This window comes from Pseudoalteromonas sp. T1lg24, from assembly GCF_002964745.1.
In the GTDB taxonomy this organism is placed as follows: domain Bacteria; phylum Pseudomonadota; class Gammaproteobacteria; order Enterobacterales; family Alteromonadaceae; genus Pseudoalteromonas; species Pseudoalteromonas spongiae.
In genome coordinates, this window is record NZ_PQCB01000006.1 from 622,810 (window position 1) to 680,480 (window position 57,671).

49 protein-coding genes, 3 tRNA genes and 1 riboswitch (1 of these 53 running past the window's edge) are annotated in these 57,671 nt (G+C 38.6%); of the genes, 9 read left to right on the top strand and 43 right to left on the bottom strand.

All coding sequences use genetic code 11. The features are described 5' to 3' along the window. Positions 1-38 precede the first annotated feature (38 nt). From C2M30_RS05935 to orn, 3 genes are all read right to left on the bottom strand, one after another. Positions 39-114: transfer RNA gene (locus tag C2M30_RS05935), tRNA-Gly, on the bottom strand. Between the two features lie 138 nt (positions 115-252). Next, positions 253-328 (bottom strand) — tRNA-Gly (locus tag C2M30_RS05940). A 170-nt stretch (positions 329-498) separates the two neighbouring features. Continuing rightward, positions 499-1,044, bottom strand: coding sequence for an oligoribonuclease (gene orn / locus C2M30_RS05945; protein WP_105170992.1), 546 nt, complete (start codon positions 1,042-1,044; stop codon positions 499-501). A 111-nt stretch (positions 1,045-1,155) separates the two neighbouring features. On the opposite strand from orn, the gene rsgA reads away from it, so the two are divergent. Together rsgA and asd are read left to right on the top strand one after the other, a co-directional pair. Beyond that, the gene (gene rsgA / locus C2M30_RS05950; RefSeq protein WP_105170993.1) at positions 1,156-2,211 is read left to right on the top strand and encodes a small ribosomal subunit biogenesis GTPase RsgA; all 1,056 of its coding nucleotides are present in this window, start codon (positions 1,156-1,158) and stop codon (positions 2,209-2,211) included. A gap of 54 nt (positions 2,212-2,265) precedes the next feature. After that, entirely contained in the window at positions 2,266-3,174 is a 909-nt protein-coding gene (gene asd, locus C2M30_RS05955) for an archaetidylserine decarboxylase (protein WP_105170994.1), read from the top strand. 40 nt (positions 3,175-3,214) lie between these two features. On the opposite strand, the gene C2M30_RS05960 is transcribed toward asd, so the two are convergent. The 9 genes from C2M30_RS05960 to C2M30_RS06000 all read right to left on the bottom strand — a co-directional run bounded on the left by C2M30_RS05960 (position 3,215) and on the right by C2M30_RS06000 (position 13,094). After that, complete coding sequence (locus tag C2M30_RS05960; protein WP_158683332.1) at positions 3,215-5,416, bottom strand: M14 family zinc carboxypeptidase; 2,202 nt, start codon at positions 5,414-5,416, stop codon at positions 3,215-3,217. Positions 5,417-5,710: 294 nt separating this feature from the next. Then, positions 5,711-6,463, bottom strand: coding sequence for a HesA/MoeB/ThiF family protein (locus tag C2M30_RS05965; protein WP_105170996.1), 753 nt, complete (start codon positions 6,461-6,463; stop codon positions 5,711-5,713). 2 nt (positions 6,464-6,465) lie between these two features. Next, the gene (gene thiE, locus C2M30_RS05970; RefSeq protein WP_105170997.1) at positions 6,466-7,977 is read right to left on the bottom strand and encodes a thiamine phosphate synthase; all 1,512 of its coding nucleotides are present in this window, start codon (positions 7,975-7,977) and stop codon (positions 6,466-6,468) included. Between the two features lie 346 nt (positions 7,978-8,323). After that, positions 8,324-8,566, bottom strand: a complete 243-nt coding sequence (locus tag C2M30_RS05975) for a four helix bundle protein (RefSeq protein ID WP_105170998.1) — start codon at positions 8,564-8,566, stop codon at positions 8,324-8,326. Between the two features lie 77 nt (positions 8,567-8,643). Continuing rightward, positions 8,644-9,426, bottom strand: a complete 783-nt coding sequence (locus C2M30_RS05980) for a thiazole synthase (protein WP_105170999.1) — start codon at positions 9,424-9,426, stop codon at positions 8,644-8,646. Next, the gene (gene thiS, locus C2M30_RS05985) at positions 9,426-9,623 is read right to left on the bottom strand and encodes a sulfur carrier protein ThiS (protein ID WP_105171000.1); all 198 of its coding nucleotides are present in this window, start codon (positions 9,621-9,623) and stop codon (positions 9,426-9,428) included. Before thiS ends, C2M30_RS05980 begins: the two co-directional genes overlap by 1 nt. A gap of 9 nt (positions 9,624-9,632) precedes the next feature. Beyond that, entirely contained in the window at positions 9,633-10,634 is a 1,002-nt protein-coding gene (locus C2M30_RS05990) for an FAD-dependent oxidoreductase (RefSeq protein ID WP_105171001.1), read from the bottom strand. A 75-nt stretch (positions 10,635-10,709) separates the two neighbouring features. Beyond that, complete coding sequence (thiC, locus tag C2M30_RS05995) at positions 10,710-12,668, bottom strand: phosphomethylpyrimidine synthase ThiC (protein WP_100912604.1); 1,959 nt, start codon at positions 12,666-12,668, stop codon at positions 10,710-10,712. A 143-nt stretch (positions 12,669-12,811) separates the two neighbouring features. Continuing rightward, positions 12,812-12,928: riboswitch (TPP riboswitch) on the bottom strand. A 91-nt stretch (positions 12,929-13,019) separates the two neighbouring features. Then, a tRNA-Arg gene (locus C2M30_RS06000) sits at positions 13,020-13,094 on the bottom strand. 172 nt (positions 13,095-13,266) lie between these two features. Here C2M30_RS06000 and C2M30_RS06005 point away from each other — a divergent pair. Further along, positions 13,267-13,449, top strand: coding sequence for a helix-turn-helix domain-containing protein (locus C2M30_RS06005; protein ID WP_010561097.1), 183 nt, complete (start codon positions 13,267-13,269; stop codon positions 13,447-13,449). On the opposite strand, the gene C2M30_RS06010 is transcribed toward C2M30_RS06005, so the two are convergent. From C2M30_RS06010 to C2M30_RS06025, 4 genes are all read right to left on the bottom strand, one after another. After that, positions 13,446-14,228 (bottom strand): phosphotransferase, encoded by a 783-nt coding sequence (locus tag C2M30_RS06010; protein WP_158683333.1) that lies wholly within the window; start codon positions 14,226-14,228, stop codon positions 13,446-13,448. The genes C2M30_RS06005 and C2M30_RS06010 overlap by 4 nt on opposite strands. Further along, a complete protein-coding gene (pnuC, locus tag C2M30_RS06015; protein WP_105171003.1) occupies positions 14,221-14,835 on the bottom strand; it encodes a nicotinamide riboside transporter PnuC in 615 nt (204 codons plus the stop codon). The genes C2M30_RS06010 and pnuC overlap by 8 nt, the downstream gene beginning before the upstream one ends. Further along, complete coding sequence (locus tag C2M30_RS06020) at positions 14,836-15,096, bottom strand: hypothetical protein (protein WP_105171004.1); 261 nt, start codon at positions 15,094-15,096, stop codon at positions 14,836-14,838. A 114-nt stretch (positions 15,097-15,210) separates the two neighbouring features. Further along, positions 15,211-17,346 (bottom strand): TonB-dependent receptor, encoded by a 2,136-nt coding sequence (locus C2M30_RS06025; protein WP_234004689.1) that lies wholly within the window; start codon positions 17,344-17,346, stop codon positions 15,211-15,213. A gap of 129 nt (positions 17,347-17,475) precedes the next feature. On the opposite strand from C2M30_RS06025, the gene C2M30_RS06030 reads away from it, so the two are divergent. Next, complete coding sequence (locus C2M30_RS06030; RefSeq protein ID WP_105171005.1) at positions 17,476-17,880, top strand: acyl-CoA thioesterase; 405 nt, start codon at positions 17,476-17,478, stop codon at positions 17,878-17,880. Between the two features lie 40 nt (positions 17,881-17,920). On the opposite strand, the gene galE is transcribed toward C2M30_RS06030, so the two are convergent. The 6 genes from galE to C2M30_RS06060 all read right to left on the bottom strand — a co-directional run bounded on the left by galE (position 17,921) and on the right by C2M30_RS06060 (position 29,622). Further along, on the bottom strand, positions 17,921-18,940 hold the full coding sequence (gene galE, locus C2M30_RS06035) for a UDP-glucose 4-epimerase GalE (RefSeq protein WP_105171006.1): 1,020 nt from the start codon (positions 18,938-18,940) through the stop codon (positions 17,921-17,923). Between the two features lie 18 nt (positions 18,941-18,958). After that, entirely contained in the window at positions 18,959-19,915 is a 957-nt protein-coding gene (locus C2M30_RS06040; protein ID WP_105171007.1) for an acetyltransferase, read from the bottom strand. Positions 19,916-20,020: 105 nt separating this feature from the next. Next, the gene (locus C2M30_RS06045) at positions 20,021-20,383 is read right to left on the bottom strand and encodes a DUF2304 domain-containing protein (RefSeq protein WP_100912597.1); all 363 of its coding nucleotides are present in this window, start codon (positions 20,381-20,383) and stop codon (positions 20,021-20,023) included. Then, positions 20,384-21,082 carry a glycosyltransferase family 2 protein gene (locus C2M30_RS06050; protein ID WP_105171008.1) on the bottom strand — a complete coding sequence of 233 codons (699 nt, stop codon included), beginning with the start codon at positions 21,080-21,082 and terminating at the stop codon, positions 20,384-20,386. Between the two features lie 68 nt (positions 21,083-21,150). Next, the gene (locus tag C2M30_RS06055) at positions 21,151-22,290 is read right to left on the bottom strand and encodes a glycosyltransferase (protein WP_105171009.1); all 1,140 of its coding nucleotides are present in this window, start codon (positions 22,288-22,290) and stop codon (positions 21,151-21,153) included. 42 nt (positions 22,291-22,332) lie between these two features. Then, positions 22,333-29,622, bottom strand: coding sequence for a DUF7933 domain-containing protein (locus tag C2M30_RS06060; RefSeq protein ID WP_105171010.1), 7,290 nt, complete (start codon positions 29,620-29,622; stop codon positions 22,333-22,335). Between the two features lie 142 nt (positions 29,623-29,764). On the opposite strand from C2M30_RS06060, the gene C2M30_RS06065 reads away from it, so the two are divergent. From C2M30_RS06065 to C2M30_RS21700, 4 genes are all read left to right on the top strand, one after another. After that, positions 29,765-30,700 (top strand): DcrB-related protein, encoded by a 936-nt coding sequence (locus C2M30_RS06065; RefSeq protein WP_105171011.1) that lies wholly within the window; start codon positions 29,765-29,767, stop codon positions 30,698-30,700. A 293-nt stretch (positions 30,701-30,993) separates the two neighbouring features. Beyond that, positions 30,994-31,455: a hypothetical protein gene (locus C2M30_RS06070; RefSeq protein ID WP_105171012.1), complete on the top strand. Its 462-nt coding sequence runs from the start codon at positions 30,994-30,996 to the stop codon at positions 31,453-31,455. Between the two features lie 10 nt (positions 31,456-31,465). Continuing rightward, positions 31,466-32,380 (top strand): hypothetical protein, encoded by a 915-nt coding sequence (locus C2M30_RS06075; protein WP_105171013.1) that lies wholly within the window; start codon positions 31,466-31,468, stop codon positions 32,378-32,380. Positions 32,381-32,580: 200 nt separating this feature from the next. Beyond that, positions 32,581-32,892: a tail fiber domain-containing protein gene (locus tag C2M30_RS21700; protein ID WP_267894191.1), complete on the top strand. Its 312-nt coding sequence runs from the start codon at positions 32,581-32,583 to the stop codon at positions 32,890-32,892. A gap of 21 nt (positions 32,893-32,913) precedes the next feature. Here the strand turns inward: C2M30_RS21700 and C2M30_RS06085 are convergent, their stop codons facing one another. The 19 genes from C2M30_RS06085 to C2M30_RS06175 all read right to left on the bottom strand — a co-directional run bounded on the left by C2M30_RS06085 (position 32,914) and on the right by C2M30_RS06175 (position 53,534). Next, positions 32,914-34,077 carry a glycosyltransferase family 4 protein gene (locus tag C2M30_RS06085; protein WP_105171015.1) on the bottom strand — a complete coding sequence of 388 codons (1,164 nt, stop codon included), beginning with the start codon at positions 34,075-34,077 and terminating at the stop codon, positions 32,914-32,916. Continuing rightward, entirely contained in the window at positions 34,074-34,961 is an 888-nt protein-coding gene (locus C2M30_RS06090; protein ID WP_105171016.1) for a GDP-mannose 4,6-dehydratase, read from the bottom strand. The genes C2M30_RS06085 and C2M30_RS06090 overlap by 4 nt, the downstream gene beginning before the upstream one ends. Further along, positions 34,961-35,995, bottom strand: a complete 1,035-nt coding sequence (gmd, locus tag C2M30_RS06095; protein WP_105171017.1) for a GDP-mannose 4,6-dehydratase — start codon at positions 35,993-35,995, stop codon at positions 34,961-34,963. Before gmd ends, C2M30_RS06090 begins: the two co-directional genes overlap by 1 nt. An 8-nt stretch (positions 35,996-36,003) precedes the next feature. Next, positions 36,004-36,759: a 6-hydroxymethylpterin diphosphokinase MptE-like protein gene (locus tag C2M30_RS06100; RefSeq protein WP_105171018.1), complete on the bottom strand. Its 756-nt coding sequence runs from the start codon at positions 36,757-36,759 to the stop codon at positions 36,004-36,006. Positions 36,760-36,761: 2 nt separating this feature from the next. After that, positions 36,762-37,424 (bottom strand): 6-phosphogluconolactonase, encoded by a 663-nt coding sequence (locus C2M30_RS06105; protein WP_105171019.1) that lies wholly within the window; start codon positions 37,422-37,424, stop codon positions 36,762-36,764. 3 nt (positions 37,425-37,427) lie between these two features. Then, positions 37,428-38,357 (bottom strand): phosphoglycerate dehydrogenase, encoded by a 930-nt coding sequence (locus tag C2M30_RS06110; protein ID WP_105171020.1) that lies wholly within the window; start codon positions 38,355-38,357, stop codon positions 37,428-37,430. Beyond that, positions 38,354-39,022 carry an acylneuraminate cytidylyltransferase family protein gene (locus tag C2M30_RS06115; RefSeq protein WP_105171021.1) on the bottom strand — a complete coding sequence of 223 codons (669 nt, stop codon included), beginning with the start codon at positions 39,020-39,022 and terminating at the stop codon, positions 38,354-38,356. The genes C2M30_RS06110 and C2M30_RS06115 overlap by 4 nt, the downstream gene beginning before the upstream one ends. Then, positions 39,022-39,825: an inositol monophosphatase family protein gene (locus tag C2M30_RS06120; protein WP_105171022.1), complete on the bottom strand. Its 804-nt coding sequence runs from the start codon at positions 39,823-39,825 to the stop codon at positions 39,022-39,024. Before C2M30_RS06120 ends, C2M30_RS06115 begins: the two co-directional genes overlap by 1 nt. A 2-nt stretch (positions 39,826-39,827) precedes the next feature. Continuing rightward, entirely contained in the window at positions 39,828-40,589 is a 762-nt protein-coding gene (locus tag C2M30_RS06125) for a hypothetical protein (RefSeq protein ID WP_105171023.1), read from the bottom strand. A 4-nt stretch (positions 40,590-40,593) separates the two neighbouring features. Continuing rightward, on the bottom strand, positions 40,594-41,154 hold the full coding sequence (locus C2M30_RS06130) for a D-sedoheptulose-7-phosphate isomerase (protein WP_105171024.1): 561 nt from the start codon (positions 41,152-41,154) through the stop codon (positions 40,594-40,596). A gap of 21 nt (positions 41,155-41,175) precedes the next feature. Further along, on the bottom strand, positions 41,176-42,207 hold the full coding sequence (locus C2M30_RS06135; protein WP_105171025.1) for a Gfo/Idh/MocA family protein: 1,032 nt from the start codon (positions 42,205-42,207) through the stop codon (positions 41,176-41,178). A 179-nt stretch (positions 42,208-42,386) separates the two neighbouring features. Further along, positions 42,387-43,763 (bottom strand): hypothetical protein, encoded by a 1,377-nt coding sequence (locus C2M30_RS06140; RefSeq protein ID WP_105171026.1) that lies wholly within the window; start codon positions 43,761-43,763, stop codon positions 42,387-42,389. A 9-nt stretch (positions 43,764-43,772) separates the two neighbouring features. Continuing rightward, positions 43,773-45,218 (bottom strand): MBOAT family O-acyltransferase, encoded by a 1,446-nt coding sequence (locus C2M30_RS06145; RefSeq protein WP_105171027.1) that lies wholly within the window; start codon positions 45,216-45,218, stop codon positions 43,773-43,775. 37 nt (positions 45,219-45,255) lie between these two features. After that, on the bottom strand, positions 45,256-47,151 hold the full coding sequence (locus C2M30_RS06150) for a glycosyltransferase family 4 protein (RefSeq protein WP_105171028.1): 1,896 nt from the start codon (positions 47,149-47,151) through the stop codon (positions 45,256-45,258). Next, positions 47,141-47,908, bottom strand: coding sequence for a hypothetical protein (locus tag C2M30_RS06155; RefSeq protein WP_158683334.1), 768 nt, complete (start codon positions 47,906-47,908; stop codon positions 47,141-47,143). Before C2M30_RS06155 ends, C2M30_RS06150 begins: the two co-directional genes overlap by 11 nt. 11 nt (positions 47,909-47,919) lie before the next feature. Continuing rightward, complete coding sequence (locus C2M30_RS06160; RefSeq protein ID WP_105171030.1) at positions 47,920-50,070, bottom strand: FkbM family methyltransferase; 2,151 nt, start codon at positions 50,068-50,070, stop codon at positions 47,920-47,922. 2 nt (positions 50,071-50,072) lie between these two features. After that, the gene (locus C2M30_RS06165; protein WP_105171031.1) at positions 50,073-51,332 is read right to left on the bottom strand and encodes an ABC transporter ATP-binding protein; all 1,260 of its coding nucleotides are present in this window, start codon (positions 51,330-51,332) and stop codon (positions 50,073-50,075) included. Then, positions 51,329-52,102 carry an ABC transporter permease gene (locus C2M30_RS06170; RefSeq protein ID WP_105171032.1) on the bottom strand — a complete coding sequence of 258 codons (774 nt, stop codon included), beginning with the start codon at positions 52,100-52,102 and terminating at the stop codon, positions 51,329-51,331. Before C2M30_RS06170 ends, C2M30_RS06165 begins: the two co-directional genes overlap by 4 nt. 28 nt (positions 52,103-52,130) lie before the next feature. Further along, a complete protein-coding gene (locus tag C2M30_RS06175) occupies positions 52,131-53,534 on the bottom strand; it encodes a mannose-1-phosphate guanylyltransferase/mannose-6-phosphate isomerase (protein WP_105171155.1) in 1,404 nt (467 codons plus the stop codon). A gap of 552 nt (positions 53,535-54,086) precedes the next feature. Between C2M30_RS06175 and C2M30_RS06180 the strand changes: the two genes are divergently transcribed. Next, a complete protein-coding gene (locus C2M30_RS06180; RefSeq protein ID WP_105171033.1) occupies positions 54,087-55,502 on the top strand; it encodes a phosphomannomutase in 1,416 nt (471 codons plus the stop codon). Between the two features lie 38 nt (positions 55,503-55,540). On the opposite strand, the gene C2M30_RS06185 is transcribed toward C2M30_RS06180, so the two are convergent. Together C2M30_RS06185 and wecB are read right to left on the bottom strand one after the other, a co-directional pair. Beyond that, positions 55,541-57,271: a tetratricopeptide repeat protein gene (locus C2M30_RS06185; protein WP_105171034.1), complete on the bottom strand. Its 1,731-nt coding sequence runs from the start codon at positions 57,269-57,271 to the stop codon at positions 55,541-55,543. A gap of 108 nt (positions 57,272-57,379) precedes the next feature. Further along, positions 57,380-57,671 carry the 3' end of a non-hydrolyzing UDP-N-acetylglucosamine 2-epimerase gene (gene wecB, locus C2M30_RS06190; RefSeq protein WP_105171035.1) on the bottom strand. 821 nt of this gene lie beyond the right edge of the window, so only the last 292 of its 1,113 coding nucleotides appear in the window; its start codon lies beyond the right edge, outside the window — the gene reads right to left on this strand; its stop codon occupies positions 57,380-57,382.

A 57,671-nucleotide genomic window follows, 5' to 3' on the forward strand; every position in this document is an offset into this window, starting at 1 on the left:
AAACTATACTCGCATTACATAATGCATTTTTGAATGATTGGAGCGAGTAACGAGGTTCGAACTCGTGACCTCGACCTTGGCAAGGTCGCGCTCTACCAGCTGAGCTATACTCGCATAATCATGCAGATATAAGATTAAAACGTTCTGGTTGTCTTAATCTATTGTATTTGGAACGAGTAACTAGGATTGAACTCTTGATATTAAAGTTCGACCTTGGCATAACCAAGTACCTATTAACACTTTCCAAAAATTTGGAGCGAGTAACGAGGTTCGAACTCGTGACCTCGACCTTGGCAAGGTCGCGCTCTACCAGCTGAGCTATACTCGCATTCCATACCAACCGTTTTTTAGCTTAGCATTAGCGCAACCTTAGTCGCATCTATCACCTCGAGCAGCTGAACTGTACTCGCATACCAATGCTTAAAGTCTTTTATCGTCTAAGCGGGGCGTGATTTTACATAAAGAATTTAGCTTTGCAAGCAGCAAAGCTAAAATTTTTTAAATTTTGAAGATATTTTGGCGATAAACACGTAATTCAGCGATTGATTCACGAATATCATCAAGCGCTAAGTGTGTGCCTTGCTTTTTAACAAGGTTAAGCATGTCTGGCGACCAACGTCTTACTAGCTCTTTAATTGAGCTAACGTCAATGTTGCGATAGTGAAAGTAATCTTCCAATTCGCGCATATACACGTTTAAAAAGCGTCGATCTTGTCCAATTGAGTTGCCACACATTGGCGAAACACCTTTTGGCACCCACTTTTCGAGAAATGTGATGGTTTCGCGAATTGCCATTTCTTCGCTGTGCTTACTTTTGCGAACACGCTCAGTTAAACCCGAGTTACCGTGTTGATTAGTGCACCACTCGTCCATACCGGCCAGTACTTCCTCTGACTGATGGACTGCAATTACAGGGCCTTCAGCTAAAACATTAAGCTCAGAGTCTGTTACTACTGTAGCAATTTCTAAGATGCGATCTTGGCTTGGCTCTAATCCGGTCATTTCCAAATCAAGCCAAATTAAATTAGATTCATGAAAAGCCATAACTACCTAGCGGTGCTTTCCTTTCGATTTAATGAATTTGGATATATCATATTATGCTTCTTCAATAGATAAAACGCTTTTTTTAAGTGTTATTTAAGTTATAGGCTAAAAGTGGCAAAACGGAAAAAACTCAGCAAAGGTCAATCTCGCAGAATTAGCGCAAACCATCAAAAGCGTTTAAAGCAGGCTAAAGGCAATCAGCAGCCTGAAGAGCAATCTTGGCAAAGCGATAATCTTGGTCCGCAACAAAACGCCAGAGTGATCAGCCGCTTTGGTCAACATGCTGATATTGAAACAGCTGACGGCGAAATCCTACGCTGTAATATTCGCCGTACGATTAAAAGCCTTGTTTGCGGTGACAACGTTATTTTTCGTCCAGCAAAAGTAAGCGAAGGTGATTTAGCAGGGGTAATTGAACTTGTTGAAGAACGCACCAGCCAGCTTACGCGCCCAGACTTTTACGACGGTGTAAAAGTAGTTGCCGCCAATATTGACCAAATTTTAATGGTATCGGCCGTATTACCGGAATTTACTCCCAACATCATCGACCGCTACTTAGTTGCCTGCGAAGATATGGGAATAGAGCCAATTTTAGTGCTTAATAAAGTTGATTTACTCGATAACGAAGGCATTGAATACTTAGATGAAGTACTCGATATTTATCGCGATATTGGCTACCAAGTTTATTTTATTAGTAATAAAACAGGCCAAGGCGTCGAAGAGCTTAAAGCATTATTAAAAGATAAAAGCAGCATTTTTGTTGGCCAGTCAGGTGTTGGTAAGTCAACACTAGTGAACAGCCTATTACCCGACGCGAATATCTTAACCCAAGAAGTATCTGAAGTTTCAGGCTTAGGTCAGCACACTACAACGGTTTCAACGCTGCATCATTTAGCTTCAGGCGGTGATTTAATCGACTCACCTGGAATTCGAGAATTTGGCTTATGGCATTTAGAAAATGACCGCGTAACTTGGTGCTTTAAAGAGTTCCGTGAGTTTATTGGTGGCTGTAAATTTAGAGACTGTAAACACCTTGATGACCCGGGTTGCATTATTCGTGAAGCCGTTGACGAAGGTAAAATCAGCGAATTACGCTTTGATAGCTACCATCGCATTTTAGAATCAATGGAAGATGGTCGTGCAGGTGCGCGCAATCCAAGAGTATAGAGTCATTCAACAACTTGATGTAAAATACGAAAAATTTTTTAGGGATACGACCTCGTGAGTTTAGATAAATTCAAAATTGGCGCGCAGTACGCCATGCCAAAACACCTTATATCTCGCTTAGTGGGTAAATTAGCAGCAGCACAAGCAGGCAAGCTAACCACCAGCTTAATTAAAGGCTTTATTAAGCAATACGGCATAGATATGAGCGAAGCCAAATACGAAGATCCGGCTCACTATAAAACCTTTAACGAATTTTTCACTCGTCCATTAAAAGACGGCCTGCGCCCAATTGCGGAAGATAAAGACATTATCGCTCACCCTGTAGACGGTAAAATTTCGCAACTTGGTGACGTAGTTGATGATCGCTTGATTCAAGCAAAAGGCCACGACTTTAGCTTACAAGAATTACTTGGCGGTGATGAAAATGTAGCAGCGCCGTTTCAAGGCGGTAAATTTGCAACGATTTACTTAGCTCCAAAAGACTACCACCGCATTCATATGCCAATTGGCGGTAAACTGCGCAAAATGGTGTATGTACCGGGTGATTTATTCTCGGTAAACCCACTTACCGCTGAAAATGTACCAAACTTATTCTCTCGCAATGAGCGTGTAGTTGCTATTTTTGATACTGAAATTGGCCCTCTTGCTATGGTATTAGTGGGTGCAACCATTGTAGCTAGCATCGAAACTATTTGGGCTGGCACAGTAACACCACCAGCAGGTAAAGACGTATTCACATGGGATTACCCTGAAAATGGCCATAATCAACTTATTTTAAATAAAGGTGATGAAATGGGCCGCTTTAAATTGGGCTCTACCGTTATCTTAGCTTGGGGTTCTGAAGTAGCAGACTTCCTTGATGGTGAAGTTGCTGGCACGGTAACGCGCATGGGTACGCCATTTGCGAAAATCAAAAATAAAGAGGAGCAAAGCGAACCAGCTGAAACCCCTACTGAAGATTAATCAGTATTAAAGTCAAAAAAGGGAGCAACCGCTCCCTTTTTTAATTTTTTACGCGCTTTCTTCTTATCAATGCGCCAGCAGTAAGAATAAACAACATTAACCATGAGTTACTGCCAGAAGACTCTTTTTTAACGTCATCAGGTACCTCTGGAAGAGGCACAGGATCTGGTTCTGCCTCAACTTGTAAATCAAACTCATAACGCGCCGCTTGCTCATGTTCATCAGTTACTACTAACTCAACTTTATAGCTGCCTGATTGAGAGAAGTTATGCGAGAATACCATGCCACTCGCCGATGCGTCTTCCGCTTTCCAAGCATAGCTTAACGTGTTGCTATCAGCATCTGTACTAAGCGATGCATCAAACTCACACGCTAAATAGTTACACCGGTGTGAAGCAACTACTTCTGGCGCAAATAACCCTGTAACATTAAAGTCTATAGCTAAGCTATTTGACACACCAATCGAGTTAGTCACAACAAGGGTTGCAGAATAGTCACCAAGTGAAGGTAATATATGTGTCGCCTCTTCCCCTTCGAGCACATCACCGCTAGACAGTTGCCATTTGTAGTTGAAGCCACTTACTGGGTTTTCCACATTAAATTGGCATTTAGCGCCAGAACACACAACGTTTCCTGCGACACTTGGCGGATTCGTATCAATACTTTGTGCCGTAATCGTGCCCCAATAGCCATCACTATCCTGCGCTTGCATATACACAATTGCTTTTTTGTCGAGTAGTTGATTGTTGTTAATCACAATCTCAAACTGCTCAGTGATGCTATCTGCGTTACCATCACTAAACATCGCCAGCTGTTGATTGTCATCTGACACCAGCTGATTAACCGCATACCTTACCTTAGAAATATTTTGCATTGGCCAGGAGCTATTGTTTTTAAAGCGCGTATCCGTTGCGTTCGCTTTTAAAACTATTTGCTGCTGCGCATTCAACGCCAAATTTATATCAGCAATATCTGGGCCCTGTGTTAACTGATAAGGCGCTTTTGTTACCTTAGCTGCATAAAGTAGTGCCTTTAAGTTATCTGGCTTGATTAACGCACCATAATAACCACATGATTGGAAAAACGCGGTACCTAATTCAAAGGTAATATGCGCAATACCAAGTTCACCATAAGCTAAATTATCTGAAGTACCATCGGTCGGATATAAACCTACCGATTGCATTGGCCGATAGTCATTAAAATACGCAAGTTTTCGACCTAACGATTCTAACCCTTTGGCATTTGGCGCAGCATCATAACTGCCACCCCAAGGCCATAGAATAAGCTGACTGTAGCTGTGAATGTCTAAATACAAGCCTTGAGTATTTTCAGGCGCTGCATCGCTAATATTTGGCCCGCGTTGATCAGGGAAAATACTACGAACATAGCTCTCAACTGCGGCCACTTCAGGCTCTGAACCTGGGCTATCTCCCCGATACGTTGCAGAGCACGCATCACCACTAGAGCCGCCATCAACCGAGCCCCAGCCAGAGCTAAAGTTACGATTTAAATCAACACCAACATTGGCCTCTAAACAATGATTTTCGTTAACATTTTTACGCTGAGAAACGCCTGTTTCCGCAATTTTTCGTCCATCAGGGTTTGTTTGAAAGAGAATATGAATTTGTTGTGTTTCTAAAATCCAGTTGATATCGGCATTGGTTTCGCGCTCTGCTAATAACTGTTTGGCAAAATCTAATGTCAGCGCGGCTGTAGCTAGCTCGCGGGCATGCATGGCACTTTGAATAAATAAAATTGGCGGGTTAACTAAATCTTTTTTACCGATTTTTAAAACTTTTAAATCGTAGCCTTCGCCTTTATTTTGCTTTTGCCATGAATCACCAATATCTACCAGTTCTGTGTATTCAGGGTGAGCCGCAACTAAATCATCCACTTGCTGAAAAGTTTCTTCAACCGTTGCGTAACAGCTAAAACCGGGTATTCCTGTGCTATTGTTAGTCAATTTATCAAAGATATTTTGTTGCTTGGTTAAAAATTGCTTTGCCAGATTATTTGCTGGTTGCAATGTGGCGCCAAAGCGTTTTAGTAAGGATTGTTCTTCATTGGAGAGTGTAAACAACACACCATTTGGACGATCGCCAATTAAGTTATGATGCAAACTTATCTTAGCTTTGGCTTCAATATCTGAATTAGGAAAAGTGACTAAAAAATGCTGCGATTGCTGTGCATACGAATTAACCGCACCGAGCATTAACCCTGAAATTAATAATTTTCTAAGCATGTTCCCTCCAATTAGCATGAATACCAATTCACTTAACTAGCTGATCATCCTAGCGGACTAAATATCATGCTAACTGCGTTATAATTTATCAATGTAGAACAACTACATAAGATAAATTTCGCCTTGTTACCATTTCATTTATCCAACGCTACCCCTGATCACATACTTAACAGAATTGGTATTAGCTAAAATACCTAATTTGGGTAAAAACACAAACACCATAACGTTGGGAAATGTAAATAAAAGGTAGTTTTACGTAGAATCGTATCGCTTTTATCTAGAGTCGAATCTAGTCTAACGTTTGTTACACACTGTACAGGTTTGTGACGTTGCAAACGAAAAAGCGCTTTGTTTAAAGCTCTGCGCATCAAATTGTAAAAACTGCGGTAAGTTATCCTCACCCAACAGTAAAAGTATTGCTGCAATTGCCTGCTGCGCGCCAATTACACCAAGCAGCGGGCTGATAACCCCTAAGGTATCGCAGTTTTGCGCACTGCTTGCCCCTTGGTTGGCAAACAAGCATTCATAGCAAGGTGCGTTATCATTTTTATTATCGACAATACACAATTGCCCTTGCCAGCCCATTGCTGCTCCCGAAACAAGGGGTTTAGCAAACTGCTTAGCAAGGCGATTAATTAAGTAACGTGTTTTGAAATTATCACTGCAATCGAGTACTAAATCGCAATCTTCGATAAGCGCCTTAGCATTGTGCTCATCCAATTTCTCCGAGATTGTTGATAGCGATATTTGATTATTCAGTGCTTGCAGCGTTTTGCCCGCGGCTTTACTTTTACTTTGCCCAATATGACTCACTTTATAGAGAATTTGCCGCTGCAAATTATACAGCTCAACCTCATCATGGTCGACCAATGTTAGTTGCCCAACACCAGATGCTGCCAAATAAAACGCTGCGGGTGAGCCAAGCCCACCCAAACCAATAATTAATACGCGCGCCGCTTTTAATTTAAGTTGCGCATTCTCATCAATTTCTGGCAATAGTAACTGGCGAGAATAACGAATTAATTCTTGGTTTGATAACGATAACATAGCTAGTTCAACACATTCTCAAGTTCTACAATCGCCGCTTCCGGGTCAGCTGCTTCTGTAATTGCGCGCACAACAGCAATACTGCCAACGCCAGTTTTTGCAACCTCTTCAGCACGGGCTAGGTCGATACCGCCAATTGCCACTACAGGGTAATCATGCATTAGTTGTACAAAGTGTTTTAATTTTTCTAAGCCCTGAATTTGCCCCGTCATATCTTTAGTGGTGGTTGGATAAATTGCGCCAAAGGCTAAGTAGCTTGGGCGATAATTATGCGCACGCAGCATTTCATAAAAACCGTGAGTAGATACACCTAAGCGAATACCCGCTTGTTTGATTTCAGCTAAATTAGCGACCGAAATATCTTCTTGGCCAAGGTGAATACCGTAAGCGCCATGTTTTATCGCTAATTGCCAGTAGTCATTAATAAATAAACGTGCGTCGTATTTTTTACCAAGGGTAATCGCGGTGGCTATTTTTTCTTCGAGATCAGCATCGCTGCTATCTTTAATACGCAGCTGAATGGTTTTAATGCCCGCTTTTAAGCAGCGCTCAATCCAATCTACGGAATCAACCACAGGGTAAATACCCAAATTACGCGTTTCTATTTTGGTAAAATCACGGGCACTTACTTGCTCAGCGTCTAGCGCCAAATCTAGTTCCTGACCAAGCCATGAATCCGCTTCAATCACTTCTGGATAATCATTTATATCGTGAGGGAATCCACAATGGGCCACAGGGCCAATACCTTGCCCAAAACGCTCAGCATGTTTTAAGCCTTGATTAATGTAGGCTTTAGCAAGGATAAAGGCATCTTTCAGCGGATAGTCTTTCGCGAGATTAGCTGCAACACTGGAAGCAAAGGAACACCCTGTACCATGACTGTGCGGTGTGTTAATTGCTTTATTGCCTAGCCAATACTCTTCACCTTGATGAGCACCATAATCGATGCAATAGCCTTTAGGATAATCCCAATGGCCGCCTTTTATCAGCACACTTGGTACACCTAACTCTTTAAACGCTTTTGCTGCATCTTGCACCGCACTTGGGCCAATTAAATACACACCGGTAAGAATTTGGGTTTCTTGTGTATTTGGTGTGATCACATCGACTTGTGGTAATAAATGGGTTTTAATCGCCGGTAGAATGTCTTCTTCAGTTAAGCTATCACCACTTGAAGCTACCGCGACTGGGTCGTAAACAACAATTGGTGGCGTTTGCCATGTAGTTTTGTAGCGTTTAAGCGTATTAGCAATAAACTCCACTTGCTGTTCATTGGCAAGCATGCCAATTTTAATCACTTTAGGTTGTACATCCTGCTCAAGGGCATCGAGCTGGGATTCAATCACCTTGATTGCAACGCCATTAATCTCTTCAACACCCATGCTATTTTGCGCAGTAAGCGCCGTAATTACACTACATGCATGCACACCAAAACTTTGCGCCGCTTTAATATCGGCTTGAATACCCGCGCCGCCACCAGCGTCAGAGCCAGCAATAGTCCAAATTAATGCCATAGTTTCCTAGATTTCAGATTTCAGATTTCAGATTTCAGATTTCAGATTTCAGATTTCAGATTTCAGATTTCAGATTTCAGAAATATTACTTCGTTTATATTTTATGATTGCCACTATCATGGCGGTTATTTGCTTTACTTCGTCAATTAATGAAAAACCAACACTTGACTCAATAAGGCCTATCTTTATGCCAATATATAATACCAATTCACTTAAATAGCTGATCATCCTAGCGGGCTAAATATCATGCTAACTGCGTTAGAATTTATCAATGTAGAACAACTATATAAGAAAAATTCCGCCTTGTTAGCATTTCATTTATCCAGCGCTATCCCTGATCACATACTTAACAGAATTGGTATAACTGCGTTACGAGCTCACCTGCTGAACCCTTTGCAATCACATAAAAGCGCACCATATCTTTAATGGTTTCTCTTTCTTCACCTTCGGCAATATTTGAAGGTATCGAAAGCGCTGATCGCGTTATTTGATTTTTTAATACATTATCCTTGCACAAGGCCATCGCTTTATAGACTTCGCAAGTAACACGACAAGCCCGCTGCCAAACCGCTAAACTTTCAAATCTCATAACTCACTCCTTAAGTTATCTAAAGCACACTCAATGAGTGTAGCATCTGAAATCTGAACGCTTTTTTCTCTACCCTATTACTGATGCCAAAAGGGCATGCCCATTGTCGGGGTTGACGGTTTAGCAACCTCTTTTTCAGGCATTGCTTTGGCCTCATAAGCGATTCTGCCTGCGTCTACCGCAAGTGAAAATGCCTTTGCCATTGCAATTGGGTCGCCCGCTTGCGCTACCGCACTATTTAATAGTACCGCATCATACCCCATTTCCATTGCGGTTGCTGCGTGTGAAGGCAAGCCAAGTCCTGCATCTACAAGCAATGTGGTATTGGGTAAACGCTCACGAATGGTTTTTAACGCATACGGATTTAACAACCCTTTACCAGTACCAATTGGCGCGCCCCACGGCATTAGCACTTCACAACCTAAATCGACTAATTTTTGGCAAATAACTAAGTCGTCGGTGCAATAAGGTAAAACGTCAAAACCGTCATCAATTAGTTGCTTTGTCGCCTCAAGTAAACCAATCGGGTCAGGCTGTAAGTTGTACTCATCGCCAATAAGCTCAAGCTTGATCCAATTTGTTTGAAACACTTCGCGGCACATTTTGGCAAGGGTTACGGCTTCTTGCACGCTGTGGCACCCTGCGGTATTGGGTAATACTTTAAGACCTGTATCTTTAATTAATTGCCAAAAGTCATTACCAGCTTCAAGAGTTCCTTGGCGGCGCAACGATACCGTCACCACCTCTGCACCCGATGCCTTAATTGACTGCTGCATTACTGCAGGAGATGGGTACAAGGCTGAGCCAATAAATAAACGGCTCGACAGCGTTTGGCCATAAATAGTTAGCGGTTTATCCATTAGCCCCCCTGTATTGGCGAGAGAATTTCAATCTGATCGCCATCAGCCAAGGTGACGCTTTCACATTGCTCACGTGGCACAAAGCTTTGATTTACCGCCACCGCGTAGGGTTCACTAGCACCCAACTGCGATAGCAAAGCAAGCAACGTCGTATTGCTTTCAACATCGCGCTTTTCGCCATTAATTATTAAATTCATTTTGCACTCTTAGTTCATCTGCTCAAGCGCCATTTCAACCACTTTTGGCGCCAGTAAATAACCATGTCTATACAAGCCATTAATCACAATACGCTTGCCTTGCTTTTCAACCAGTGGACGGTTATCCGGCAAGCTTGGCCTTAGCCCTGCTTGCATTTCCAGTATTTCGGCCTCAGCAAAGCCACTGTGCACTGTGTATGCAGCTGACAACAACTCCATTGCTGAACGCAGCGTCATTGGCTTTGTTGATTGCGATTCAATTTCTGTCGCGCCAATTACAAACTCATGATTAGGCTTTGGCACAATGTAAATCGGATAGCGCGGATGCATTAAGCGCACAGGACGATTAAGCGACACTTCAGGCGCATATAAGCGCACCACTTCACCGCGTACACCGCGAAGGTTTTGAAGCTCAGGTTTAGCGCCTAAGCCTCGGCAATCCAAAATCACATCAAAGTGGTTTTCGTTAATATTGCCTGAAAACGACTCAAAGAAAGTGACCTTGTCTTTTACTTGTCGGTAACTTGCCGAATAAAACGCACGATTATCAAGCTGCCCTTCACATGGTAAGTAAATACCTTGGTGAAAGCGCCCTGCAAGTGCTGGCTCCAGCTCTGCAAGCTGCGTACTATTAAGCGGCTTAGCACTTTGCTCTGCCAGCGGCTTTAAGCGATTCGCAAACGACTCTAAGTCACCTTTATCTTGCTGATGTGCAACGACTAGGCTGCCGTGTTGTTGGAAAAACACCGGCTCATCTAACAATTCAAGGATCGACTGCCACAGCGGTATCGCCTGCAAGCCAAGCTCTGCTAATTCAGCTTCACATAATACCGATTCAGCCAATGGCGCAAGCATGGCTGCAGCAACAAAACCTGCGCTTTGTTCACCGCTAACTTTACCTGCCTCAAATACCGATACTTGATGCTGCTGATAAAGCTGCAATGCCGACAAGCGCCCCGTTAAACCGTAACCTAAAATCGCTATTTTTTTTCGCTGTGAAGTTGCTGTCATAATACGCCCAAGCAGTTAAATAGGTGTCAGAATTCAGCACGTTTACTTACTGAATTCTGACTGCTTATTGCTGATTTATACTTTCTGATAAATTTCAGAACCTGCCGATTTAAACTCTTCTGATTTCGCTTTCATTTCTGCTTCAACATCAATCATTTTGATTTCAATTGCATTCGCATCAGAAATATCTACGCCCTGACTTTCTAAGTCTTTCGCGTAATCACGCACTTCTTGGGTGATTTTCATCGAACAGAATTTAGGACCACACATTGAACAAAAATGTGCAACTTTGCCTGACTCTTGCGGAAGGGTTTCATCGTGATACTCAAGCGCGCGTTCAGGGTCTAAACCTAGGTTAAACTGATCGTGCCAACGGAACTCAAAGCGCGCTTTAGAAAGGGCGTTATCGCGGATTTGTGCACCTGGATGACCTTTTGCTAAATCCGCTGCATGCGCTGCAATCTTATAAGTAATTAGACCTTCTTTAACATCATCTTTATTTGGTAAGCCTAAATGCTCTTTTGGCGTTACATAACACAGCATTGCAGTGCCGTACCAAGCAATTTGCGCAGCACCAATACCCGATGTGAAGTGATCATAACCCGGTGCAATATCGGTGGTTAGTGGGCCTAAGGTATAAAACGGCGCCTCGTGACAATGCTTAAGCTGCTCGTCCATATTAGCTTTGATCATGTGCATTGGCACATGACCTGGGCCTTCGATGAATACCTGCACATCGTGTTCCCAAGCAATTTTGGTCAGCTCACCTAAAGTACGTAACTCTGAGAATTGCGCCTCGTCGTTTGCATCAGCCACCGAACCTGGGCGCAGGCCATCACCGAGTGAGAAACACACATCGTATTGCTTTAAAATTTCACAGATTTCTTCAAAGTGAGTGTATAAGAAGTTTTCTTTATGGTGCGCTAAACACCATTTCGCCATAATTGAGCCACCACGCGATACAATACCTGTGACACGTTTTGCCGTCATTGGTACATAGCGAAGTAAAACACCCGCGTGAATAGTAAAGTAATCCACCCCTTGCTCAGCTTGTTCAATTAGCGTATCGCGGAAGATTTCCCAAGTTAGGTCTTCTGCTACACCGTTTACTTTTTCAAGCGCTTGATAAATTGGTACGGTACCAATTGGTACTGGCGAGTTACGCACAATCCATTCACGTGTTTCGTGAATATAACGGCCTGTCGATAAATCCATTACCGTATCTGCGCCCCAGCGAGTTGACCATACAAGCTTCTCAACTTCTTCTTCAATTGAGCTTGATACTGACGAGTTACCAATGTTTGAATTTACTTTAACCAAAAAATTACGACCAATAATCATCGGCTCAGATTCAGGGTGGTTAATATTATTTGGTAATACCGCACGGCCGCGTGCAATTTCATCACGGACAAATTCTGGCGTAATAAAATCAGGTAGCTCTGCACCAAACGATTCGCCCTTGTGTTGCTGCGCTAAAATTTCTTCACGAATTTTTTCACGGCCCATATTTTCACGAATCGCAACGTATTCCATTTCCGGTGTGATAATTCCCTGACGTGCATAATGCATTTGCGTGACGTTTTTACCCGCTTTAGCACAGCGCACTTTTGGTAAGTTCTCAAAACGTAAGTGATCTAACCCTTCATCAGCCATACGCTGCTGAGTGTATTGTGAGGTTACCGACTCTAGCTCTTCGGTATCATCACGACCTTCAATCCACGCTTGACGGAATTTTGGTAAACCAACTTCAACATTAAGCTCTGCATTCGGATCGGTATAAGGGCCTGATGTGTCGTAAACGCGTACTGGCTCGTTCTTTTCAAAAATAGGGTTTTCTTCTGTGCCACCAGCGAAAGTATCACTTAACGTGATTTCGCGCATACCAACGCGTACGCCCGGGTTTTCACCTTCCACATAAATTTTCTGTGAATTAGGAAATGGCTGAGTTTTTAGGTTGTATATATAATCAGATGCTGCTTGTCGCGCTTCGCGACGGCTCATTTGATTTGCTGGCTTAGTATTACTTTGTGACATGACGCACCTTTAAATAATTAAATCGAGTGACGGTCTTGCCAAAGTTCGTGATGATTGAAGCGCACACAGCGCCTAGGAGGCAGTTCTTAATATAATTAAGACAACAGTGAAAAGGTTTTTTGCCAAATGGCAAACAAACGCTTGCCACCAAGCTGCTTGTTTCCTACGTAGATGCTAATCTATTCAGGTTCACGGATCCCGCTTATGCGATCTCAGCCTTAGTTTTACTTAAAAAGTAAAAGGCACTCCGACAAGTAACGATTGAATTCTATGTGTTTATGCTAAGCGACGCAATAAAAGATTAAGCTGATAAGACCAATGGAGAAGTAATTGACTGTGCCAAATAAAAATTGGCGCTCTCGCTAGGGATCGAACCTAGAACTCGGCCTCCGGAGGGCCACGTGATATCCATTTCACCACGAGAGCACGGCGATAATAATAATGGCTAAACTACCTAATTACCAGCGAATAGAAACTCACTTGGCTAATATATCAACAAGATAGTTACAATTAAGTTGTAATTTACTCGCATTTTTTAATAAAAAACGCTTTAATTAAAAGATTCACTTGAAGCATGCCTAAGTATTAGGAGAACAAAATGGCATTAATGACTACAGAACAAGTTGCAGAATTTCTTGGCGTAAAAGAAGAACGCGTCCGTCGTTTAGAGCGTGAGAGCTTGCTAATTGCTGCTGAAAAAGACGATGCGGGCAACGCAAAATTTAACGAAGATGACGTTAAACGCTATAAAGAATTAGCTGAGCGTATTGGTGGTATTTAATCGTTTATAAACGGTCTTAACGCTAAAGCATGGCTGATAAAGCCATGCTTTAAATACCACAAGTAACAAATTAAGTTGTAAAGCTGCTGATATAAATCTAGCTTTTCTAATTGCTGTAACGACACGCTTGGTAGCTTATAATAGCAGGCTAACAAATATTTTTTGTCACTGAGGTTAAGTGCTAGTGAGCTACAAAGCGCCGCCAAATCAAAGTAAACATCATTAAGTCCCACATACTCAAAATCGATTAACCAACTCGTTTTATTTGAAAATATTAGATTTTCTCGCACTAAGTCGTTATGACACACGCCAAGTTCATATGGGTAATTTTTTAACTTCGCAAGTAATTGATTAATTGTTGTTTGATAGTTTTTATATTCTGCTAGCTCAGTGTAACTACTAAAAAGTGTACTTAGATTTATCTCTTCATAATCGTAATCACTATTCAAATTATGTAAAACAACTAACTTTGCTACTAACGATTGAAGGTGGAGCGGTTTATTAAACTCTACGCTTTCAATAAACTGATAAGCAATAAGTTTGTGTTTTTCACTAGTCGCTATAACGTTTGGCACAACATTTTCTTTTGCTAAATGCTGCTCAACTAAAGTCACTTTAAAGTTATTTTCACGATCAAAATGCTTTAATAGCAGAGTTTTTCCACACTGGGTTTCAACCCGAAAACAGGTGTTATTAACGCCTTGAGTAAGATAAAGCGCTTTTTTAGCTACAAACTCTAAACCAAGTTTAACTAGATAGTCTTGGCATTGATTAAGCAAAAGCCAACTCTCTTTGCAGCTGAAAATGCTGGCGCCATTGCAAATAGCCCCAAATCACCATACCAGTATAAATCGCAAATAGTACAACTGTTGGGTAATACCCTTTTTGCAGATACAGATAAATAGATGCCGCATCAATCACTAGCCAGTAAAGCCAGTTTTCAAGTACCTTTTTGGCAACTAGGTAAGTAGTCATTACCGCGAAACAGGTAGTAAAGGAGTCTAGGTAAGCAAAATCTGCATGCGTGTAGTTATCCATCACATAACCCAAGGCTAGTGCAATTAAACTGGTTACCGTGATAATGATAAGGTGGGTATTAAACTGCCAACTTGAGATGGGTAATTCTTTTTTTTCTTTACCATTTTTCCAACAATAGAAACCATAAACCGCCATTGCCAAATAATAAAAATTCAGCAATGACTCCATTAATAAAGCACCGTTCCAAAATAGCAGAGTGTAAATAAAGGTACTTACAAAGGCACAGGGCCAAGCCCACAAGCTTTCTTTCATCACAAACACTAAGTAAGCAAGACCAAGCGCTACCGCGATATATTCCCAATAGCTCATTGCTGTAAAACCGCTTAAGGCTTGTGATAAAAATTCCATTTACACCTCTTTATTAGGTGATAAATCACCACCAATAAATTTACACACAAAAATAGCCTTGCCAAACTCTTGGTGAGAACGTTTAATTTCGCGCGTTACTGCGTTCATTACCTCATCGTACTCACCAAACACCTGAGTAGACATTGTGTTAGTAATCACTTCTAGGTTTGCGTTCGCGTTTAAACGGTCAATAAACCCTTTGATAAATGGAATATAATCTTGGTGCAACGGGTATTTACTAATTTCTACAGATAATTTCATAGCTTTTGATTTCAGGTTTCAGGTTTCAGGTTTCAGGTTTCAGGTTTCAGGTTTCAGGTTTCAGAAGAGCTTAACGGCCGCTTCTGAAATCCAAACACATTACTTATAATTGAATTAATACTGATAGGTAAAACTTACGCCTGCCATGCGCGGCTCAGCAAATTGCACATAAGTGTGCGTCTCGTAAAAGTCACGTGGGTCATTACCAAACTCAAAACCTCGGGTTGCGTAATTTTGATTAAACATATTACGTACCCAAGCGCTTAATTCCCATGCATTTCGGCTATAACCAATTTTAGCATTAACCAGATTTACGCTTTCAGCCCTTGAGTCGTGACTATCTGAGAAGTAGTAGTCATCTTTACCTTCAATGCCTAAATTTACGTATAGATTTTCCGTTGCATCGAAACGCGCCGAGAATGCATAGTTGTAGCGTGGTGCTTGTGCTTGTTCGCGGCCATCTTTGCTCTCGCCATCAGCATTAACAAAGTCATCCATACGGGTACGTAAATAACCTACCGCACCATTTAAGCTTATGCGGTCAGTTAACTGATAACGTCCATCGATTTCAATACCGTAGTTACGGCCACTAGCTGCGTTATCGAAATAGCCCACAAACACAGGTTCTGAAGCCTCGTTTGCTTTGTATTCTTTGTACGCTTTAACTTGCATATTATCGCGGTACATATAAAACGCAGCTAAACGAAGTACCAGTCGCTTATCTTTAGACGTGCCTTTAACGCCAAACTCACCGCTCCATAAATACTCTGGATCAAAATATTTAATGGTTTCAAAGAACCTTTGATCTACGCCTTCATCTCGCGCTTTTGCTAGTGCTTCACCATTGATGCCACCCACTTTGTAGCCACTTGTGAGGCTGGTATAGATCATCGCTTGCTGGTTTACTTGGTGCTCAAGTGCAAGCTTTCCGCCTACCATTGAATCATCAACTGATTCTAAAAAGCCATTGTTATCAAAGTAATCACCTTGGTAATTTTCTGCACGCAAGCCCGTAATCAAAACCGTACGATCATCAATGCGTGTTTCCAATTGACCAAATACAGCAATATTATCTATTTGATAATTTGACTCAAAGTCTTGTGCTTGCCATGTATAAGCGCGTGTTAAGTCAACTTCTTTGCTTTGATAATATACGCCGCCAATCCAAGTTCCTTCTTTGCTTTGCACATTTAATTCAACGGAGCGGTCTTTACGATCTCGATCATACGCATCGGTCGAACTATAGCCCCAAGAATGAAGACCCGCACTGCATAACTCAGCTTCTTCTGGGTCATTGCATACCCAATCTTCATCGTAGCTATACAATAAATCAGCATTAAGCGCGTTAACATTGAAATTGATATCAAAACTATCAAAACCTGAAAAATTATTACGCCAGCTAACGCCGTAACTTTCCTGGTTATCTTGCCCTGGCTGATCAGCTACTGATTTACGTGAGTTATCGAGGGTAAAGGCATCATAACCATTTTCAATATCGATATAGTGTAAATTCAATTCGCTGACAAACACATCGCTGAAATCTGTTTTTGCTTTAAAACGTGCAACCAGTTCATCTTGATCTTGGGTAGACTCATTTAAGTAAATGTTGTCAACATAACCATCTGAGCTATTTTGGTACACGCTAGCACGCATACCAACAACATCATCAATACCGCCACCAGCAGCAATACCTAAGTTATAGGAATTGTAATTTCCGGCACCGAGCTGCAACTTAGCGCGCGCATCTGTCGTAGCTTCGCTTGTATCAATATGGATCATGCCTGCCAGAGCGTCTGCACCAAAACGCGTTCCCTGAGGGCCGCGGTAAATTTCAGCTTGCTGTGTATCAAACAACAACGCCGCACCGCCTAAACCAGAGTAATTAATACCATCAATTAATAACCCTACTGATGGATTAATCGGGTCAACAAACTGCGATCGTAAACCGATACCACGAATTTGAATAAAACGTCCACGCGATGCGCCAGACGTATAATTAACGTTAGCAGCCGTATTTAGCATTTCATCCAAATGCACGGCATTACGCATTGCAATATCTTGCTCTCCAAGTACATGCACACTTGCGCTTAACGTTTGGATATTTTCTTTTTTAAAGTCACCAGTAACAGTAATAACTTCAATATTGTCTGGTTCTTGATTAGCAACACTGGTTGCTGAAATTGACGCGAGAATAGCTGCAGAAACGAGTTTTAAGCTGGTTTTCACTTTGGCATCCCATCTTTGATACATAGTAATTGCCGCATAGTTTATAAGAAGTTAATTGTGTAAGCGAGAAAAGTTCGTATTTGAGAGCATAAGTCATACCTCTTTAATCAAAGATTTAGGTAAACTGCTAAAAAAGATTTTGAGTACCAATTTATGACCTTTCGAATAGAACTAAAAGTAAGAGATTACGAATGTGACTTACAAGGCATTGTAAACAACGGTGTGTATTTTAATTACCTAGAACATGCGCGCCACGAGTTTTTATATGCCAACAATGTCGATTTTGCCAAACTAGCAGCCGATAAAATTAACTTGGTGGTAATACGCAGTGAAATTGATTTTAAAACTTCATTGCAACCGGGCGACGAGTTTTATGTTGAAGTGAGCCCAGAACGCATTTCAAAACTAAAATTTGGTTTTCGCCAACGTGTAGTGAGAAAAAAAGATAACAAAGTAGCTGTAGAGGCACTTGTTATTGGCACATCAGTAAATGAAAAAGGTAGACCCTTTTTACCAAATGAGATCAATGACTTGTTCCCTTTGGGTGGTAGCAAGTAATCGTCATTAAAAAAGGATGCGTAAGCATCCTTTTTATTAATTAGTTGTCAGCGTAACCATTAGGGTTTTGACTTTGCCAACGCCATGCATCAACCATCATATCGTCTAGCCCGCGCTGTGCTACCCAGCCTAATTCTTTTTTAGCTTTTTCAGGGTTTGCATAACTCATCGCAATATCTCCCGAACGACGTGGCTTTATTTCAAACTTAACGGCTCTTTCAGATGCTTGTTCAAACGCTTTAATCATCTCAAGTACAGAGAAACCATTACCAGTGCCTAAGTTATACACTAACGCCCCACTAGCTGATTCTAACTTGCTAAGCGCTTTCAGATGGCCAAGTGCAAGGTCAACCACATGAATATAGTCACGTACACCTGTACCATCGGGCGTATTGTAGTCATCACCGAAGACGCCTAAACAAGCTAATTTACCGATAGCGACTTGTGAAATGTAAGGCAACAAATTGTTTGGAATATCGTTAGGATCTTCACCAATCAGGCCTGATTTATGCGCACCTACTGGGTTGAAATAACGTAAAATTGCAAAACGCCATTTTTCATTTGATGCGGCTAAATCTTGTAAAATACGTTCAACCATGTATTTAGATGTTCCGTAAGGGTTACTTGTTCCCCCTACCGGAGCGGTTTCAACTACAGGTAGTGATTCTGGCGTACCATAAACATTTGCAGACGAGCTAAAGACTAATTTGTTAACACCTGCTCTATCCATTGCTGCGAGCAGATTGAGCGTGCCTTGAACGTTATTCTCATAATACTTATGCGGCATGGTAATAGACTCATTCACAGACTTTAGCCCTGCAAAATGAACAACACTATCAATACTATGCTTAGTAAAAATTGAATCTAACAGCTCAGAATCTAAAATATCACCTTGATAAAATGTTACTGACTTATTTGTGATGTGCTGAACACGCTTTAACGCTTCTTCGGATGAATTTGATAAGTTATCAATTACAACAACATCAAAATTCGTTTGCAAAAGCTCAACTACAGTATGCGAACCAATATATCCCGCCCCACCAGTAACCAGTACCGTCATTTGTTAAATCCTTAAACGTTATGAGTAATAATCGCCAAATACTTGATAAAATCGTGTGAGTTCACTTTCACTTAGTTGGTTTATTCCAGCTGCTGCTGCTCGCCCACCACCGGTCGCAAATTGAGTAACTACTTTATCTGCACCTTGTTTATTATTTAATGGCGCCCTAATACTCACAGTATAGCCCGACTCTTTATGGTGAGTGAGTACCGCATGCGCTTTATTTGGTGATTGATTTGCGAGCTCATTACCTAAAACGCCACTCACACGCCTTGCCCATGGTGCATCTTCCAATAAAATAACTTTGACCGCATCACTTTCATACATCACTTGCGCAGTTTGCGCCTTTGCCATGTCGGCTTCATATAACGATTCTAATTGGTAAAAAATCGAATCTTTCTGCTCTATAACTTGCAAAGGTGATGGGGAATCAAGCAATAGTTCAAACAACGCTTCTGGGTGAAAATGTAAATCCTCAATCGAACTCCCATAACCGTTATAGTTAATATAAGTCCCTAACGCTTTTAGCTTGTCTTTTTCCTCTTGCGTTAATCCGAGTTTACTTGCCTCTGCATCGGCAGTAGCAATCATATTATCACCGTACGCTGCAGTAATAGCCCAAAGATGATATTGCTTATCGAGTAAATTACTGACAATCAAGCTTGTACAAGTATTGGCGTCTAAATCGATATGCGCTTCTAATTTATCGCTTGTTGGAATATCGCCTGCACGATGATGATCAACATAAAATACTTCTGCACCAACATCTAAGCACTTATTAAGCGCTTCCATGTTTTTTTCCATTGAGATATCGAGCACGCGAATTTTATCACCTGACTTAACATCTACCTGTTTAAGCAATTGAATATCGCGTTTTACACCAGTAATTTTTTTACTTTCAGTAGGGTTTGCAAGCTGCAATTGAAGAAGAGCGATAATGCCATCGGCATCACCGTTAAATACGTCGTAGTTCATAATGATATGCACTTAAAAATAAAACAGATCTTGTAGAGCTAAGCCACATTATGCAAATAACTTTTTATTCATAGATAAACCTTAGTACGCAATTGGAAACAAATACTAAGACCCAGCTCGCTTGTTTTGTTTTAACTGCTCAAGTTCCATTTCAACCATCGCGAGTTTTTGCGCAATCCTGTCCATTTTAACTTGCGTTTTTGCTCGTTCAATATCCGCAATAAGCGCTTTTAACATTAGTAATAGACACGCGAGAATAACCGGTAAAATTGGCGAGTAAGCAATGCCAACCCAACCAGCGGCAATATCTGCCACTTGAGGGAATACACCTAACACCACAATGGACATAGCTAAAATAAGCCAGCGAAAAGCAGCCCCCATAAGAATGGAATCACGGCGAATTAATAAAATAACGAATATAAAGAAAGCGACAGCTAAAGCTGCCGTGAAATATTGATAAAATTCCATTTATGAATCTTTTACTTGAGTTGGAATAAGGTGCGTTTTTTTGGCTATTTTACTTAAGCATAACATGGTCGTATAGCCCATATAATATGTCACGGCCCACCAAGAATAGAAAATCCGAGATATACCAGATTGTCTTTTTTCCATTTTAACGTGAACTTCGGCTTTAGAAATATCAAATGTTTTTAAAAGAAGTAAAACACCAACATCTTGATACTCCAGTAATGAAGCCTCTGCTTTGCTTAAAACTTCAATTGCACGACGATCATAAAGTCGAAAACCTGAAGTTAAATCTTCGACTTTTACACCTGACAAAGTTCTGAATAAGCTCCATGCTACTTTCCGTGCTAAAGAACCTCTAGACGGGCAGGAACCGATAACTAGATTAGCTGAGCTTGACCGTTGTTTATCAACCAAAACACCAATTTGACTTGCTAAATGCTGTCTATCGGCATCGAAAGTAACTAGGTGAGTGAACCCTCGATTATTCGCATAACGGACGCCAGCTTGCGTCGCTTTCCATGCTCCTATGTTGTACGGAAGCGACATCACTTTAACCCCTAGTTTTCTAGCAATTGATGCCGTGGCATCTGTACTTGCATCATCAACGATAAGGATTTCGTTATACCCATGACTTTTTAAATCTAAAACAACATCTTCAATGGTAGCTTCTTCATTATGTGCAGGTATAACAATTAACATTAACGGTATTCACTTACCCAAATTATTCAAAGAGCAAGTCTAAACGATATTAATCAACAAGTGTAGTGTTACCTTTTCAAGCAAGTCAGGTACACATCAATTATTTGCTTTGCGACAACGTTCAAATTAAAGGTTTGCTCAAAACGTGTTCTCGCATTTACTCCCAAAGATTTTAGTTGCTCTTTATTACTAATAACATTTATTAAGCTCTGAACAATTGCATCAACATTATTACTTTTAACAACAAAGCCCGTTTGAGCATCCTGAACAACCCAAGACATTCCACTGCCTTCAGCATTGCTAACCAAAGCAGGCTTACCATGCATTGCGGCTTCAAGTAACACAACACCAAACGCCTCTGTTTTTTCTATTGATGGTAAACACAATAAATCAGTGTTGACCAACTCCGCTGCTAGCGTTTCTCCATCTACGCTACCCAAAAAATTTACTTTATCATTGAGTTGCAAAGTATTTGCCAGTCCAACAAGTTTTTCTTTAAGCTCTCCTGAGCCGATGATTGTAAGTGTAACCTTTTCATCAGTAAATTGTGATAAAGCTTTAAGTATAAGCTCGTGGCCTTTGTAATAGGTCAATCGCCCTATCATTAACAAGCTTAAGCCGTTATTTTGCTGTGGCGATAAACTAGCGTCTACAGAGTCTTTTATACCTATCGGAATCACTGAACATTTAGATTTATATTCAGCCAGCGCCGAGCTGTATTCTAAATAGGGGGGAGATGTCGTTATAATCTTTTGGCATTGTTTCAATAACGCTTTTTCGAATATTCGATAAAAAGGGTAGAGTAACTTGATTTTAAAATCAGGAACCGCACCTATGACATCAGACTGCCAATGTATAACCCAAGGAATTTTTTTAGCTTTAGAAGATAATAAACAAGTGAAAGCCGATAGATTAGGCATTTGTACGTGAATAATATCAGGCTGAAACTCATCAATTGCTTTATTCAACTCATAGAGAAAGGTTGGGGCTATTGGAGCATACGCAAATACCCCACTAATGGCCACCTTTCGTACCTCAACATTATTTATCGTTTCATAACTAGTATGTAGCGAGCTTAAATGTTGATGCACTAAAACACATGATGTAACACTTTCAGAATACACCTCATTCTCAACGAGTTCCTGCGTTACCTTTTCAATACCGCCAAAAAAAGGGAAGTAATACTTCCCTATATGTAATACTTTCAAAAACTACTCTCCTTTATATTGAAAGTAGTTTACAAGTGAACTTCAATACTTTCCAGGTCTTATAGACTGTAACCTTATCAGTTGTAACGCAATAAGGAGAATTAACAACCCAAACAAACTGCCGGAAGACTTCTTCTTAACAGGCTCTACAACAACTGGTTTCGAAGTTACAGTAAACATAATATCAGAGCTATTATTACTTACATCGTCATCAACTCGCTCACTGCTCAGTTCAGCACTAAGACTACCCACGCCAACGCTTTCAAGCTTCACTGATATCTGAATTGTTTCAGTATTTCCGACATCAAATAATGTAGCACCTCGACACACATAACCTTCTGCAGTTTGCTCACACACAAGAAACTCGCTGGTGATAGAATCGATAGAAATACCGGTAGATGATAATGCTAACTGAATATCAGACACCCCTGCCAAACCTTGGTTTGATAACTCAAAGATGAAGTCCACGCTATCACCCTGCTGACCAGAAAATGTTGAGTCACTAGATGTAAGCCTCAAATCTGTTGTTTGTAACCCAAATCTGCCATTTCCTTGGTTATAGCGAATTTCACTGCTTCCATTGCTAGATGATGTAATAATATCTTTATCTTGATCACCATCAATATCCGCTACAGCTAACTGAATTGCATTTTCTGTGATTACAACAGATTTGGATAATTCATAACCATTATTAGTTAGAGTGAAATAAGTCGTATCACCTGAAGCAGATAGTAGTAATAGCTCTGCTTGGTTATCACCGACAATATCTACAAATTGCATATCAATAAATGCAACGCTCGATAATTGCTCTTTTAAACCTGTTTCGCTATCAAATACAAATACACCGTGCTCATTCAAGGCAACAATATCAACTACACCATCATCGTATAGATCGATAACTTGCACCTTAGTTGCATCATTAAATGAGAGCTCTTTCTTCGTATACTCTCCTTGCGGTGATTGCATCCAAACTTGCAACTGTTCATTTGAAATTGCTAATACTAAATCAATCAAGCCATCGCCGTTAAGGTCCGCACTGGCTAAATCATTTAATTGCTGCTCTGAACTAAAGGAAGCTATACCATCTCTTTTAATTTGACTCGAAACTGGTGTGAAAGGTTGGGTAAACACACTAAACCCAACCTGCGAATCATCAAGTAACACAAGGTCATTTTGCGCATCATTATTAATATCAAATACAAACACCGCTTTACTCGTATTCCTTGATACGACTTGAACACTGCTTGGTGTTAAATCACCACTATTAAACCAAATACCAGAGCCAAAGTTTGAATCTGACGCAAACGCAATATCATTTAAGCCATCGCTATTAAAATCCGAAATAGCTACATCGAAAATGTTTTCAGAACTTAATATTTCTGCTCCTAACTGGAATTTACCTTTACCCTGATTAATGTAGATTGCGCTAGTTTTGTTGCCAGCAAAAATAAGATCTAATGTTCCGTCGTTGTTCATATCCCCCAACGCAAAGTTATTTACGCCAGTAATATCAATCGGCAGACCAACTTCATCGATTGATTCGTCGACAATTACTTTTGCGAAAGTACTTTGCTTTAAAGAGTTTTCACTGAATTTCAACTGAGCTTCAGAGACGAATTCTCCAGCCTCGCCAGCAAGCAAAGTATATTTCAATGTTTCAGTACTTTTTGCAGCTATTGGTGTTAAAAGCTTACATTCAACAACTAATGAATCAACAGAGCAAGTTTCGGGCACCTCGGTAATTTGAACTCCTTGTAACTCAACAGTTAAACTATCAAAGTTAACTGCTTGCTCTGAGCTATTAGACAAATCCACGCTCAAAACAAACGCACTATTTGCAATAATAGAAGTTACATCCACCGCTTGAGTAATAGCCAAACTTGATGTTTCAGACTCTACCACTGCAATTTTAAACACTTGTTCCGTAACCAACTCTCCGTCGCTTACTTCAAGAATGATATCAAACGATTGCCCTATATCCTGGTTGGATGGAGAACCAAATAGCACTAAATTTTCAAAGGAAAGCCACTCAGGTTTCACCAAAGCCTTAACAGTCAAGCTTTCGTTATCGACATCCGATACAACCACATCATATTGATAGTTAGTGCCTACGATGACTTCAGTAATAGCAACTGAGTCAAATTGAGGTGTATCATTAATACTTTCAATTGTAATTGCAACGCTAGCGAGATTAGAACGAACACCTTCACTGTCAGCAACTGAATAATTAAAAGCATCATCACCATTAAAGTTCGGTTTCGGTGTGTATACAACATTACCGTCGCTATTAATTGAAACCGTCCCGTTATTTGGTTGAGTAAATTCAATTGACGTTGGATCAAGCTCCCCTTCCGCATCACTATCATTTACTAATAGATTAATCACAATAGCGCTATCTTCTTTAACGATTACGCTATCATCATTCGCGATTGGAGCGCTATTACCAGTTACAAAGAACCAATTACTGAATACATCGGAACGATTACCAAATGCATCTTCAACTAAGCCAGCTTCCAAAATAACCTGATATTGAGTTTGAACAGCCAAATTAGTATCAAAGGTGAACTCAAGAACATCACCATTTACTGCTTTATGCGATGCTATGAAAGTCGAGTTATCACTAGTATTAACAAGCGTAATATCACCATTAGCCAATGAAACATCTTCACTAAATACAACGCTAAATTGCGTGTAAATCGATATTGCCTCACCATCATTCTCTGGTGTAAAACCTTGAGGAACTGGCACTGAGTTATCGTATAATACAGTGATTGGTAGAGAAGCTAAGTTACCAATGCCAAATTCATCAAACGCAACGTTTTGCGGCACTGCAAGTATGATTTCTCCCTTTTCAACGCCCGTAACCGTCACCGAATATCTTGAATTACTTAATGTTTTAAAATCACTTAACTGACCATTTTTAACTGAAATATCAGAAGACTCAAATCCAGTAACCGCGCCATTAAAATCAATCGTTAGTTCAAAAGCAGTGTTCACACGTTCGGGCGCAGATAACTGTACATCAACCCGATCATCAACATATGTGATTTCTAATAAGTTAGACGCTAAGTTACTATTATTGCCATTATCCAACACGGCTCCATCTGTAATCCTAACAGAAATCAAACCTCCAGCATTAGGTCGTAATTGGATACCGTACAAACTGTTTGTAATTGCTGTGATGCCAACAACTGATGCATTTGTCACATCAATATCACTCACATCAAGCCCCGAGACAGATTCACTAAACTCAGCGGTTATATCAAATAACCCAACGACAACATCGTCTTTTGTAGTCAATAGTACAGTTGGGCGCGATACATCTGCTGTAACTGAAACACTATTAGAAGCCGTATTGCCATTACCTGAAAAATCTGTTGCAGCACTTTCAGCAATATTTAACGTAACTAAACCATCGCTAAGCGGCGTCACATCTACAGAATAATTACTACTAGTGCTTATCAAATTAGATAAACTGGCATTTGTTACATTTATATCTGATATGTCAAATCCAATTACATTTTCACTAAATGCTATATCTACCGAGAACGTACTATTTTGTAATACAGTTGGCGCAGTAATTGATACCGTCGGCGCAGAAGTGTCATAACTAACATTAAACTGTGTCGCAACTTGGTTACCATTCATTGCTGCATCTTGAGCCAAATCAGCCGCGACATCCAATGTCACATCACCTTGTGCTACCGGAGTAACTAATACAGAGTAACTTGAGCCACTACCTGTAAAACCCGATAAAGTAGCATTTGAAGTAACTATATCGTTAACATCGAAGTTGAAAACGATTTCCGAGAATTCAATATTAGCGAAAAATGCACCGCTTACAAACTCACTTGCGGAAGTAATCGTTAGCGTTGGTTTCGTATTGTCAGAAGTAAAACCTACAGACTGAGCATCATTACCATTTCCCGCACTATCAACTATTTTATTAACTGGTAACGAAATACTTACAGGTCCGTCAGCCAATGGAGTAAATGTGATGTCAGCATTGTTTCCGTCATTTATCGTAAAGTCAGATGCAGTTGCATTTACAAGAGTAAAGTCAGACTTGACTAACGCCAACGCATCTATATCTGAGCCAAAATTAATATTTACAACAAAAGGGGTTAGATTATTTAACGTATTACCATTTTGACTAGCGCTAAGCGTGATGCTTGGTTTGATATTATCAATACTAACAACTTGAGATAACGGTGTTTCAATTGAGTTACCAGCACTATTTCGCGCAACCCCCTGCCCTATTTTTATAGCAAGAGAACCATCACCAACTATATTAAATAATTCAACCGTAGGCGTTGATGTATTACCGTCAACAACATTAATTGAGGCACTTGCTGTTCCTGTTTGAGTTAACAATACCCCACTCGAAGATAAATTTACTTGATCAGCATTAGTGAAAGAAACCGGAAACAAAATAGGACCAGTATTGGTTTTAGAAGCACTAGGAGAACCTATACTAGTAACGATATCTAGCGCACTATCAACAACGGTGATGCTCGCAGATACTCCGTCAGCAGTAACCGCTAAACTATTGCTATCAGCTGAAATCGTAGATGACGTCGTTGTTAAAATTACTTGACTACTTACATCTGGCACTGCAACACCAACAGAAATTGTGCACGATTCTCCAACAGCTATCGAACCACCACTAAAGCTCAGGGTAGATGTACCTGATAATGCGCCGTTACACTGATTTACAGAAGTGATGACCGCTGTTGCGCCCGATAATGCTGACGCGAAGTTATCTGTAAAGGCAATATTGGTTAATGGCGCGGATCCCGTATTCGTTAGTGTGTATTCTAAAATTGCGGTATCGCTGTCCTTAACCGACAGCTCTGTAAATTCGTTAATGACTTGAATAGGCGTATCAATGCTTAATAATGCCAATAACGGGTTTGTAACTACTGCGGACCCAACGTTGTAAGATACAGAACCTGTTCGCGCAGCATAATCTCCTATTGCAGCCGCTGCTGGAATATTATATTCGATATCAAATGTACAACTTTGCCCAGTTGAAATATTTCCACCCGTAAAAACTAAATTTGTAGTACCTGATAAAGAAGAACCTGTTCCACATAAATCATTTACGGTTCCACCCGAATAGTTTGTACCCGACACGATGTCCGACAACAATTGTGAGAAAAACATGTTTGTTATATCTGTCGGGCCTACATTGTTAAAGGTGTAACGCGCTGTTACAGTGCCCCCAGGGATAGCCGACGATAAGAATTCCAACGTTCCTTCAAGCCCTGTTACAACTAATTCACTACTAGCTGTATTCCCAACAACACTCAGACTCCCCACATTAGCTGTTACAGCTGACGTTGTGGCATTAAACTCTCCCGGCGTAGCATTACTCGGAATATTTAATGCAACGTTAAAATTACAACTTGAGTCTGGAGCTAACTGCGCGCCTGTCACAGTTATTAGCGAATCACCCACAGAACCTGTTGCTGATGAACCCACACCACAGATGTCAGTCAAAGGTAAATTCGCAGCAGTTAAACCTGTCAAAACTGACTCTAAATCCAACGTAAAGCTTATATCTGTTGCGCTAGCTGGACTGATATCCCTGTGAGATAAAGTAAACACAGCGTTGGATAGATCCCCGCCTAAAACACCTTTTGGCATCTCCACATTTAAACTCGGCGCACCAACCACATTAAGTGAAAAGCTTGGTAAATTTATTAAAACACTTTCTGAGCTAACCGTTGCGGACGCAGATGTCATTGTATAATTTAAAACACTTGTTTCTAACCCATCAGGTATTGCGATATCAACTGTAAATGTACAACTTGAATTTGCGGATAAACTACCACCAGATAAACTTAACCCTTGTCGTTCTGTACCTAAAGAAATGAGAGATACTGATGACCCCGCACCACAAGCAGGATTCGGCGTTGGCGGTAAGGTAGCGCTAATAGGGAATGGTAATGGACCAGTTAATTCTAATATTGCCTGTAAATCAGTGACTGAAGAGTTGCTTGTATCCGTGAATGTAAACTCGATTCCAACCGTGTCACCAGCAGCCACACTTGATACAGGGCTACCACTTTGAGTAAAGCGAAGTTCAGCTACAGGTGCCCCAACAACAATTAAATCTGCTTTCGCTGTACCCTTATCAAAACCATCAACATAAACAGTGCTAGAGTTTAAAGTATAAGCCCCTGGAGTAGAAGCATCTGGAATATGAATATCAACACTAAATGTACAACTTTCTTCTGCACTCAGAGAGCCATTAGAAAATGTAATTACGCCACTATTATTTCCTGATAAATCTCCATTACCACATACATTTGTAAGTTCAGTGGCACTCCATGTTATGCCTGCTATCGATGTTGCACTTAAGTCAACACTGAAGTCAATATCTGAAGCAGACTGGGAACGCTCATAGTTTATTAATGTAAATTGTAACTGAGAACTTTGCCCCGGAGATATCGGAGCCGCAACATTCATACTTAATGCAGGTCGACTAATAGCAATTTGGTCTGCGACGAAGCCTAACTCTTTAGATGTAAAACCACCCGCAAAGCCAATAATACTAGAAGAAACAATGTTTCCAGAGTAAGGTTTACTTGCCTTTAGGTTTTGGCTGACTGAACAGGTAGAATTTGCCGCAACACTTAGTGCGGACACCGAAAATGACTCATCTCCTGGTGAGCTCACTGTGCCTGCACTAAATGCTGTACAATCATTGCTAGTATCTGGGAAATCAGAAACAGTTAGCCCGTTAGGCAATTGAAAATCAGCAGACAAATTAGCAAATAAATCACTAACTAAGCTATTATCAAATGTTAACGTTGCGCGAATATTTTCCCCTACAACAGCAGTAGATTTATCTAATGAAAAACTAATAGATGGTCTATCAGTTGCAATAATCAAATCTGTTGCTGCTGGCGAGCTTGAAGCTGACCCAATAACAATACTGGGCATGTTAAATGTGTGCGTTCCGACTACACTGCTCGTAGTCATAACAGTTACTTGGCACGATGCACCATTTGCCAATTCCCCATTAGATAAACTGAAGCTATTACCGCCATCAGTTGCAGATAAAACCGCACTAGCTCCACAAGTTGTCGTGCTAATAGAAGGCGTAGAAACAACAACATTACTAGGTAAACTTGCTGAAAATGATAAGTTTCGTTCACTAGTACCGCTTGAATTGGTCAGCGTTAAAGTCAACTTACTGTTTGAATCTGCACCTATAGTATTTGGAGAAAATACCGGTACTACGCTGGCAGATATCGCATTGAAAGAGCACAAAGCCATAATACCAAGAACAAATGGCTTCATAATATAGTTAAATTTTCGCATAACGCTTCACTCAGGGAGGTGGTTTTTATTATTGGGGAATTTTTAACGATCTTAGACGATAGCTAATGACTTAACAATCTATTCACAAAGAATATTTTTTGCTAATCTACGCACTAAGTATGAAATAATTAAGTTGTAAACAATGAGGCCTTTAATCACGCTGGCTATAGCCGCATTCATAACTGTTTTATCGGGCTGCAACAGCACATCTGACCAGCAATATAAAGCATCTTCACCACAAACATTTGTAGTTAGCCAAGGTCTAGAGGTCCAGTTGACAGCCCCTCTTGGCTTTAAGTTAACTAAAGAGCATTATGGCTTCGTACAAGAAGAAACATTTTCAAGAATCAAAATACAAGAGGTTGAAATCCCTTACACAATATATGTAGCCACCCTTACAAAGGAATCATTATTGAGAGAGCAACTTCAGTTAGCCAAAACTGAGCAAGTAGAGATAAAGGGTGCCAAGTGTTTATTGTTAACCCTTCGCCGACTAATTGCTGGTACATATTACGAAGAGTTATGGTTAATTTCTGGCGACAAGCTATCAAGCCTGAAAATCAAAGCCAGCTACCCAGAAGGTTCTTCTTTAAATCATAAACAAGCTATCAAGCAAAGCTTGCTCAGCATGTCGGTTAACACTGAAAATAGCTTAAGAGTATATACAGGGTTACCTTTTATGGTAAAGCCAACGAGCGATTTAAAGCTAACACAAAGGTCTCTTAATTCCGTTGTTTTTTTGCCTCTAAATATTAATAACGCCAGCATTGTAATCAGCCATGGACGACTAAGCCAGGACATTGAAAGTACTGAGTCATTAAGTGAACACCTATTAAAACAAAGTAAGAGTTTTAGTGATGTAGAAGTTAAACACCACAAACCCATTAAACTTGACAACATTCCTGCCATTGTAAGTGAAGCCAGCGCTGTTAAAAATGGGAAACAAGTGTGGATATCTCAAATAACATCGAGCCAAAATGGAAAGTTCTTATTAATTCAGGGGTTAAGCAAAACCTCCGATAAACAACTACTTAATAAAAAGCTCGAAGAGGTTATTCATAACTTTAAGTTTAAATAAGCCGTAAGGACAAAAGATGTTAGTTAAGCACCTCTGATGTGTTTAACTAACACTTAAATCAGACAAGATTCATCATCATAGTTTAACTAAAGCGGTACACTATGATTTGAACGTTAAATCTAGAACTATGGTTTGAAACTCACACTGTTCAGACCAATAAATTATCATTCTATTATTTCACAATTGTAAATATTTGTTAAACTAATAAATAACTATTAATAATAATAAATAGTCGTGTTTTTCAAACGTCTCCCAATACGTTTGGAAAAAACCCAAACGTAGAGGAACGAACAATGTACAGCAAGCAAATCTTGCTTTTATCGTGCGCTATTGCCAGTGGCAGCGCACTAGCAAATGCAGAAATAATTAAATTACAGCAAGCAAAATCTGAGCGTATTGATGTAACTAAGTCATCGAACCACATAGACTTTACGCCACAAAAACATTATGACAAATACATCATTTCTGTTTCTGGCCCTGATGGATTTTCAAAGTCCTTTGAAACAGATACTCCAACGTTAGATATCAGCACCTTAAATTTGCCGGTAGACGGTACATTTAATTATCAAATTAAAGCTGTTTCATACTTAAAAGAAATCAAAGATACGATGAACAATGGTCGTTCAGATGATGCACGCGGTTACCTCAGTAAGACAGACGTTCAAAATGGGAAGTTTACAACCGAGAATTTTTCCGTAAAAACCTTTGAAAGTACCAATGAAAAGTCACCTAAATTAACACTCGGCTTGAAGTAGGAACACAATAATGAAAACAAGTAAACTATTTAAAACAAGCGCGCTATCAGCAGCGCTTTTCGCGAGTGTTAATGCCAATGCAGATCAGCAAATATTGGATGATTTGATCGTCACGTTTAGCGTATGTGTAGGTAACGATTGTGTAAATGGTGAAAATTTTGGCTTTGATACACTTCGCCTAAAAGAAAACAATCTACGCCTGCACTTTCAAGATACTAGTAATTCAGCATCTTTCCCTTCAAACGACTGGCGAATTGTTGCAAATGACTCATCAAATGGTGGGGCAAACTATTTAGCTATTGAAGATTCTACAGCTGGTCGCATTCCTTTCAGAGTTGAAGCGAGTGCACCTGCAAACGCTCTTTATGTTGAAGCTGATGGTGACATTGGTATCAAAACAGCTAACCCTGCAGTAGACCTTCATGTAGTAGAGGGAAACACCCCTACATTACGTTTAGAGCAAGATGGTTCTGATGGCTTTACAGCACAAACTTGGGATATTGCGGGTAACGAAGCAAACTTCTTCGTTCGCGATGTCACTAATGGCAGTAAGTTATCATTTAGAATTCGCCCAGGCGCTCCTGAAAGTGCGCTAGATATAGCTGGTGATGGTGACATAGGTATTGGAACTAGTTCACCTGATGGTCAGTTTGATGTTGCACATTCGTCAAACGCTAACAACCATGCTTTTTTAATTGACCCTTCAAGTAATGTAGGTGTAAATATCGACAACGGGTACACGCCAAGTGGGTTATTTGATGTACAAACAACCGGTGGTGTGTCGCGCCTTTCGGTTTCCAGTTCTGGCCGCGTCAATATCGCCACACCTTATGGAACCGGTAGTTCATCAGATATAGGCTTGCTCATTGGTGAAGAATCAAGGTTCAGCACTTACTTTATCGGACATACTATTAACCCGGTTTAAATGATGAGTCTGACAATGCAGGAATAGCACTTAATTATAAAGGCCACCAAGCTGGAACAGGCTACTACCGAGATACGGTATTTTTCGATGGTAAAGCAAACCTAATTGGTAGTTTTGATGGTTCTGGTGCGGGCTTAGCGCTAGGTCAACGCGATGCTACGAATATACTGACGGTTGTTCAAGGTTCTGCAACTGATCCAATTGCAGACGCATGGACCACATACTCTTCTCGCCGCTGGAAAACAAACATCCAAACAATTGAAAATGCGATAGAGAAAGTTATGTCGATGCGCGGCGTAACATATGATTGGAAAAATAGCGGAAAATCGGATATCGGTTTTATAGCAGAAGAAGTTGGTGAGATTTTACCTGAAATCGTTGCGTATGAGAAAAATGGTGTTGATGCTAAATCAGTTGACTACTCTCGTGTAGTGCCATTACTTATTGAAGCAATAAAAGCCCAACAAGTTGAATTAGAATTACTACAAAAAATAGTGTCTGAATCAAACTAAAACAGTATATGAAAAAAGGGCTTAAGCCCTTTTTTCATATACATCAAGTGTCTTTTCGACTGTTTTCTTCCACGAGAACTCTCTCGCTCTACTCAACCCTTTGTGCGTAATACTAGTCACAAATTCATCATCATACGACAATTTTACGAGTCCCAGCTTAATATCATTAGGATCTTCGTGTTGAACTAAAATTCCAGCTTGCCCCACAACTTCAGACATAGCACTATCACACGACGTAAGCACTGGTGTACCAGATTGCATTGCCTCCAATACAGGTAACCCAAATCCTTCGTATTGCGACGGAAACACAAGCGCTTTCGCAGAGGAAAACAATACTTCTAAGTAATGCTGTTCAACATACCCAAAGTAACGTACAACCCCTTTGCGCTGCAACTGCTCTATTTTGGTATGAATAGCATCACTATTCCATCCTTTGCCTCCAACTATGACCAAAGGAAAATAATGTTTGTTTAAGCTCGAATATGCTTCCATAGCCTCTAGTATAGTCATCAAGTTCTTTCTTGGTTCTATTGTAGAAACGAATAAAAAGAAACCTCGATAATGCAAATCAAAGCGACTTAAGACTTGGGTGCAAGCTCCTTTGCTCTTAACACTGTAATGTGTTGAGGCAGCTAGCGGAATTGCTGAAACTTTTTCTGCCGGTAAACCAAAATAATGAATCAACTCATTTCGAATAAACTCTGTATCTGTAATAAAATGCTCTGCACTTTTAACAGCTCTTTCAATTGCAGCGTTTACGAATTTCACTCTACTTGCAGGGTGAAATTGAGGAAACTTTAATGTTGATAAATCGTGGATCGTAACAATTTTTCTACCTGAAAAATTAGGCAAAATAAAATTGGGGGAATGAAAAACAAAGTCTTGATAGCCCGTTAGTTTAACTTTTTCGATTAACGGCACCACCTTACTATAAACAGACACTGCTAATTCGCTCTTTGCCAAGCTACTTCGAGCTTGAGCTAACAATGTAGAAGAGTTAGAAATTGAAACTGTATCAATTTTGTTATCAGCGTAAATATCATCGGAAAAGAACTTCCCATGAGCAAATAGCTTAAATTCATCAACACGTTTAGATGAAGCAAGTCCTTTCGCTATTTGTTGTGTGTAGTTTCCGATACCTGTCAACGGAGCTAATAGAGGATCACACCCTAAAATCACTTTCATTGTTCTAATAGCATCCAAGCAAGTGTTTCTTCGATACAATATTTACGATAATCACCAATGGCACGGCGTAATTTTCTATCATCGCCATAAAGCACTTTAACTTCATTACTGCGCACAAATGCTGGATTCACCGTAACTTCTATACTTCTGCCAGATAACTTTTCACACATTTTTACTATGTTAGTTAAAGATGTAGCTTCACCACTACAAACGTTAAAGATCCCCTCTTGACGTGTTTCAAGCAGTGCAAGATAAGCAGTCACTAAGTCTCTAACATCTGTAAAATCCCTTGAAACATCAAGGTTGCCAAGTTCAATCGATGTATCACCGCGATTAAACGCAGCCACAATTTTAGGGATCAAAAAGTGTTCAGCCTGGCCAGCTCCAGTGTAATTAAAAGGCCTAACAACCGTTATCGTAGTGTTGTGAGAGCGTACTTTCAGCGCCATTTCCATAGCACATTTCGACGCTGCATAATCGTTTGCTGGATTAAACTCACTCTCTTCTACGATGGGTAATTGTTTTGCATTCCCGTATATGTTGCCTGAACTTGCAATAACAAAGTGAACGGGCTTTGATGAGAGCTGATTAACTACATCAACAAGGTTGATTGTTCCGATGAGGTTTGTATCGTAAATCTCATTAATATTTCCATGGGCAACAAATGATATAGCAGCCAGATGCACAACGGCATCAAACTGCTCTGTCTTTAGCCTTGTAACAAGAGCTTCTTTATCCGTTAAATCAGAAACAATGGTTTTAATGCCCACAAATTCCAAATGTTCTTTATTGCTCAATGCTACACATTCGTGGCCTTGCTTCTGAGCTTGCGCAATAAAATGGCGGCCAGTAAAACCAAACGCTCCAGTTACCAAAATTCGCATTAGAACGAAAAACCAGCATTATTACGACGTAAATCAGCCTCAACCATCATAGCGCAAAGCTCTTCAAGGGTTGTTTGTGGTTCCCAGCCAAGGTCGTTTTTCGCTTTTGCCGGGTCACCAATTAGCAAGTCGACTTCTGCTGGTCGATAAAATTTAGGGTTTACTTTAACGACTACCTTACCTGTTGCGACATCTGTTGCTGTTTCTTGTTCGTCCTTACCGCGCCATTCAAGCTGAATATCTGCAGCTTTAAATGCCATAGTAACAAAATCGCGTACTGTTTCAGTTCGGTTTGTCGCAAGAACATACGTATCAGGCTTATCAGCTTGAAGCATTCGCCACATGCCATCAACGTAATCTTTCGCAAAGCCCCAGTCTCGCTTAGCATCCATATTTCCAAGCTCCAACACTTCTTGTTTACCTAGCTTAATTTTCGCAACACTGTCAGTAATTTTACGAGTAACAAACTCTTGGCCTCTCAGTGGAGATTCGTGATTGAAAAGAATGCCACTAGTTGCAAAAATATCGTAGGATTCACGATAATTTATCACCATCCAGTGCGCATATAATTTCGCAACGCCATATGGGCTACGTGGATAAAATGGTGTTGTTTCTTTTTGTGGAATTTCTTGCACTTTACCAAACATTTCAGAAGTAGAAGCCTGATAGAATCGAATTTTAGGATTAACGATCCGAATTGCCTCTAGCAAATTAACAGGTCCAATCCCTGTAATTTCAGCTGTGGTGAGCGGTTGATCAAATGATACACCAACAAAGCTCTGCGCAGCTAAGTTATAAACTTCGTCTGCACCGCTCATTTGTAATAGGCGAATGCTTGCGGATAAGTCTGTTAGATCATATTCTACAAGCTCTAAATTAGGGTGATTCTCAATACCCAACTCTTCGATACGCCAAAAATTTACAGAACTAGTACGGCGATATGTACCGTAAACTTTATAACCCTTTTCTAATAGAAGTTCAGCTAAATAAGCGGCGTCTTGCCCTGTAATTCCAGTTATAATTGCTGTTTTCATTACTATCTCTAATTATCTGTATAAGTTTCAATAAAATCGTTAAAATCCATTCGCGGAACCCTGGGTAGTTTAGATTCTCGCGAAATATTAATTAGTTTTCCATTTTCACTGTTAATCTTATTTAAACAAGTGATAAATGATTGTTCAATCTTAGCTGTATCAGGCGGAAACCAAGCTTTATTACTGCGGTAGTTTTTAATAAAGTGATTCCCTTCCCCTTGCACTTTTCCGTTACTATTCTCGGCATTGTTTGCAATATGAAATGAATGATCAATCCCATATAAATATATATCTTTACATCCCATGTAATAAGCTAACTGAATTGCAGCAACAACAACGCTACCGCCAGGTGAAATTGATTTCAGTGGATTTTCGCCAAATTCAAACACCTCCGTATCTTTGACTCTTATCCATTTAAAACCTTGCATTACAGGGAGGTATTGATGATGACCAATAAACAGAGTTCCTTTTGAACTTTCGAGTAACTCTTCAAAAAAATCATCGATAAAGCTTGGATCTATACTTAATGTGTACGTTGGCTCAAACTCAATCTCGTCATAAACCTTATGAAATCGATTAAAAACGAAAGTGATTAAATTCAATTGATTCAATTGCAATAGGTCATGGTAATTAACACTTGGCCCATTTCCAACCAATACACATGTTTTGCCTTTATGAATATTCTTAAACTTAACTAAGTCCTTTTGCCAACGCTGTATTGGTACACCTGATTCAAGCATTAAGCTATAAAGAAAATTCAACATGACTAAAAAGCACAAAACCAAGTAGTTTTCTGTTTATCCAAGCATAAAACAGGCAGATTGAAAGAGTCACTTTTCGCTTTTTCACAAATCCCCTGCTTTTCTTCACCCAAAGCCATCACCCATATTTCGTGAGATAAGTTTATGCTGGCCAAGTCGAGCGAAACTCTGAACTCCTCAGGAGAGTCATGTTTACACGCAAATGCAATATCGTGTACGACTACTGGTTCTGAATTTGGAAAAATAGACGCAACATGACCATCAGGTGCGGTACCTAGTAGTGCGAGATCTATTCCACCTCGGTCAAGGATTGCTTTAACCTGATGACTAAATTGCACCGTTGATTCCTCTAAAGGCATTCGTGTATCAGGGTAAATAAAATCCTCAATTTTTACTTGCTGTACAAACTCTCTAAAACAGCTTCCTGCATTATTTCGACTCGATTCAAATGGAACATAGCGCTCGTCTACCATAATGAAACAGCACTTACTCCAATCTACCGCAGAATACTTGGTTAAAAGCTCTTTATAGATAAGCAAGGGGGTATTCCCCCCACTTACTAAAATAGTTATTTTTCTATCAAGCCGAAACTCATCGACGAAAAGCGCCAACCTAGATGCCAGTGCTTCGATAGCCTTATTTTTACTGCCGAACTGTTTAAATTTCAAATGCTAACCTAATACTTTCGCCAAATTTTTAAGAGTATTGCTATGTACATACTCAGTTGCTGACACTAGGTTATTTGCATTATGTGAACCTAAAATAACATTATCAAAACTGAATAATTTGCTATTCACTGGTAAAGGCTCAACTTCAAATACATCAAGACCAGCACTACTCAATTTTTTTGATTCTAAAGCTGCTATCAATGCACTTTCATCTATCAATGGCCCTCGGGCGACATTGATGATACATGCACCATCTTTCATTTTTTCGATAACTTGTTCATTGATCATATGAACATTTTCAGGTGACATATTACAACACAAGCAGACAACATCCGACTGCGCAACAACGTCATCGAACGACAACATATTTACTTGCGGATAATCTGCTAAAGATTCTTGTATCTGACTATCATATGCGACCACGTCCATTTTCAAGCCTAAAGCACGTTCCGCCACACCTTGACCTATCGCACCAAAACCTATAATGCCTAGTTTGCGATTTACTAAACCAACGCCAGCGGGTTTAGGCCAGTTACCTTGTCTTATACTGCGATCAATCGATACAACATGGCGTGATAGATTAAGCATGTAAGCAATTGCAACTTCAGAAACAGCGTCTTTAAATGCACCTGGGCTGTTAAGTACAGGAATTCCAAGCTCTTTTGCCGCATTTAAATCGATAGAGTCAATTCCGGTTCCCCACTTAGAAATAACCTTTAACCTTGGAAGTGCTTTCTTTAAAACCTGCTCTGTTATTTGGTCATCACCCGCTAACCACCCATCATAATCACCAACTACATCTAGTAGCTCACTTTCAGTAAAAAACTGCTCAGTGTGCATAAATACTGGCTCATAACCTAATGACTTGATTTCTTTAGAAAATCGTTCTTGCTCATTGAGCATCATGATATTTGTGACAAGTACTCGCATCATTTTTTCAGTACCTTAAGTAATGCTTCAGCAATATCTAAATCTTGCTGTGTTTTAATTACATGCCCTGAAATAGGATCTACCGCAAAAAACATTACATTCCCCGTATAAGTAGCACATTTACCATCGGCGATTGCTTGTAAATATGTTTCTCGTTTCCATCCTGTAATGCTCCAAGTGATACGTTGGAGAGGTTTCAAGTCTTGCGAGTTAGTTTTTTCATTAAATGTAAAGTTAACAGGTACGTTTTGATATGACACTTCAATCTGATCTTCAATACACGATAGGAATACATCAGCTTCAGAGGCCACAAACTCTTTAGTAAATGACTCGACTTCAGAGGTAGATAATAGTGGCGCTATTGAATGAACTTGAAGTAAATACTCACATTCATGACTTTGTAGAAATTCAGCAACAAATTGCTCACTCGTTGCATTATTATCGCCTAAAGCTTCTGGGCGTTTATGAAAATTAACCCCTTCTTGCTCGGCAATTGCTTTAAATTCAACATTTTCTGAGTTGACCCAAATTTCATCAAAACAATTAGCTTCTTTACACTTCCTTATAGCACGAGTGATTAAAGGCACTCCCTCCAATTCACATAAGTTTTTCTTTTTTAACCTTTGACTTCCCATTCTTGCAGGGATCATTGCGATTGTTTTTGACATTATTGAACCTTAAAAACTGAATTACCTTTGGTCTTGAACTCGCCAGACTCTATTAATTCTTTTGATATAAATGCGGCACTTTGCAGATTTTGCTCTATACGCTTTAAAGATATATTACGAGTTGAAAAGCCGACTTCACTACAATAGTAGCCTCCCGACTCTTCAATAATTAATGCTCCGGCAATATCATCCCAAATTTTTGCTTCATAATTAATGCATGCCTTAAAGCGCCCAGATGCAACATAACATAAATGCAACGCCTGAGAGCCTAAAATCCTGAACTTGCCGTTTTGCCTTAAAGTAAGTAAGTAGCCTGGATTGTGTAATGCAAGATGTTGTAAATAACCACTGCTAACACCAATATAGTCACTTTGGCTTTCGATACTATTTAATCTAACACCATTTAAAAAAGCACCTTCACCGCGAAATGCTGTAAACACTTCCTGGTTGATAAAATCCATTACAAACGCAACTTTAACACCACCCTCGACAATTAACGCAAGCGAGCAACCATAAAAAGGTACATCAAATAGAAAGTTTGATGTGCCATCTAAAGGGTCAATAACCCAAGTTGGTTTTGCCAACTCAAGTTCCTTCGGCATTGCCTCTTCGCCGTATGCATCGTGTTCAGGAAATTTGCTATTTAGAAAACGAATAATCTTCGATTGGAGTACGTTATCGACATTGGTAACATAGTCATGTTTATCTTTTTGTGATGCTTTTACCGAATTTTTCTCGGCATTAAAGGTATCTAAAACTAACTGTGATAACTCATGAAGAACAGGCGAATATACTGAAAACATTTTTATTCACCCAACAACTTAAAACTAAATCCACCTAATTCTTGAAACGTCACCGTCAACACCTCATTGACAGGCAAAGGTACACAAGCGGTACAGCCTCCAGTAGCGACATATTGACCTTGTCGTAAACTCACTTGATGTTGCTTAGCCAGTAAAAGAAATTCCCTTAATGCACCTGAAGGTGTCATTACAATATTATTCACATTTCCTTCTACTAAACACTCATTACCATTCAACTGACAAGGAAGTTGAATTGCTGTATCACCATTCCAACTATATTCTTCACCTAAAATTAATAGCCCTGCAGCACATGAATCTGCTACTAACACATTTAACCCTGCTTCAGGCAAAGGAAATTGTGACCATGGCATCTCAATTGAAGGTAATACGGATTCGATAAAAGTATCAATAGGCTCACTACGTAAATCAAATTGTGCTAGATTTTCAACTTCGCGGCTCAGCTTAAATGTAATTTCCAGTTCACCAACAGGATGCTCTATAAATTTAGGAAGCACTACATCACTGGCATTAAAAACAAATTTACTTTCAATTGCGCCATAATAAACAGACTCAGTTTTAAATAATTTGCGGGTTAAATCCGTTGTGCCCCCAAGTTTCCATGCACCTATAAACTTACTTTTTGATATAGAGTTTTGTATTCTGTATGCATATCCTAAGTCAAAATCGCCAGTGTCGTTAACTGTAACTTCCTGGCCTAACCTTGAATCTTGGAACAATTTTTCTAACGCAACATGATCATCCATAGTATTAAACCGAGTACTCAGCTTTTCCGATTACAAGATCTACGACAGTTGTTAACCACATCATATGAATACCTTCCACTATATTGTAGGCACAACTATCAACCCAAAAGTTAATATCTCCTAATTGACGTAACGCGTTGTCTGGAGTTTTACCGGTAAAGGTTACAACTTTTAAGCCTTTTGCTTTCGCTAACTTTGCTGCTTCAACCACGCTTGGTGACGTACCACTCACACTTGTTAAAACAACAACATCACCTTGGTCTGCATAAAACTCTACCGCTTTTGCCATCCACATATCATAGCCATAATCATTGGCAAAACAGGTAATTAAGTCTGCTTCGTTAAATGTTATACCTCTAACACCACCCTGTTTAGTGAAGTCTACCGCACCATGTGCAGAAATAGCTGCACTCGCGCCATTACCAGCAAACATCATTTTTTTATTTTCATGTTTAACCGCTAAAGCTAATTCTTTAAATGCTATCAAGTTTTCGTAGTTATCTTCGCTAAATGCTAGTTTTTCATACTCAGCAAAATAGTCCTTTAAAAATGAACGCTCATTCATTTTAGTTTCCTCATTGTATATTTATTGAATTGGTTTTAAGTGTGTATTTAACGACTCTGATTCGTGGTGCTCATTTTCATAAATGTCTTCAATCAGCTCCATTACCTGCAATGCGTCATGAGATGTACCAATGCTAATTGGAGTGTCGTTACATATTGCCGAGATAAAATGCTCTGCTTCTGAATCCCAGGAGCTATCTGTCTCAAACAGAAAACGCTCTTCGTCATCCCATGTTGCAGCAGGAGCTTGGGAACGGTTTTTAGCTACAGTTAGAATTTCATCACCATATGTGCCTGAACCTGTTTTCAGGCCATTTAGCACCATATAGCCTGACTCTAAAAACACTTCCAGTGAGAAAAGGTGTCTCCATTGAGTCATAGTTGAATGTAATGATGCCGCCATACCCGTTTTTGAATTTTTCATAATAGCAAAAACGTTGTCTTCCATTCCTTCCATTTTCCAATATAGACTTGAAACAAATGCATGCACTTGATCAAATGTGCCGCCTATATGCAAAAACAAGTCAAGCATGTGAATGCCTTGATCAAAAAGAATTCCGCCACCAGCTAGCTCTTTATTGGCTCGCCAAGTTTCAAAGTACGACTCGTCAACACTTTTACCATATCGACCACGCATCCATAATACTTTGCCGTACTTGTTAGAATCGATTAGTTCTTTCATTTTCATCACCGCACCATGGTGTCGGTGATTAAAGCCATACATTAATTTTTTACCTGACGCTTTTTCAGCAAGACGGATCTCTCTTACCTGTTGAGATGTAAATGCAGGTGGCTTTTCACAAAATACGTGTTTTCCTGCGTTTAATGCGCCTAATGTATATTCGAAATTAAATGCATTTGGCACACTAATACATACCGCATCAACATCATCGTTATTGATAACATCTTCAGCTGAGTTAGCGATTAAGAATTCACATTCCCCTATTAGATTTGGTTCGAAAACAACTAACCCTTTTGCCTTTTCCGTTTTAGCAAGCGCTTCAGCACGAATTTGCCCCATTTTACCAAAACCAATGAAACCTATATTGAGCACCTAAATATCCTTTAAATTTAATACCGTTAAAATAATATTCGATGAATATTATCTACCTAATTGCGTTTTGCTTTAATTTCGATTCTTTATTACCTAAACTAAAAAATCGACCTATAACTTGTTTACATCCATTGAAATATATAAAATTCAACCTGTTTGGATGTAACTCATAAACGAACTCATATCTTAATAAGAGACACATCACTCAATTGAACATCTACTGCGGTGTCACTTTTCGGTATATCCACTTGCAATCGAGCACATTGATAGTCTTGCACAAAGCTATGTTCCAAAGACAAAGTTTGCGCTTCTTCAGTCAAAACAGCTTCTATATAATCACCTTCAAAAGGTTTCTTTGAACAATGTCTAGCAATGAAAATCCTCGCTTTTATATTTTTACTTGCTTTGATGTTCAGGTTAGCTTTCAAGCGTTCTCCAGCTCTAATATCAACAGATGTGACACCGTAAGAAGATCCTCCACTATTTAGAAAGCTCAACCCCACTCCGTTTTTTTCATAGTGATTTATTTTCACACCATTTGGACTTTTCCAATACAGCTCTAATGTCATCAGATCATCTTTAATGCTGCCATAACTAATGTTCGCCGATGAGTCCAATAAGTAACTAAAAATGAGTGACTGATAAGAATCTGTATTTTTACCTTGTGCTAAATGCCTTCCATCATAAAAGAATTCTGCCTCAAAGTTTGTTATGTTGTTTGTATCTATGAATTCAATACCTGAGCTTCTAGTTATGTCAACCAATTCATCAAATTGGGGGGATAAAATGTAAGATTTATAAACTTGGGCTGGTAACGGCTCCAAAACAAAAACTAACTTCAAGTGATTATCTTTAGAAAATTGAATCATTTTATCGATAAAGATACGTTGGACTTCCTCTAATTGAACCGTTTTAAGCAATCTTTTTCTATAATTTATTTGCTTAATTGCCATATCACTTTGAAAAACTTTTTCGTACTCAATTGGGGCTGCCAATACTTCAACTGCCTCTACTTCTCTAGGTGTATAACAACGCCCCCCACCAAACAAACAGAATTTTACATTGTTTAAATATAGAGAGGTTTGATTGAAATAACTCTTTACGGGGTTATCTTTATCTATATATGGCGCTAGCTCCAGCATTTCTGATTCATTTTGAAATACATCTCTAAAGTAAGACTTCATTTTTCCATTTTTAGAGCTAATAGAATACGAGAGCATTTCAGGCATATAAAAGAAAAAAACAGTATTGATTTTGTTATTTTTCGCAAATGCCCTTTTAAGCAAAAAATAATTACCGACAGAAGTAGTTTGAGCAACAGTCGTTAAGTTTGCTATATTTCGATATCTGAAAACATCATCTCCCATAGCACCATGAGTTATACTCGAACTCAAGAAGACTGAAGTGTAAAATGACGTGTTAGCCCTTTCTAACTCTCTCGCTTTAAATTGTGTAACATTTTGAGAAATAGGAAATAGATTCTTTAAAGCTTCTACAGAAGTAAATATAAAAAAGATAGTGCCGAAGAATATTAAGATCCATGACTTTGGGTTCATAAAACTTGCCTAAAAGTTAAAATATAGAAAGTCAGAAACATTGACCATCATAACTAATGATACAGATAGTGCTCCACCAGCCAATATTGCAAAAGTTGGTTTTTTTATTAGGAGATCACCATCATCCATTAATTCCATAGTATTTTTTGTAGTAATGCAAAAAAGTATCGAAGCAAGGATAAGCAACAGTAAGAAGGGGGTAATTTGTAGCATCCCGTCAAATTTACTCAGTAAAAAATTACCATCAAACCCATTAAGATTAAAACTCAACCCTGAAAAGCCAAACATTCCTTTTAAAACTTTAACCGCATCGTTTATATTTTCTGCTCTAAAAAATACCCAAGTGATATTAATAAAGTTAAAAGTAATAACCCAAGCAAACCAATCTGGCATGTTAAGATTAAACTTAGTCCATACTTTATGGACTAAAGTTGCTAAACCGTGAAGTACTCCCCAAACGATAAAAGTCCAGCCTGCACCATGCCAAATTCCACCTATTAAAAATACAAGACACAAATTTCTATAAATTTTAAACTCACAAACTTTATTCCCACCTAGCGGTATATAAATATAGTCTCGTAGAAAACGAGATAAAGTTATGTGCCAGCGCCGCCAAAAATCTTGAATTGAAACGGCTTTATATGGGCTATTAAAATTCATAGGTAATCGAATATTAAATAAAAGAGCTAACCCAATAGCCATATCAGAATACCCCGAAAAATCAAAGTATAATTGCAATGTGTACGAAAGTGACGTTGCCCAAGCTTCAAGAATATTTAAACTAACGACTTCAAAACCTTGATTAGCAGTTAAAGCAAAATAATCAGCTATAACTACCTTCTTAAATAGCCCTAAGCAGAAAATCATTAAGCCAAGACATACGTTATTCCACTTTATATATTTAGAAGAATTACTGACAAATTGGGGCATCATTTCTTTGTGATGAACAATAGGGCCTGCAATTAATTGTGGAAAAAAGGTTACAAACAGCAAGTAGTCTAAAAGTTTATACCTTGGGGTAAGGCCCAAATAATTATCAGATAAATATGCTATCTGCTGAAATGTAAAAAAACTAATTGCTAATGGCAAAATTATACTTAGTTTTTCAAATTCAACACCTAATAACAAATAAAGGTTTTCTAAAAAAAAGTTAGTATATTTAAAGTACCCAAGAAGAGATAAGTTGAAAAGTACCCCCAACACAAGTAACAGCTTGCCATTTTTAGATACTCCCCTGTTCACACAATCAAATATTTTTAAACCTAATAAGTAATTAACAGCTACTGAAAAGAGTATCAATAGTAAATATTTAGCTTCCCACCAGCCATAAAAAAACAGAGAACTTAATACTAAAAGCACTTTCCCTGAGACTCTACTATACCTATTCAAAAAAAAGTAAACTAAAAATACAATTGGTAAAAAGACCAAAATAAATTCATACGAATTAAAAAGCATTACTTAATCCAACTTGTTATATATTAGCCATTTTTGATTAAATTTTAGTTACTTCTAAGCGACTAACCATACCGCTAAAGTAATTATCGCCACCAGGTATATGCCCTAGTTCAACTCTAGTTATGTCTTTAGGCATTATCAGTTCTGTTAAATCCAACTCTAATACTTCCTTGTCATAACTGCTTATAACGATCGATTTATCCGAGATAATAAAAGAAATATGTTTCCACGAATCAAAAACGTTATCACTCCAAGACATCCCTTTTGATACGCCTTTACAATCCCTTACAGTAATAGTCAGCTTTCCATCTTTATCTCTTCTCTTGAACCAAAATCCGAAAGGGGTTCCGGGCTCTCGAAGAGTGATTAGACCACTATTTGGATTATCTTGAGTTTCAAATAAGTGGATATCAAACCGGTACACGTTTTTGTATACATCATTCAGACGCAACTCCCACAAAATGTTAGGGCTTGAGTATTCCCCATAAGCTAAGGCCCTTCCTTCAGGATATTCAACCATATTGTAGAAATGCTCGTAATCGAATTTATTTGTATCCAATAAATATAAGCAAGCTTTATTCTTCCCTGACATGAGTAGATTATTGTCAGACTGACACCAAAATCCTTTTTCTCTAAACTTAGTGAAGTATGTCTCTAAAACTTTTAAATTAAAATTATCACTTAAACTCATCTGTCGCTTTTCTAAATCGAGTTTTTTCTTAACGTACTCACTTTTTTGAGTCAGTTCTTGAGCCAATTTTCCAAAAACCGCATCCACACCATAATTCTGTTTAGCGAAAATAGAAGCTTTTAACGAAAGCTCATCAATTCTACTTGGGACATTAAACAAATTAATAATTTCATCAGCCATACTCTCAATATCAGATTTAATATATGACTGTTCGCCATCGATAGCATAAACTCCAGCTGGTGTGGCTACTAAACACTTACCAAAACATAGCGCCTCGACACTCTTGATTTTTAAACCTGTTCCATAAGGTACAGGATTTACAACTATATCCGCATTTTCGTATTCTTTGGAAAGGTCATCGACAAATCCGAGTAAACGCACTCCTGGTGTATCTTCATAGCCTTGTAAATCACGACAAACCGTTCCACACACCGTTAAGTATGCGTCATGATGAACTTCTTTGACTTTAGGAAGAACCTTAGTAATAAAGTTTATAATACCTTTAATATTAGGGTCATAACTATTTCCTACACACAAAATTGACTTATTAAAAGACTTTTGTTGTGAAGCAACTATAGGTAACGCGTGCTGAACTGTAATAACCGGTTTCTCTGGGCACATTTCTGATATTTGTTTGTGCTCTTCATTTTGTATTGCAATAATAACATCAGCCAAGTTTAGCTCATCTCTTTCCTCTTCAATGGTGCATTCTCTGTATTTTAAATTGTAGCCTGCTTCATTGGCTAATGCGGTCCGTTTGTGCTGAATATCAATCGTGTCAATAAACTTAAAAGCATTTTCAAAGTACCGAAGAGCACTTGAATTCCAAGCGTAAATAGATATTACCGAATGGTAATTATTAACTTTGTTAACTTGGCCACAATAATAATTAAAATCATGATCTATTTTTCGTATTATAAATGAGCTTTTGTCTTTCTTTTGATACAGTTTCTTTTTCAAAGCTATATCAGTACTTTTTTTATTATTTACTTTACATATTTTTAAAAAACGATCGAACACATTCTTTATAGAGGTAAAAAATCCTCTTTTATTAAAAATATAAACTTTATCAAAGACCTCAAACAACCCACTATCGTAACAGTCATGATCTTTTGTAATTAAATCAACAATAAACCCCGTATTTCTTAAATAAGTTACCATTTGAAGTAGTCTTGCCGCTGCCCCCCCCGTGGCTGGGTAAACCGGATCAGAGCAAACAATTACGATTTTATTATTTTCCATGTTCTTCTTCGTTCTTTTTCAAATTCAATCTAGGAATACAATCGGCTACTAATGATTGCTCTGACACAATAGCCAACCCAATCCCTTTAGCTCTTAGCCAGTAATATAAAGCTGCAGTAGAATTAGCAATATCATCTACTTCTTCAGGTATGATACCTGGTTTATTTTTTAGATTGCTTGGATCTTTCTTAACATCAAAGAAATGGGGCATCGACTTAGAGTTTTTAACACCTAAGTCCCATCCAAAGGCAACAATATTCTTCACACCCAAGTGAACACAAAGATAAAACACCAGCTCATGCATTACACCGGGACCCCATGGTCTGTCTAAAATTTTGTCAAAGGTGTAATTATCAAATTCATATGTAGTAGCTAACCGACTCCAAAAATCGCTTGGTGATGGAACATTAAATAATAGGTCAGCATGTAAACCTGCTGTTTCAGGATCTTTTTCATTTCTTTCTGAAATCACAATTGGTGAGTAATTTCCATATTCATACTTTTCATAATTCCAAGAATTTAAGATATGAAAATCGACAATACTCGGAGCCAAATTAAACGTTTGTTTAACAGAAATTACTAGCTTATCCTTTAGGTACATTTCAAGTTCAGCATTCCAGTAGTCAGCTAGAGATGGCCCACAAGTTAGAATTATACAATCTTCTCCTGAATAAGAATTTTTAAGGAAATCGACTTTGCTTTGCAAATCCTTCTTTTGGCGTAACTCTTTTTTTATCTTATTTGTAAATCGATGCACAAAAATCATCCTTAGCGTTTAAATTCACGGTTTTCAGCCCAAATAACTAGAGAATAAGAAGTATTGACAAACTTCATGGGTCTTTTCCTGGTGAGAAGGTTATATCCGAGTGACTTTGAAATATGAACGTTAAAATTGTTCGATTCTAACAAAGTTAGAATTTCAATAAGTGGTTTATTCCCCAATTCAACATCATGATGATATTCACAAAATATTCTGTGAACATTCTTTAACTCTAATTGCGCTTCTTTCAATACCTCACACTCGGCACCTTCGATATCCATCTTTAGAAAATCTACCGGTCGATTTAAATACTCACTTAAAATTGTCGTTTTGATCTTTTGTTCTATCAACTCATCACCAAAGCCGTCTCTTCTTTTTGTTAAGGAGCCTGCCATTGAGTCTCTCGCTACAGAATAAAAGCTTGTTTCACATTTTTCATTTGATAATGCGTAAGGCAGTATTTCTACACCTTTGATATTATTCTTGTTTAGGTTTTCAATCGCCTTTTCTCGCAAATAGTCAATAGGTTCGAAACCTAATATTTCTGCTTTTGGGAAACGTGATTTTAGATAGATTAGTGAGCTCCCTACATGAACCCCGCAATCAATAAAATATGGAATTTCTTCGCTTGAAAAATCAATGAAGTATTCCTCATTTACAAAAATCTCTCTACTTAATATACCTAATGACCTTGTATCTTCAGACTTTAAAAGGTAATCGTTAAAGTAGATCTCACCACTTTTAAATAGGTTTTCTAAGGTTAAAGTAGATTTTTCATTATTAATTGAATTTAAGTGAGCTAGCAGTCCGTCCCTAGTAACGGTCAAACCAGCATCAACAAGCTCAATCAAAGGTGAAATGGCCGACATTAACTTGTATAAATGCTCATTACGTGTAGGTGAATTGCTATCCAAAACTAAACAAGTTACAAACTTATTCCAAAACAAATCATCTTTAATGTCTTTCACTCTACCAAAAAACAATTCTGGGTACTTAATGAATAACCTTGAGACATACTCAGACTTAAATACTTCTGTTAGTAAGTTTTCACTTGTTAATAAATGCTCTTTAATTTTAGTGTGTTGTAAAATTTCCTTTCTATATCTTTCGTTCGAAAAGACATAAGGAGCCAAATGGCGCCACCACTGCTCCAAAAGCTCAGGGTTATGAGCCGCAACATCTCTATACTCAGAAAAACTTAGCCACTCTTGCAGTATTTCTGGCTTAGTAATTAACAACTGCCTAATACGTTTATTCTTTAATATGGGCAGCAATAAGCTTTCACTTTGAAGTAAGCTTTCGAATATTCTTTTTTCTTTTAGAATAGCCTTACATTTATTCTCATCATTCAAAAACTCTAAGTATAACGAATTCCAAAAACAGTCTAAAACGGCTTCATTATCTTTTACAATCGAAATAAAACTATCGAGGTTATTATTGAAAATATCCGCTAATAAGTTTTCACTTTTTAACAAGTGCTCTTTAATCTTAGGGTGCTGTAGAACTTCTTTTCTATATTTTTCGTCCGAAAAGACATTAGGAGCCAAATGGCGCCACCAATGCTCCAAGAACTCAGGATTATGAGCCGCAACATCCTTATACTCAGAAAAACTTAACCACTCTTGAAGTATCTCTGGCTTGGTAATTAACAACTGCCTAATACGTTCACTCTTTAATATGGGCAGCAATAAGCTTTCACTTTGAAGTAAGCTTTCGAATATTCTTTTTTCTTTTAGAATAGCCTTACATTTATTCTCATCATTCAAAAACTCTAAGTATAACGAATTCCAAAAACAGTCTAAAACGGCTTCATTATCTTTTACAATCGAAATAAAACTATCGAGGTTATTATTGATTACTGAATTAAGCGTCAAAACATCGTCTTGCAGAATTCGGTGTACAAAAACTTCAAGATAATCTCTAGGGACATTGCTAAAATCAACAATATCTAAGATTGAAAGCATCAAATTTGGATTACTCAAAATAGCATCGTGTAGATGTTCATTTTTTAAAAGCTCTGTCGATATAAACTTTTGAACATTCTTCTTGGGATTACAGTCACTCACTACAGGTGTATCTAAATAGTTGATAACTGTCTTAAGGCTCCTCTTCACTCGCCAGCCTAAAAATACACCGTAGATATATTTAATAAATTTCATTATTACTCTTGAACCTTATATTGATACTTAAAGTTCATTTTCCCCCAAGTTAATTCTTTTGGAGTTTTAACCCAAAACTCCCCTATGACATGCCTATATAAATAACTATGCCCTTCATGAATTGGCATTAACAACACATATCGTCCCGGCGCTAAATTAATTCCTTGAATTTTAAGGGTGCACTTAACCTCACCTAACTCTTTATGCTTCAATATATCCCCATTCAAAGTTGATATTGTCGTTATCAATTCTCCATCTGGAGTGTAAATATTTACTGATACATTTAAATTTTTAACTTGAGAGTTAAGATAAAATGAATAGTTTATTACTAATTCTTCGTGAAGGTTGATACTAAAGTCCTCATAACTTCCATTTATTTGTACTTCAATATTTGAAATGCTATCTGAATTATCGTAAATCGGACCATACAACCCAGCCGCAACAGCTTTTTCAAGAGATTCACTATTGATATTTTTATTTTTGATACGATTGATTTTATTTGGGTTTCTTTCTTCCATGAAGCTGAGGTAATCCGACAAAATATCTTTGCAATTACCTTGCTTAATAACTTCCCCCTCATTGATCCATATAGCTCTCTCACAAAGCTGTGCAACTTGAGAATGGCTATGAGATACCAAAATTATTGTTACACCTCTCTTTTTAAGTTCAAATATTTTTGTCATGCATTTATTTTTAAATGCGACGTCGCCTACAGCTAAAATTTCGTCGATTAACAAAATATCTGGAGCCAAATGAGTTGCCAAAGAAAACCCTAATCTAGCATACATACCAGAGCTGTATCCTGATATTGGGTTATCTATAAATTCTCCTAGCTCTGAAAACTCTATTATTTCTTGAACAACACCTTTAGCGTCACTTACGCCAAATAAGCTACATGCATTAATTATATTTTCTCGACCAGTTAAATTTCGTTCAAAGCCAGCACCTAAATTAATCAAAGCCTGTATTTTTCCGTCAACAAAGACCCGACCTTTTTCCGCTGATAGTATTCCTGCGATTATCTTGAGAAGAGTAGATTTACCACACCCATTCTTTCCGATAAGAGCTACAGACTCCCCCCTCCTTATCTGCAAATCAATTGATTTTAAAGCCCAAAATTCATTAGCTGTGATACAAGAATATCGATTCATCCCAAATAGTACTTTTAAGTATTCTCTCAATGACTGCCATCTAGAAGAAAAGATATCTCGAGTATACTTTTTAAAAACACCGTCAATTTTTATAATTACATCTGAATTCATAATTTTTCTACTAGAAAGCTCTGCGTCTTGGTGAATGCATAAACAGCAACACCCGTAAAAATAGATAGAATCAAAAATATAATGGATAGCGATTGTAGGTCGATATTAAAATTAAGCAGGATATTTCTCGAAGTATTTACAACAATATAAAAAGGATTGTAAGTAACGATTATCTCACTAAAATACGAACTAGATGCTGAGCTAATCGGAAATAACACACCACTAACAAACATTAGAGGTTTTAAACATAAATTTATAACCTTGGAAACATCCCTGTTAATTACGTTAAACGGTAAAACAAATAAACCCAACCCACCAAAAAAAAGACATAAAGCTAAACAAAACACAAAAAATATGATTGAGCTTACTAAACTGATATCTTCTACAAATAACGCATATATAATGATTACAGCAACCCTAAATAATGCGTGAAAATTTAACTTTAGTACTATAAAAATAATGAATGAAAAAGGGCTGATGTTTACATGGCTCAGAAGGTTTCTTAGCTTATTAAATTCAGACGCTGGCGTATTTATAGCATCTATTATCAAATGCCATACCAATATGCCACTTATAATGAAAAAGCCATAACTGAATTCGGCTTGTTCTACAAGAATCCCTTTAAAGCTATATAAAACGAAAAATATTATTGCAAGCATAATAGATTCCATCCATTCCAATAAAAGGTTTAACTTAGAAACTTTATTTTGTGTCGCTAGGTCACGTTTAAATAATGCGTATCCACCTCTAACCTCATCTAGCCATTGCATTATTTCTGACACCCTCTAACCATAACCTTTATCCCCTTTTATAATTATCTTCAAAACGGACTATGTCATCTTCTCCTAAATAGCTTCCACTTTGCACTTCAATCAGTTCAAGTTTAAGCTTACCTGGGTTGGTCAAACGATGTGTTGCTCCCAAGGGGATATAAATAGACTGGTTTTCAGACAATAGAGTCTGCTTGTCATTAATTTCAACTATTGCAGTACCAGATACAACAATCCAATGCTCAGCACGATGATGATGCATCTGTTTTGATAATGAAGCTCCAGGTTTAACTGTAATTCGCTTTACTTGATAGCGATTACCCGTATCAACAGAGTCATATTTACCCCAAGGTCGATGTACCTCCCTATGAAGTAAGTGTTCCTTTCTATTTTTTCCCTTTAAATGTTCAACAACTTGCTTTACATCTTGAACGCGGTCTTTATTCGCAACCAATATAGAGTCTTTCGTTCCGATAACGATTAGATCATCAACACCGATGGTGGCTACGAACTGGTTTTCAGATTGAACTAAACAATTGTTTGAATCGATACTTTGAATATCACCAAGTTTTACATTGTTGTTTTCGTCTTTGGGTAAAACTTCCCAAAGAGATGAAAAAGAACCAACGTCATTCCAACCAACTGAAATAGGTAATACAACCCCTAATTGTGTGTGCTCCATTACGGCATAATCAATTGAATCATCAGGACAGAGCTCAAAATCTTGCTTAGCCACTCGCACAAAGTCCAAATCAGACGTAGCATTTGAATATGCTTTTAACGCTGAGTCATACATTCTCGAGTTGAACTTTTTTAGTTCTTCGAGGTAAATACTGGCTTTCATAACAAACATGCCACTATTCCAGAAAAAGTCACCACTGTCTAAATACTCTTGGGCTTTAGATTTATTAGGCTTTTCTACAAATCGCTTGATCTTTAGTGCACTCGACTCACCTTTTTCCGCTTGGATATAACCGAACCCAGTTTCTGGTGCGTTTGGAACGATGCCGAAAGTGACTATTTTACCTTGTTCAGCATATTCAGCTGCGCGCTCTACGGAATTTTGGAATGCATCTTTATCTTCAATTACATGATCTGCAGCCAGTACAACTAAAATAGCATCACGAGTTTGTTCTAACGCTTTAAATGCCGAAAGCGCAATCGCAGGAGCCGTATTTCTCGCTACTGGCTCCAAAATAATAGAGGTTGGATTTTGTCCGATTTCGTGTAATTGTTCTGCTAATATGAATCGGTGCGACTCGTTACAAACTGCTATTGGCTTATTAAAACCAGTCAAGCGAAGGGCTGTTTCTTGCAGCATTGTATAGCTACTAGTCAACCTTAAAAATTGTTTTGGATAGTGCTTTCTTGAAAGAGGCCAGAGTCTGGTTCCTGAACCACCAGATAAAATAGTTGGAAATATATTGGACATCATTTTTGTATAGTTCACTCCATTGGACCCCAATTGTAACAAACAGCCCTCAAACTACAATTACAAATTAAGTGAATTGGAATACTAATTCAGCTCGCGTGACTAATTGCTAATATTTAATTTCCAATACGGGCGTAAAAATAACCACGAGCCTGAATTAGTACTCCAAACAAAGTTAGCGGTTGAATGTAAAATACAATGTTATCTACTTAACACTTCTAATTGCTGTTGATTAAAAGACTAATAATAGAAAATTAGAGCTTAATTACGATTCTGTTAATTGCTTGAGAAAATTTGATAAATTTTAAACTCAACGCCTAACGCTTGATAACTGCAAGCTGATACACTTAGAATTTATTAATCAGTTGCATATCAGTCAAAGCGGATTGTTCTTTATTCTTGATGGATTATTTAAGAGACTCTTACAGCTAATGCAAACATTTAGTAATTAAACGAAGAATTACAAAATGAAAAATTTAAGTCTTAATAGGTTCAATTGCCCAAAGTAATATTCAGCCGAGTGAGCGAAGTAAATTTACAGGATAAATTTTAATGAAAGAAAGTTCTCATATTATCGATAGTTCTAACATTAGTTTTGGCACTTCAGGTGCTCGAGGCTTAGTAACTGACTTCACTCCTGAGGTATGTGCCGCATTTGCAATTGCGTTCGCTAACGTAATACGTGAACAAGATGTCCTCACTACAATGGCATTAGCTATTGACAATCGCCCTAGTAGTTACCAGATGGCACAAGCAATTAGCGCTGGACTTGCTCAAATTAACATCGAAACCAAATTTTACGGCGTAATTCCGACACCCGCACTAGCGTATTATGCAATGCAGCAAAACATACCGTGTATAATGGTTACCGGTAGCCATATTCCATTTGATCGTAATGGTCTTAAGTTTTACAAGGCCCAAGGTGAAATTTCCAAAGCAGACGAAGCCGCAATTTTAACAGCGCAAGCTAAAGTATCTCCCATTACCTCACTACCTGACCTAACAGTATTACCAGCCGCTAAAGACGCTTACATACTTAGAAACACAGAAGCGTTTTCATCAGATAGCCTTAAAGGCAAACGCATTGGCATTTATGAACATTCGAGTGCTGGCCGTGATATTTACAACCTTATTCTTGAAGCTCTGGGTGCCGAAGTTATTTCACTAGGGCGAAGTGACGAATTTGTACCGATCGATACCGAAGCTGTGTCTGAAGAAGATAAAGAAAAAGCGCGTGCTTGGGTGAAAGAATACAAATTAGATGCGCTATTTTCCACCGATGGCGATGGCGATAGGCCTCTTCTTTCTGATGAATTTGGCGAGTGGTTGCGAGGCGATATATTAGGTTTATTATGTTCAAAAATTTTAGGCATCGAAGCATTATCTACTCCGGTGAGCTGTAATACCGCAATCGAAAAGAGCAACCTTTTTAAACACATTGAACGTACAAAGATTGGATCACCATACGTTATTTCAGGATTCGACAGTTTACTTCGTACATTTAACTCTGTTGCAGGCTTTGAAGCAAATGGCGGATATTTATTAGCCAGCAAAATAAAGCTAAATGGCAAAACAATTCAACCATTGCCTACACGAGATGCGATATTGCCCGCGATTACCTTATTAAGCCAGTTAAATCAGCAAGCACTTTCTGAACAAGTTAAGTTATTACCACAACGATATACAGCGAGTGATCGAATTAAAGACTTTGCACGAGATAAAAGCCTATCACTAATTGCTAACATTAATAAAGAGCCTGAAGCTTGGTTACTAAAGTTAGATTTGCCTTTTAAACTTGCAAAAGTGAATGACACAGACGGCTTTAGAATGACGTTCACAGATGGCGAGGTTGTGCACCTTCGTCCATCTGGTAACGCGCCTGAATTACGATGCTATGCTGAAAGTAATAGCCAAATCAAAGCAGAACAGCTTGTAAAAGCTACGTTATCGGCCATTCAGAACTTATAAAGTTTTAAGGGTTATTGAGTTTTCAGTAACCCTTTTTCCTATTCATCTTGCCGTGCTTGTCGTATTTGATTAAAGAGTTTTTTTGCCCCTGCGTTATTCGGTTCAACTTTTATTACCTGAGTCGTATAAAACTCAGCTTCATCAAACTTACCTTGCTTGGCCAAAGAAACCGCTAGACCAAGCATAACCTTTGCAGTAATTGGCTTAAAATTCAACGCTCTTTTAAACGCCACTTCAGACTTTTCAAGCTGGTTCTGCTCTAGATGCATAATACCTAAATTAACTAAAACACCACGTTTTAAAAACGGACGTTTTATTTTACTGATCAGTGACTCTCCTAACTCTTCTGCCTCTTCATATTTTTTATAACCAATCAACATGGCTAACATATTTACGGCTTGCGTATTAGTTAGATTTTCGGCATCAATTGATAAACTGTGCTTTAAAAGCGGAAGCGCTTTATCAATTTCTTCAATCTCAAAATAAGCATCAGCTAAATTATTTAAAACTCTTGGGTTATCAGGACCATATTTTAATTCATGCTTATAAAACGTAATCGGGTCTCTCCACTGCTCATTACGCTGGTATGTAAGTAATGAAAAAGCACCGACAACAAACACCGAGCAAACAAAAAACAGGTAAATTTTACGCTTGTCAGAGCTACAGCGCTCTAACAGTAAAGAGCTAAGCCCCATCAGAGCTATAATCAAGCCAACATTAGGTAAATAAGTTCTATGCTCCACTGCCATATCCTGTATAGGTATTATGCTAGATTCAACAAGCATCGCAGAATAATAAAAGAGTACTCCAAAACATATCAAAGAATAGCGTTTCGAAAATAGCAATGCGCTACTAATAACTATTAAATGTGCCAATAATGCGATATAAGATTGCGTATTGCTAAATGAATGCTGATCGTACAAGTACTCTAGCCTGAGTGGTACTGGGTAGAAAAATTTAGCAATATAAATCCATAAAACATTTGCTTGCGCGAAAAAATACTCTATACGAGAGTACGATTTTGTCTCAGTTGTTAAGTCATCTAACACACTCAAAGTTTCAGGAGTGAGTAAATAGGTACCAACAAGGATAAGAAATGGCGCTAACAATATTGAAAAAATTTGATTGTTCGACAATTTTCTAAAAAGAACTACCTCAGTTAAAAACAGCACTATTGGTAATGTAAATGCATTTTGTTTCGTAAATATTGCCAACAAAGCCGAAATAACTAAAGTACAAAACCACACTACCAATCTAACTTTAGATTTTACAATTCTACAGTGAACATATGCGACAACTGAAATAAGATAAAATAACGCGGTAAGCGATGCCGAGCGTTGTACGATATAAGTAACTGCTTGGGTATGTAAGGGGTGAGAAATAAAGACAAGAGCAGCTAGCAACGGTAGCCATTTTTCCGAGATATCAAGCACACCTCCTCTTTCAGGGCGGAACTTAAATAATAATGCGCAAATCCAATAGACTAATAAACCATTTATAAAGTGGATGACGATATTTGTAATATGAAAACTTGTAACATCTCCCCCACCATATTGATAATTTAAAGCAAACGTCCAATATCCCACAAAACGTAGTGTGTAAGCTTGATAAATATCGCTTAGCGCGCCTGTATGAATGACGCTACTTTCAACAATCGATGTTTCATCATCAAAGTAAAATGGTACATCAAGGGTATTGCCGTATAAAACGACAGTTAGAAATGAGATTAAGAATAGAGCTAATAGTTTTTTATTTTGCAATAACGTCACAAGCTTCCTTTTGGACTAATTTAGTTACGAAATAAGGCTGTATAATAATAGCTAGAAGTAATTAGATAAACAAAAGGCTTCCCATCAATTTGAAAAGCCTTTGGATAATTACTTTAATAACGCAGTTATAATTCGTTCACAGCCTTTTCCATCGCCATACGGGTTATGGGCAAAGCTCATTTGGTTGTATGCATCTTTAGAATCAATTAATTCAGAAACTGAATTAACGATTAACTCGACATCTGTACCAACCAACTTAACAGTGCCTGCTTCAACCGCTTCAGGGCGTTCAGTGGTTTCACGCATTACTAAAACTGGTTTGCCTAGCGATGGCGCTTCTTCTTGAATGCCGCCTGAGTCAGTTAGAATAATATGTGCGTTATCCATAAGATAAACAAAC

What these genes read in the sequence shown, in the direction of transcription:
- orn (WP_105170992.1), bottom strand. Translation starts at nt 1,044, where the DNA reads ATGGCTTTTCATGAATCTAATTTAATTTGGCTTGATTTGGAAATGACC.
- C2M30_RS05960 (WP_158683332.1), bottom strand. Translation starts at nt 5,416, where the DNA reads ATGCTTAGAAAATTATTAATTTCAGGGTTAATGCTCGGTGCGGTTAAT.
- C2M30_RS05965 (WP_105170996.1), bottom strand. Translation starts at nt 6,463, where the DNA reads ATGTTATCGTTATCAAACCAAGAATTAATTCGTTATTCTCGCCAGTTA.
- thiE (WP_105170997.1), bottom strand. Translation starts at nt 7,977, where the DNA reads ATGGCATTAATTTGGACTATTGCTGGCTCTGACGCTGGTGGCGGCGCG.
- C2M30_RS05975 (WP_105170998.1), bottom strand. Translation starts at nt 8,566, where the DNA reads ATGAGATTTGAAAGTTTAGCGGTTTGGCAGCGGGCTTGTCGTGTTACT.
- C2M30_RS05980 (WP_105170999.1), bottom strand. Translation starts at nt 9,426, where the DNA reads ATGGATAAACCGCTAACTATTTATGGCCAAACGCTGTCGAGCCGTTTA.
- thiS (WP_105171000.1), bottom strand. Translation starts at nt 9,623, where the DNA reads ATGAATTTAATAATTAATGGCGAAAAGCGCGATGTTGAAAGCAATACG.
- C2M30_RS05990 (WP_105171001.1), bottom strand. Translation starts at nt 10,634, where the DNA reads ATGACAGCAACTTCACAGCGAAAAAAAATAGCGATTTTAGGTTACGGT.
- thiC (WP_100912604.1), bottom strand. Translation starts at nt 12,668, where the DNA reads ATGTCACAAAGTAATACTAAGCCAGCAAATCAAATGAGCCGTCGCGAA.
- C2M30_RS06005 (WP_010561097.1), top strand. Translation starts at nt 13,267, where the DNA reads ATGGCATTAATGACTACAGAACAAGTTGCAGAATTTCTTGGCGTAAAA.
- pnuC (WP_105171003.1), bottom strand. Translation starts at nt 14,835, where the DNA reads ATGGAATTTTTATCACAAGCCTTAAGCGGTTTTACAGCAATGAGCTAT.
- C2M30_RS06020 (WP_105171004.1), bottom strand. Translation starts at nt 15,096, where the DNA reads ATGAAATTATCTGTAGAAATTAGTAAATACCCGTTGCACCAAGATTAT.
- C2M30_RS06025 (WP_234004689.1), bottom strand. Translation starts at nt 17,346, where the DNA reads ATGTATCAAAGATGGGATGCCAAAGTGAAAACCAGCTTAAAACTCGTT.
- C2M30_RS06030 (WP_105171005.1), top strand. Translation starts at nt 17,476, where the DNA reads ATGACCTTTCGAATAGAACTAAAAGTAAGAGATTACGAATGTGACTTA.
- galE (WP_105171006.1), bottom strand. Translation starts at nt 18,940, where the DNA reads ATGACGGTACTGGTTACTGGTGGGGCGGGATATATTGGTTCGCATACT.
- C2M30_RS06040 (WP_105171007.1), bottom strand. Translation starts at nt 19,915, where the DNA reads ATGAACTACGACGTATTTAACGGTGATGCCGATGGCATTATCGCTCTT.
- C2M30_RS06045 (WP_100912597.1), bottom strand. Translation starts at nt 20,383, where the DNA reads ATGGAATTTTATCAATATTTCACGGCAGCTTTAGCTGTCGCTTTCTTT.
- C2M30_RS06050 (WP_105171008.1), bottom strand. Translation starts at nt 21,082, where the DNA reads ATGTTAATTGTTATACCTGCACATAATGAAGAAGCTACCATTGAAGAT.
- C2M30_RS06060 (WP_105171010.1), bottom strand. Translation starts at nt 29,622, where the DNA reads ATGCGAAAATTTAACTATATTATGAAGCCATTTGTTCTTGGTATTATG.
- C2M30_RS06065 (WP_105171011.1), top strand. Translation starts at nt 29,765, where the DNA reads ATGAGGCCTTTAATCACGCTGGCTATAGCCGCATTCATAACTGTTTTA.
- C2M30_RS06070 (WP_105171012.1), top strand. Translation starts at nt 30,994, where the DNA reads ATGTACAGCAAGCAAATCTTGCTTTTATCGTGCGCTATTGCCAGTGGC.
- C2M30_RS06075 (WP_105171013.1), top strand. Translation starts at nt 31,466, where the DNA reads ATGAAAACAAGTAAACTATTTAAAACAAGCGCGCTATCAGCAGCGCTT.
- C2M30_RS06085 (WP_105171015.1), bottom strand. Translation starts at nt 34,077, where the DNA reads ATGAAAGTGATTTTAGGGTGTGATCCTCTATTAGCTCCGTTGACAGGT.
- C2M30_RS06090 (WP_105171016.1), bottom strand. Translation starts at nt 34,961, where the DNA reads ATGCGAATTTTGGTAACTGGAGCGTTTGGTTTTACTGGCCGCCATTTT.
- gmd (WP_105171017.1), bottom strand. Translation starts at nt 35,995, where the DNA reads ATGAAAACAGCAATTATAACTGGAATTACAGGGCAAGACGCCGCTTAT.
- C2M30_RS06100 (WP_105171018.1), bottom strand. Translation starts at nt 36,759, where the DNA reads ATGTTGAATTTTCTTTATAGCTTAATGCTTGAATCAGGTGTACCAATA.
- C2M30_RS06110 (WP_105171020.1), bottom strand. Translation starts at nt 38,357, where the DNA reads ATGATGCGAGTACTTGTCACAAATATCATGATGCTCAATGAGCAAGAA.
- C2M30_RS06115 (WP_105171021.1), bottom strand. Translation starts at nt 39,022, where the DNA reads ATGTCAAAAACAATCGCAATGATCCCTGCAAGAATGGGAAGTCAAAGG.
- C2M30_RS06120 (WP_105171022.1), bottom strand. Translation starts at nt 39,825, where the DNA reads ATGTTTTCAGTATATTCGCCTGTTCTTCATGAGTTATCACAGTTAGTT.
- C2M30_RS06125 (WP_105171023.1), bottom strand. Translation starts at nt 40,589, where the DNA reads ATGGATGATCATGTTGCGTTAGAAAAATTGTTCCAAGATTCAAGGTTA.
- C2M30_RS06130 (WP_105171024.1), bottom strand. Translation starts at nt 41,154, where the DNA reads ATGAATGAGCGTTCATTTTTAAAGGACTATTTTGCTGAGTATGAAAAA.
- C2M30_RS06140 (WP_105171026.1), bottom strand. Translation starts at nt 43,763, where the DNA reads ATGAACCCAAAGTCATGGATCTTAATATTCTTCGGCACTATCTTTTTT.
- C2M30_RS06145 (WP_105171027.1), bottom strand. Translation starts at nt 45,218, where the DNA reads ATGCTTTTTAATTCGTATGAATTTATTTTGGTCTTTTTACCAATTGTA.
- C2M30_RS06150 (WP_105171028.1), bottom strand. Translation starts at nt 47,151, where the DNA reads ATGGAAAATAATAAAATCGTAATTGTTTGCTCTGATCCGGTTTACCCA.
- C2M30_RS06160 (WP_105171030.1), bottom strand. Translation starts at nt 50,070, where the DNA reads ATGAAATTTATTAAATATATCTACGGTGTATTTTTAGGCTGGCGAGTG.
- C2M30_RS06165 (WP_105171031.1), bottom strand. Translation starts at nt 51,332, where the DNA reads ATGAATTCAGATGTAATTATAAAAATTGACGGTGTTTTTAAAAAGTAT.
- C2M30_RS06170 (WP_105171032.1), bottom strand. Translation starts at nt 52,102, where the DNA reads ATGCAATGGCTAGATGAGGTTAGAGGTGGATACGCATTATTTAAACGT.
- C2M30_RS06175 (WP_105171155.1), bottom strand. Translation starts at nt 53,534, where the DNA reads ATGTCCAATATATTTCCAACTATTTTATCTGGTGGTTCAGGAACCAGA.
- C2M30_RS06180 (WP_105171033.1), top strand. Translation starts at nt 54,087, where the DNA reads ATGAAAGAAAGTTCTCATATTATCGATAGTTCTAACATTAGTTTTGGC.